A 52,546-nucleotide genomic window follows, 5' to 3' on the forward strand; every position below is an offset into this window, starting at 1 on the left:
AGGTGTGTGCCGATTCGGCGCTCTGGCGGGCGATTTCCGCCAGCTCGTTGGCACTGGGGTGCGGGTTCATCACACAGTCGCCGTATACCAGCACCTGCTCGGGGAACAGCATGAAGAATACCGACGACACCAGGCTCGCCCCCGGGGCGGTCTTGATCAACTGCAGCGCAGGGCGGATGGTGTTGGCGGTGGAGTGCACCAGGCCCGAGACCAGGCCATCGACTTCGTCGAGCGCCAGCATCATGGTGCCGATCACCACCGGGTCCTCCAACTGCTGCTCGGCCATCGGCGCATTGAGGTTCTTGCTCTTGCGCAGGTTGACCATGGGTTCGACATAGCGCCCGCGAATCAGCTCGGGGTCGAGGATTTCCAGGTCAGCTGGCAGGGTGATGCCTTGTGCGCGGGCCACCGCTTCGACGGCTTCGGGCTTGGCCAGTAGCACGCAACGGGCAATCCCACGCGCCTGGCAGATGGCGGCGGCCTGCACCAGCAGGGGCTCGGCGCCTTCGGGCAGGACGATGCGCTTGTTGGCCTGTTGGGCCCTCTGAATCAACTGGTAACGGAATACCGCCGGTGACAGGCGCAGCTCACGCGGCGTGCCACAGCGCTGGTGCAGCCACTCGGCGTCGAGGTGGCTGGCGACGAAGTCGGTGATGAATTCGGCGCGCTCGCGGTCATCCACCGGTATCTCGCGGTTGAGCGAGTTGAGCTGGTTGGCCGTGTCATAGGAGCCGGTGCTTACCGAGAGGATCGGCAGGCCTGCCTGCAAGGCCCCGCGGCACAGGCCGAGAATGCGAGCGTCGGGTTTGCTGTCGCTGGTCAGCAGCAGGCCGGCCAGCGGTACGCCGTTGATCGCTGCCAGGCTCACGGCGAGGATGATATCGTCGCGGTCGCCCGGCGTTACCACCAGGGTGCCAGGGGTCAGCAGCGGCACGGTGTTGGCCACGGTACGCGCGCAGATGATGATCTTGTTCATGCGCCGCTGCTCGTAATCGCCGGCATTGAGCACCTGAGCGCCCAGCAGTTCGGCCACGTCGCGGGTGCGCGGGGCGTTCAGTTCGGGCTGATAGGGGATGCAACCGAGCAGGCGGAAATCATTGCTACGCAGCAGGGGCGAGTGCTCGCGCAGGCGCGTGGCGAATTCGCCCATGCTCTCGTCGGTGCGAACCTTGTTGAGGATCACCCCCAGGACTTTGGGGTCGCGTGGGCCGCCGAACAGCTGGGCCTGCAACTCCACGCGCCCGGACAATTCGCTGAGCACTTCGTTTTCTGGCGCCGAGACCAGGATCACCTCGGCATCCAGGCTTTTGGCCAGGTGCAGGTTGACCCGCGCGGCATAGCTGGCGTGGCGCGTCGGCACCATGCCTTCGACCACCACTACGTCATTGCCGATGCAGGCTTGCTGATAGAGGCGGATGATTTCTTCGAGCAGCTCGTCCAGTTGGCCATCGCCCAGCATGCGTTCGACCTGGGCCAGGCTCAGGGGCAACGGCGGCTTGATGCCGTGGGTGCGGGCGACCAGTTCGGTGGAGCGCTCCGGCCCCGTGTCGCCCGGGTGGGGCTGGGCGATCGGCTTGAAGAAGCCAACCTTGAGCCCGGCACGTTCCAAGGTACGCACCAGGCCCAGGCTGATGGAGGTCAGGCCGACACCAAAGTCGGTCGGCGCAATGAAAAATGTCTGCATGCGTGCTTCTCGAAATAAGCGGTGCAAAAAATTAACGGCCAAGGGTAGCGTTATCGGCCTGCCGTGCACACCAGCCACAGGCGAACGCCTGGCCAATGCGTTGTGCCCGCTGTTGAGGGTCGAGCACCCAAGGGCGTGCCTGCCACGGTGGTTGGTGGCGCAGGTGCTGGGTATGGCCGCAGGACAGCTCGACCACCCAGTGGCCATCCGGGTCCTGGTGAAAGCCCGTGATCCGACTGATGGGCCTCTGCTTGTCCGAGCTGCGTTCGCAATCGGGCGATGCCTTGGTTACACTTGTCCGCTCTACATACTTTTGCAAAAGGTCTTGCCCCATGCTGATCGCCGCCAACAAGGCAGTCTCCATCGACTATACCCTGACCAACGACGCCGGGGAGACCATCGACAGCTCCGCCGGTGGCGCGCCGCTGGTTTACCTGCACGGTGCCGCCAACATCATCCCGGGCCTGGAAAAAGCCCTGGAAGGCAAGCAAGCCGGTGACGAGCTGGACGTTACCATCGAGCCGGAAGAGGCCTACGGCGAATACCTGGCCGAACTGGTCAGCACCCTGAACCGCAGCCTGTTCGAAGGCGTCGACGAGCTGGAAGTGGGCATGCAGTTCCACGCTTCGGCGCCGGATGGCCAGATGCAGATCGTCACTATCCGCGACATCGATGGCGACGACGTCACCGTTGACGGCAACCACCCACTGGCCGGCCAGCGCCTGAACTTCAAGGTCAAGGTCGTCGACGTGCGTGATGCCAGCGAAGAGGAAATCGCTCACCGCCACATCCATGGTGAAGGTGGCCATCACCACTGATTTTCTGCGCTAAGCTCAGAGAGTCGCCAGGCGCTCGGACAAGCCGACAGGCCTCCCCCCGCGGGGAGTTGCACGGCTTGGATGAGCGCCTTTTTAGTGGGCGCGATTCGCCCCAGCGGCAACCGGGAACCTGAGAGGGGATTTCAACATGAGTGCATTTCACGACCTGACGTTAAAGGCGCTGGATGGCCAGGACCTGCCCCTGGCTCCGTTCAAGGGCCAGGTGGTGCTGGTGGTCAATGTCGCCTCCAAGTGTGGCCTGACGCCGCAATACGCTTCGTTGGAAAAGTTGCAGCAGCAGTTCAAGGACAAAGGTTTCAGCGTGCTTGGCTTGCCCTGTAACCAGTTTGCCGGGCAAGAGCCTGGCAGCGACAAAGAAATTCAGGCGTTTTGCACCCTCAATTACGGCGTGAGCTTTGCGCTGGGTGCCAAGCTTGAGGTGAACGGGCCGCAGCGTCATTCGCTGTACCGGTTGCTGGCGGGTGAGGGGGCAGAGTTCCCAGGTGACATCACCTGGAACTTCGAGAAGTTTCTAGTGGGCAAGGATGGGCGGGTGCTGGCACGGTTTGCCCCGCGCACGCCGCCAGATGATCCTGCAGTGGTGCAGGCTATCGAAAAAGCACTGGGCTGACTATTCGGGCCGCGGTGCGGCCCCACCCATGACCCAGAATCACCCGGATCAATAATGCTAGGCCAGGCGCTGCGGTCGCCCTAACCTCAGGCGTATTTCCTCATGCAGACGGAAGCGCCCCATGCCTAGCAACCCCCTGTTCCAGCCCTTCACCCTCGGCGCGCTCGAGCTGCCGACCCGTGTCGTCATGGCGCCAATGACCCGCACCTTCTGCCCCGGTGGCATTCCCCATGACGGCGTGATCGAGTATTACCGTCGCCGCGCCGCTGCCGGCGTGGGCCTGATCATCACCGAGGGCACCACGGTCGGGCACAAAGCGGCCAATGGCTACCCCAATGTTCCGCGTTTTCATGGCCAGGAGGCGCTGCAGGGGTGGAAACGTGTGGTTGACGCTGTGCATGGCGCAGGCGGGCGAATCGTGCCGCAGCTCTGGCACGTGGGCGCCGTGCGACGCCTGGGCACCGAGCCGGATGCCAGCGTGCCCGGCTACGGGCCGAGCGAGAAGATCAAGGACGGTCAGCGAGTGGTGCACGGCATGAGCCACGAGGACATCCGTGAGGTGATCGCTGCGTTCGCCCAGGCGGCGCGTGATGCCCAGGCCATTGGTATGGATGGGGTGGAGATTCATGGTGCCCATGGCTACCTGATCGACCAGTTCTTCTGGGCAGCCAGCAACCAGCGGGACGATGAGTACGGCGGCGACCTGGCTGGCCGCTCGCGTTTTGCCATTGAGCTGATCCAGGCGGTTCGGGCTGCAGTGGGGCCGGATTTCCCGATCATTTTCCGCTTCTCGCAGTGGAAGCAGCAGGACTACAGCGCACGCCTGGTAGAAACGCCGGAGGCGCTGGGCGCTTTCCTCAAGCCGTTGTCCGAAGCCGGTGTGGATATCTTCCATTGCTCCACTCGACGGTTCTGGGAGCCGGAATTCGAAGGCTCCCAGCTCAACCTGGCGGGGTGGACCCGCACATTGACCGGGAAGCCGACCATCACCGTGGGCAGCGTCGGGCTCGATGGCGAGTTTCTTCAATTCATGGTCGATACCGACAAGGTCGCCAGGCCGGCCAGCCTGGAAGACTTGTTGCGGCGCCTGGGTGATGAAGAGTTCGACCTGGTGGCCGTCGGCCGTGCATTGCTGGTGGACGCCGAGTGGGCGCAAAAAGTCCGCGAAGGGCGTGAAGCAGACGTATTGCCGTTCAGCCGCGAGGCACTGACGACCCTGGCTTGATCGCCAGCGTGGTGCCGGCCGCTTCGCCCACGCCCGGCATCGCGTGGTAGGCGTTGGACAGGTGCGCCTCGAATTGCTCGACGATCGCCGGCCAACCCTGGCGGCTGGCATGCTGACGGGCATTGAGGCGTACCCGGCGCAGGGTTTCGCTTTCTTCGAGCAGCCAGCACGCCGCATCAATGAAGGCAGCCTGGTCCCCCGGCATGGCCAATGCACCGCTGTGGCCGTGGCGGATATGCTGGGCGGCCGCGGCTTCGTCGTAGGCGACCACCGCCAACCCGGACGCCATGGCTTCGAGCACCACGTTGCCAAAGGTTTCAGTCAGGCTCGGGAACAGGAACAGGTCGCCGCTGGCGTAGTGTTCGGCCAGTACTTCCCCGCGCAGGGCGCCGCAGAACACGGCATCTGGTAGTTGCTGTTGGAGGCTGGCCCGTTGTGGGCCATCGCCCACGATCACCAGCCGTAAGCGCTGCTGTGGATAAGTCTTTTGCAATGCATCCAGGCAGGGGCGCATCAGGGTCAGGTTCTTTTCCGCAGCCAGGCGTCCTACATGCAGCACGGCGATGTCGTCCGCGCCCAGCCCCCAGGCCTCGCGCAGCGCCTGGTTGCGCCGGGCCGGGTTGAACAGGCAGGCATCGACGCCGCGGGCCATCAAGGCCAGGCGCTCGAAGCCGCGCCGCTCAAGTTCCAGGCGTTGGCTGGCACTGGGTACCAGGGTGGCGGCGGTACGCCGGTGGAACCAGCGCAAGTAATGGGTGAGCAGCCGCGCCAACAGGCCCAGGCCGTACTGGCCGGAGTACTGTGGGAAGTTGGTGTGAAAACCACTGACCACCGCAATGCCCAGCCGCCTGGCAGCGCGCAGCGCACTCAGCCCCAGCGGGCCTTCGGTGGCGATGTACAACACATCGGGCCGCTGCCTGCTCCAGCGGCGCAGCAATTTGTGCATCGACACCTCACCCCATTGCAGGCCAGGGTAGCCTGGCAACGCCCACCCCCGGCACAACAGCAGCGCCGGGTCGTCGCTCGCAGGCCCTTCGCCGGCTTGCCGCGGCCGCACGATCTCCACCCAGTGCCCGCGTTGGCGCAGGCCGTCGCTCAGTCGACCAAGGGTATTGGCCACCCCATTGATTTCGGGTGGGAAGGTTTCGCTGACGAGGGTTATGCGTAGAGCAGGTGTATTCATGACAAAAAGTGTCCGCCTACTGCATTGCGCTCATGTGACGGCTTGGTGACACGCTGATGACGCCTGATTTCTGGCATTCGCCTTTACGAATATTTCCTTGCGGGCCGCTCAAGAACTTCCCCGCAGCAGCCGATGAAGATGCATTCGATCAGGTGATTCGCTCCGGGAGAGCGGTGATGTTCAACAGCAAGCTCAAGAAAGAAATCCAGCAACTGCGCGAAGAGCTGATGTGCGTCGAGCAGGTCAAGAGCAGCCTCGACAGTGAAATGTTGGTGCTCCAGCTTGACCCGCAAGGGCGGATCGAGCAGGTCAACAGCAATTTCGAGAAAGAAATGCTCTACCGCGCCGAGCAACTGATCGGGCGTAACATCGAGGAGATCGTGCCGGCACATGTGAAGAAGCTCGACTTCTATCAGCGCATGCACAGCGCGATCACCCGCGGTGAACACCTTAACGGAGCATTCCGCCTGCTGCGCGGCAACGGTGAGGAGGCGTGGTTGCGTTCGATCCTGCAGCCGGTCAAGAGCGGCGACGGACGCATCAAGCATTTCTCGATGCACTCCAGCGACCTGACCCGCACCATCGAAACCTCACGCGAGCACGAGAGCCTCATCAAGGCGTTGATGCGCTCCACGGCAGTAATCGAATTCAACCTCGACGGCCAGGTCCTGACCGCCAACGACCGCTTTCTGCAGACGGTGGGTTACAGCCTGGAGCAGATTCGCGGCAAGCATCACCGCATATTCTGTGAGCCGGAGGAGGCAAACGCTACTGGCTATCAGGCGTTCTGGGAAAAGCTGCGCCGTGGCGAGTACGTGGCCGATCGTTTCAAGCGTATCGATGCCCATGGACGCACGGTATGGCTGGAGGCGTCCTATAACCCGATCTTCGACGCCCATGACGTGCTGTACAAGGTAGTCAAGTTCGCCACTGTGATCACCGACCAGGTCAATCAGGAGCAGGCGGTGGCACAGGCAGCAGACATTGCCTACAACACCTCGCTTGAAACCGACAACAGTGCGCGCAAGGCCACCGATGTAGTGACCCAGACCGTGCAGGTGATGCGCGGCCTGGAAGGGTCGATGCAGGATGCCGCCGAGGGCATTCAGGCGCTGGACAAGCAGTCGAAAGTGATTGGCGCGATCATCAAGACCATCAGCGACATTGCCGGGCAGACTAACCTGCTGGCGCTCAATGCGGCCATCGAAGCGGCACGTGCCGGTGAGCAGGGCCGTGGCTTCGCTGTGGTCGCCGACGAAGTGCGCCAGCTCGCCTCACGTACCAGTGCCGCTACCGAAGAGATCGCCAAGGTGGTGCAGCAGAACGAACAGCTGGCCCAGGCGGCAGTGGACATCATCGACACCAGCAAGCGCCAGGCCGAACAGGGCCTGGCACTGGCCGCGGATACCGGTGGGGTAATCGTCGAGATTCAGGACGGGGCGAAGAAGGTGGTGGATGCGGTGGGGCAGTTTTCCAGCCAGCTCAGCCAATAAGCGATCGATGCAGGAGCGGCCCTGCCGGGGCGCTCCTGCAGACACTGCGCGTCGTCAGAGTGCTCAGTGACGTTCGCGCACCCAGAACAGTGTCGCCCCGGCCACTGCCGCCGGCATCATCAGCACGTTCACACCGGGGATAAGCAACGCCAGGTAGGTGATGCCGCCAAAGCCCATGCTCTGCCAGCGCTTCTGGCGCAACCAGGCGAGCATGTCCTGCCAGCTCATCTTGTTGTTGTCTGCCGGGTAGTCGATGTACTGGATGGCCATCATCCAGACACCGAACACCAGCCACAGCGGCGCGGCGATCACATTGACCACCGGGATGAACGACAGGATGAACAGGCCGATGGCACGCGGCAGAAAATAACCCAGCTTGCGCATCTCGCGGCTGAACGTGCGCGGCACCATAGCCACCAGTTCGCCCCAGCTGAAGGCAGGGAAGTTGTCTTCGCCACGCACCACCACCTCGACTTTCTCGGCCAGAAAACCATTGAACGGTGCGGCGATGAGGTTGGCCACCAAGGTGAACGTGAAGAACACCATCAACACCAGCAAGGCGACGAACAGCGGCCAGAGAATGTAGCTGAGAAAACTCAGCCAGTCTGGCAGCGCCGGTATCAAGGCATCGAGCCATAGCCTGAACTGGTGGCCAGCGAAGTAGATCAGGCCACCGAACAGCAGCACGTTGACCGCCAGCGGCAGCAGGACGAACAACCGCAGGTTGGGACTCAGCACCAGTTTCAGGCCTTCGCGCAGGTACTGGGGGCCGGAGAGGACAGGGGCTTGCATCGGGATACTCCGCAGAGAAGGGAAAACGCGCTGACCTTACCGGCTTTGCCACGCCGACGAAAGGTGGGGGCAGGGCGGGACACCGCCTGTAACAAAAGCGCCAGGGCCGTTTCCATAGGTGAATTTCACGTATAGAGGTTGCCTATGAGGTGGATTGTCGAAGGATATTTCCTTAATCTCTGCCACCTCGCTACAGTGCGCTCAACTTTCCGGTTTATGGGCCTGCGCGTTGTAGCCTTCCCCAAGTGCTGCGTGGGTCCTTTTTAATTTCCAGCTGGCGCAGCCGGTATATCGATGCCGGCCCCTGCGGCCCGCTCGACAGGAGTTCGACATGTCTGAAGTACGTCATTCGCGCGTCATCATCCTCGGTTCCGGCCCTGCCGGTTACAGCGCTGCGGTCTACGCCGCCCGCGCCAACCTCAAGCCGCTGCTGATCACCGGCATGCAGGCTGGCGGCCAGCTGACCACCACCACCGAAGTCGACAACTGGCCTGGTGACCCCCACGGCCTGACCGGCCCGGCCCTGATGCAGCGCATGCAGGAACACGCCGAGCGTTTCGAGACCGAGATCGTGTTCGACCACATCAACGCCGTCGACCTGGCCAACAAACCTTTCACCCTGACGGGCGACAGCGGCACCTACACCTGTGACGCACTCATTGTCGCTACCGGTGCCAGCGCTCGCTACTTGGGCCTGCCATCGGAAGAAGCCTTCATGGGCAAGGGCGTTTCGGCCTGCGCTACCTGCGACGGTTTCTTCTACCGCAACAAGCCGGTCGCTGTGGTCGGCGGCGGCAACACTGCTGTGGAAGAGGCGCTGTACCTGGCCAACATCGCCAGCAAGGTGACCCTGGTCCATCGTCGCGACACGTTCCGCGCCGAGAAAATCCTGGTCGACAAGCTGCACGCCCGGGTCGCCGAAGGCAAGATCGAGCTCAAGCTCAACGCCACCCTGGATGAAGTATTGGGTGACAACATGGGCGTGACCGGTGCGCGCCTGAAAAACAACGACGGCAGCAGCGACGAAATCAAGGTCGATGGCGTGTTCATCGCCATTGGCCACACCCCGAACACCTCGCTGTTCGAAGGCCAGCTGACCCTGAAGGACGGCTACCTGGTGGTCAACGGTGGACGTGAAGGCAACGCGACTGCCACCAACGTCGAAGGCGTGTTCGCGGCAGGCGACGTGGCTGACCACGTGTACCGTCAGGCCATCACCTCGGCCGGTGCTGGCTGCATGGCAGCGCTGGATGTCGAGCGTTACCTGGACGGCCTGGCCAACGCTTCGTTCTGATTCATGCCCTGAAACACCGCCTTCTGGCTATACCGGCCAGTTGGCGCTAGCGAGGCTGCTACGCAGCCCGTCGCCAACAAGCCAGCTCCCACAGGGATAGCGCATTTCCTGGTCCATTGCGCCAAACCTGTGGGAGCGGGCTGCCCCCGTCCGGCCGTCGCCTACCTTACAGGCTCAGCCGCATCGACAGGTCGACTGCCTTCACATCCTTGGTCATCGCCCCTATCGAGATGTAGTCCACACCCGTCTGGGCAATCACCCGCAACGTGCTCTCGTTCACCCCGCCACTGGCCTCGAGCTTGGCCTTGCCAGCGGTAATGCGCACGGCTTCGCGCATCTGATCCTGGGTCAATTCGTCGAGCATGATGATATCGGCGCCTGCGCTCAGTGCCTGACGCAGTTCATCCAAACTTTCCACCTCGATTTCAACCGGTTTGCCTGGGGCGATCCGGTGTGCCGCGGCGACTGCTTCGGACACGCCACCGCTGGCGGCAATGTGGTTTTCCTTGATCAGGAAGGCGTCATACAGGCCGATACGGTGGTTGTGGCAACCCCCACACGTCACCGCGTACTTCTGCGCCAGGCGCAGCCCTGGCAAGGTTTTGCGGGTGTCGAGCAGGCGTACCTGGGTGCCCTCCACCAGGTCGGCGAGCATGCGGGCCCGGGTGGCCACGCCCGACAGCATCTGCAGGAAGTTCAGCGCGCAGCGCTCGCCGCTGAGCAGCGAGCGTGCCGGGCCTTCGAGGTGGAACAGTACCTGGTTGGCCGTCGCTCGTTCGCCATCGGCCACCTGCCAATGCACGGCCACCCGCGGATCGAGCTGACGGAAGACGGCGTCGACCCACGCGGTGCCGGCGATCACGCAGTCTTCGCGGGTGATGATGGTTGCCTTGGCCAGGCGCTCGGCCGGAATAAGCTGCGCGGTAATGTCACCACTGCCAATGTCCTCCAGCAGCGCACGGCGTACGTTGGCTTCGATCTCGGCAGTCAGGTCGGCAAGGCGTAGGTTCGGCATGTTCGGCTCCACAAGCTAGATGCCGGCGATTATAGGGCAGGGGGCGGGTCTGTACAGCCGCCATCCAGCCGAGCTTGAGCCGGGCAGCGCGGGTAAGCCCTCAAAAAACAGCGTCTTTGACGGGGCAGGCACGCGGTGCTGGCAGCAGTCGGTGTTTTTACCGATAATGGCGCCCAGTATTTGGCGTCATAGCTTTGACGATTCTTCACCCTGTTGCACACGTCGCCCAGCAAGGAGTTCGGGATGCATAAAGAAGGCAAGGTGGTGCCCTTGGCGGCTGCCACCGATCGTGGGGCGTGCACGCCCCTGCCTTGCCTCCCGGTGCTGCTCCTGCAAGTGCGCGACAAGGCGGCCTTGCAGCTGCGCCAGAGCTTGCAGGCGCTGTTCGATAACGCTGACGACACGCTGTTCGAGATGGCCGACAGGGCGGCCGACCGCTTTGACCAGAGCCTGTACTTCGAAGCCATGCGCGACGTGCGCCTCAAGCGTAAAAGCATCGAGCGGGGCTTTCTCGATACCTTCTACGATACGTTTGCCCGGATTGGCCAGGTCGACCCCCTGGCGGGCTTGGGCGCGACCGCTGCTGCGCGCAACAAGGCGCACCTGGAGCGAGCAGCGGCCATCGAGGCCATGGTCGCCCGCGTGCTGTCACGCCACGGGGTTGCCCTGGATCAGTTGAGCCTGCGCTTGCAGGCCGTGCTTGAACGCCCCTTGAGCTCGCAGCACAACCCCCTTTGCCCTGCTGCACTGTGTGGCTATTTCCTGGATGCTGGCCACAACCTGGGCGTTTGCCTGCGGGTCAAACTGGTCCTGCTGACACTGTTCGAGCGTTATGTGCTGCGTGACATCGACCTGCTGTATGGCGAGGCCAACCTGTTACTGGCGGCCGCCGGTGTGTTGCCAGCACTTGAGCCTGCACCTCGCCGTCGCACCGAGGACCGGCGCCTGGGCGCGCGACGGATAACGGGCAACCTAGGGCCTGACGATGCCATCGGCGCGGACAGCGCCGGGCAGGCACTGTTTGCCTCGATGCAGGGCCTGCTGGCGCCAGCGCGTGGGCGAATCGCCCCGCGTTTGCAGGCGGTTGCTGCCGCCCAGCCGATCAGCAGCACCGACCTGCTGCGCTTGCTCTCGCACCTGCAGCACTATGTACCGGCCACTGTCGAAGAAGGTGATTTCGACCTCGGCCAGCAGCTTGAACAGCTGCTGTTACGGGTCAGCGTGCGCAGCGGTACCCGTCGTCGTCTCGCCACGGCGGACGAAGACATGATCAACCTGGTCGGCCTGCTGTTCGAGTCTATCCAGGCTGACGACAGCCTGTCGCTGAGCCTTCGAGCGCTGCTCGCACGCCTGCACATCCCGCTGCTCAAGGTAGCGCTGTTGGACAAAGGCCTGTTCAGCCGGGCCAGCCATCCCGCGCGGCGTCTGCTCAATGAAGTAGCCGCCACGGCGATTGGCTGGGAGAACAGCTGCGAGGGCCCGCGTGACAGCCTGCACGGGCGCGTGGAGCGCATCGTCCAGCGGCTGCTCAACGAGTTTACCGAGAACTGCGCGCTGTTCGCCGAGCTGCTCGAAGAGCTCCTCGCCTTCAGCGAGGACGAACGCCAGCGAAACGGGTTGCAGGAACACCCTGCTCGCGCTGGTGAAGCGTCCGCCTGCGCGGCGCAGCGCCTGCGTATCGGCGCCTGGGTCGAAGTGCTGGAGGACGACCTACCCTTGCGTTGCAAGCTGGTCGCGCGTATCGACAGCCGCGAGCGCCTGGTCTTCGCCAACCGCACTGGAATGAAGGTGCGTGAATGGACCACCGCAGGCTTGGCCCAGGCGTTGTGCCGTGGCGAGGTACGTCTGCTCGATGACGGGCTGCTGTTCGAGCGCACGTTGGAAACAGTGCTCGAAGGGTTGCGACAGCAGTTGGTTCATTGAGCCCGCACCGCTTTGCCGTCATTACAATGATTCACATGCAAAGGGCTGCATGCGCGAGGCATACTGCTGGTCTGTACCCGGTGCTTTCAGGATCTGCCCCATGCTATTGGACCGTGCCACTGGCTGGTTCCACGGAAACGGAATCACCCACTGCCCATCGCCAAATTTCAATGCCCGCCCTGAAGGTGAATCGATCTCGCTGCTGGTAATCCACAATATCAGCCTGCCGCCTGCCTGCTTCGGCAGTGGCAAGGTCCAGCAATTCTTTCAGAATCGCCTGGACCCCAACGAGCATCCCTACTTTGCCAGCATCAGCCACCTGACCGTATCGGCGCACCTTTTCGTCGAGCGCGACGGCACGGTGACCCAGTTCGTATCGCTGCTTGACCGCGCCTGGCATGCCGGCGTGTCGTGTTTCGCCGGGCGTGACGGCTGTAACGACTTCTCTATCGGTATCGAGCTGGAAGGCACCGATGATCTGCCCTACACCGATGCCCAATACCAGGTGCTGGAGCAGCTCACCCGGCAGATCCAGGCCGCCTTTCCGGCCATCGACCTGGGCCGTATCCAGGGGCACAGCGACATCGCCCCGCAACGCAAGACCGACCCCGGCCCTGCGTTCGACTGGCAGCGCTACCGCAGCGCGGTGAAGAACCACGAGGACAAGGCATGAGCTTTCTGGTGTTGATACTGGCGTTGTGGGTGGAGAAATTCTCTGCCCTGCGCCAACAGGTGCAACGGGACGGTTTTTTCCTGGGCGAGCTGGTGCGCCTTGAACGCAGCGGCAAGGTTCATCCTTGGTTGACCCTGGCCATCCTGGTGTTGGCGCCCATCGCGTTGTTGGTGCTACTGCTGTACGTGCTCGACCCGGTAGCCTATGGCCTGCTGGCCTTGCCGGTGCACCTGCTGGTATTGATCTACAGCCTGGGCCGTGGCGATGCCAAAGCCGCACTGGGGCCGTTCCGCGATGCGTGGCGGCGTGGTGACGAGCAGGCCGCGCTGCATGTGGCCGAGCGTGATCTGGGCCTGGCGGCTGACGAGCCGGCAGGGTTGCTGGTACGGGTGCAGGGTTATCTGCTGTGGCAGGCCTACCAGAGTTTCTTCGCCGTGATCTTCTGGTACTTCGTGCTGGGCCCGGCTGCGGCGCTGGCCTATCGGCTGTTGGCCTTGACCGCCGAGCACAGCGGGCAACCTGCGCTGCAGGGCCGTGCCAAACAGCTGCGGCACATCATGGACTGGCTGCCGGTGCGGGTGCTGGCACTGAGCTTCGCGCTGGTGGGCAATTTCGTCGCTGTGACGCGGGTGATGTTGCACGAACTGCTCAACGGGCATATCAGCGCAGCGCACCTGGTAGCCCGTGTCGGGCGGATTGCCGATGATATCCCCGAGCAAGAGGACGGCCAGCGTGGCCTCGGCCGGCTGGATAGTCTGTGGGAGCTGCTGCTGCGGTGCGCGGTGCTGTGGTACGCCGGGTTTGCGTTGTGGACGGTGCTGGTCTGACATCCGGGCCGGCTCCGGTTAACCTTAAGTTACAAACCTCCGATTCGATCTGCGCTATACAGGTGGCCTAGTGCTACCCCTCGCAGAACAACAAGAATCCAAGGAGGTGCCCCGTGAAGCGTTTGCTCTACCCGGCCATTGCACTGATGAACCGGCTGAGCTTCGGCCAGAAGTTCAGCCTCATCAGCGTCCTGTTCTTCCTGCCCTTGCTGGCGACCAGCTTCTACCTGGTGCGCGATGCCTATCAGCAGTTCCAGACCACACGCGCCGAACTGCAGGGCATTGCCCCGTTGAGCGCCAGCCTGGCCCTGCGTGCAGACCTGGAAACCCTCGGCAACCTCCTGCAAATCAATGCTGTCCTCGGTCAGTCGGGCCAGGCCGGTGATCTGGAGCCGCGCATTGCTGCCCTGCAGGACAAGGCCCAGGCGCACATGCAGGCGCTGCAAGGCAACGCCGCAGTGCCACAGGCCACGCTGGATGAACTGACGCAGGCATTTGCCAGTGCTCGGGCCGAATCGTCCTTGCAGAACAAGACCGCGCTGTTCGACAAACTGTTGGCACAGGCACAGGTCCTGGGCAAACAGGTGGCCAGCCAGTCCGGGCTGAGCCAGGACAACCAGGCATCGGTGAGGCAGTTGAGCGAGGTGCTGGGCACCGCTACGGCCCAGGTCACCCAGACCCTGGGCGAGGGCAGGACGATGGGGGCCATTGCGCTTGGCCGTGGCTTTATCGATTCGGCGGGCAGTGCCCGCTTCGAAGACTTGCTGCAGCGCCTGGAACGACTGGGGGCGGACTATGCGCTGCGACTGGACGATGCCTTGGTCGACGATGCTGTCGCCAGGCGGGGGCTGGCTGCCGCGGTGCAAGGCAGCTTGGCGTCGGTCAAACAGGCGGCGACAGTGTTCGAGGATCAGGTGGTGGTGGCCGAAACCCTGGACTCACCCTGGGCCGCATTCTATGAGCAAACCAGCCAGCTGATCGGGCAGACTTACCGCCTCAACGAGGCCATCCTCGTTCAGTTGCAGGGCCAATTGCAGCAGCGCCTGGGCGAACAACAACAGCGCATGACCGCGCTTGTCGCAGTGCTGGCCAGTGTGTTCGTGCTGATCATTTACCTGTACAGCGGCTTCTACGTTTCCACCCAAGCAACGCTGCGCACGCTAGGCAGCGCCATGGACAAGGTGGCCTCTGGCGACATGACGGTGACGTTCCAGGCACACAGCCGCGATGAGCTGGGCGAACTCGGCGAAGGCTTCAGCGAAACCGTGCGCCGCATCCGTGGCCTGATCGATCAGGTCGGCCGTACCGTGGTGGCGGTCGAAGATCAGGCGGTGCAAGTGCTGGCCATCTCGGCGCGCAGTAACCAGGCGATTGGCGGGCAGCGCGAACAGATCGAGCATGTGGCCACGGCCATGAACCAGATGAGCGCCACAGCCCTTGAGGTGGTGCGCAGTGCGGCCTTGGCGGCAGACGGCGCACAGCAGGTCAGCCAGGAGGGCGCCAGTGGGCGTGGCTTGATCGAGAGCCAGCAAAGTGGGATCGGTCGCCTGGCATCGGAGATCGACCAGACCGTGGAGGTGGTGAACCAGTTGGCAGGCCACAGCCAGGCCATTGGCCGAGTGCTGGAAGTGATCCGCAGTATCGCCGAGCAGACCAACCTGCTGGCGCTCAATGCCGCCATCGAGGCGGCGCGGGCCGGTGAGCAGGGGAGAGGGTTTGCGGTGGTGGCCGATGAAGTGCGCACCTTGGCCCGGCGCACCCAAGACTCGACCGAGGAGATCGCGCAGATGATCCAGCACCTGCAGTCGGGTGTCGGCGCGGCGGTGGCTGCAATGGGCAGCAGCCATCGGATGGCCGCAGGCACCGTGGGCGAGGCCCATCAAGTACAGCAGGCATTGGCCAACATCCTCTCGGCGGTGGGCGGTATCGTTGAACAGAACCAGCAAATTGCGGCGGCTGTCGAGCAGCAGAAGGCTGTCGCGCACGGTATCGACCAGCACATCGTGGCCATCAATTGCTCGGCACAGGATACCGCGCAAGGGGCCTGCCAGACCGAGAGTGCCAGCCGTGTATTGCTGGATCAGGTGTCTACCTTGAAGGGGTTGATGGCGGTGTTCCGGGTCTAGGCGGCGGTCTAGGCCCAGGGGCAGCGCCGACCCATGGCGGGACCAGATCGGCAACGGTGAACAAGAGCGACAACCTCAGGTAGGGCGCTGCCGCAGGATGGATGTCGGCAGCGCGTTACCAGCCGAATACATCACAGGTGTTGCGGTAGGTGGCCTGGCTGAGCTGGTGTAGGTCGATGCCTGCCAGTTCGGCCAGTGCCTGGGCAATTTCTGGTAGGTGCTCGGGGCTGTTGCGTTGGCCGGCGAACATCGAAGGTGGCATGTCTGGCGCGTCGGTTTCCAGCACGATGCTGTCCAACGGCAACTGCTTGACCGTTCTGCGCAGGCGCAATGCCTGGGGCCAGGTAGCAGCGCCACCCAGGCCGAGTTTGAACCCGAGCTTGATGTATTCTCGTGCTTCCTCGTAACTGCCTGCAAACGCATGAATGATGCCGGCGCGTGCCGGCTTGTAGCGCTTGAGCGTGGCGATCACCTGAGCGTGGCTGCGCCTTACATGGAGCAGCGACGGCAGTTGAAAATCGCAGGCCATCTGTAACTGAGACTCGAACAGCGCTTGTTGGCGTTGTTTGTCCAGTTCAGGCAGAAAGTAGTCCAGGCCGAACTCACCCACCGCACAGAGCCGCGGGTCCTGGTGCAGGCGCTCGAGCCAACCTCTTAACGCGACGAGGTGTTCCGCGCGGTGCTGCTCCAGGTAGACCGGGTGTAGCCCCAGCGCCGCAGGCAGGCGCTCATCGGCGCATGCCAGATCCCATACCCGCTGGAAATTCGCCTGATACACCCCCAGCACCACCATGCGTTCCACCCCTCGCGCTGCCGCGTTGGCCAGCAGGCGCGGGCGGTCGGCGTCGAAGTCAGGGAAGTCCAGGTGGGTGTGGGTGTCGATCAGGCGCATGATCAGGCCGCTGCGATGCGTTGCTTGAAGGTTCGACCGATGGCATGCACGCCGGGTTCGTAACGTTTGCCTTCGATCGCTGCCAGGGCCAGTTCCAGGGCGGTGGCGGCGATCAGGCCGTGTTGCTGGGCCATGGCATTGACTGGCAGCGGCAGGAAGTCGAGCAACTGGTTGTCGCCGAAGGTGCCCAGCTGCAGTTGGCGCGAGTCCGCCGGGCGCGCCTGCAAGGTATCGAATACGCCTTGCAGCAGCACATAGGAGGTGGTCACCAGTGCATCGGGCAGGCCGCCAAGTTCCTCGAGCAATTGCTGCATCAGGCGTTGGCCGCAATCGCGGCTGAAAGCTTCGCCCTGATAGCGACGGACCTCACCGGTGAACCCTTGGAGGGCTTCGTCAAAGCCGCCGGCGCGGGCCTGGCTGACCGACAGTTCCGGGCGTGCACCGATCAGCGCGATGCTGCGTGGCCTGGTGGCCAGCAGGCTCTCGGTCAACTGGCGGCTGGCGTCGCGGTCGTCGCTGATGACCGAACAGAAATGGGCCGGGTCCAGGCGCCGGTCGATGGCGATCACCGGCAGGCCCTTGTCTTGCAGGTCCCGGTAGCTGTCGTCTTCTGGTGGCAGGCAACTGGCGACGAACAAGGCGTCGCAGCGGCGGGCGCGGAACAATTGCTGCAGCTGGCGCTCACTGTCGGGCTGGTCATCGCTGCTGGCGATCAGCAGCTGGTAACCACGGGCACGGGCGCCCTGTTCAAGTTGTTTGGCAATACGCGCGTAGCTGGGGTTCTCCAGATCCGGGAGAATGAAACCCAAGGTACGGGTATGTCGGCTGCGCAGGCCCGCAGCCTGCGGGTTGGGTGTGAAGCCATGGGCCTCGACCACGGCACGCACCCGTTCGACAGTGCTGCTGCTGATGCGCTGTTGTTCGGCCTTGCCATTGATGACGTAGCTGGCAGTGGTTACGGACACACCAGCCAGACGGGCGATATCGCTGAGTTTCACCGAATTTTCCTTGTTATTACCGGGGCTGGCCATGGGGCCAGACCGGATAGTTTGACCCGGCCAGGCCGCCACGCGCAGGCGACCATTGTCGCAATTGTCCGACAGGATGGGGCTTTTTCCCCGGAAGATTATCGAGTAACGTGGCCGCTTGGTCAGATTAAACGTTTCAGCTGATAAATTTTCTGCCTCGGCTGCCGCCTGTACAAGGCCGTTGAACTGGCTGATTACGTGAATTTCACAACAATACCTCAGTACCTGGCGCAAATGCGCAAACCGGGGCTGCAAAAGGAGAAGGTCATGCTCGAGCTCGCCAAAGAGCAGATAGCCATGGGCCAGACGGCTGCCGACAAAGCCGAGGCGTTGCGCCTGCTGGCCGATCGCCTGGTCGCCGACGGCCTGGTCGCACAAGGGTATCTGGAGGGGTTGCAGGCGCGTGAGGCGCAAGGCTCCACCTTCCTTGGCCAGGGCATTGCCATCCCCCATGGCACCCCGCAGACCCGTGAGCTGGTGTTTGCCACCGGGGTGCGCCTGTTGCAGTTTCCTGACGGCGTGGACTGGGGCGATGGCCAGATCGTCTACCTGGCCATCGGTATTGCCGCACGCTCCGACGAACACCTGCGTCTGTTGCAGTTGCTGACCCGTGCCCTGGGCGAGACTGACCTGGCCGAGGCACTGCGCCGGGCGAGCTCCGCCGAGGCCCTGCTCAAACTGCTGCAAGGCGCACCGCAGGCGCTGGCGCTGGATGCGCAACTGGTCGCCCTGAACCTGCCTGCTGAGGACTTTGACGAACTGGCCTGGCGCGGCGCCCGCCTGCTACAGCGTGCCGGGTGCGTCGACAGCGGCTTTGCCGCGGTGTTGCAACAGGCCGAGCCCTTGCCCCTGGGCGAGGGCCTGTGGTGGCTGCACAGCGAGCGCCAGGTACGCCAGCCCGGCCTGGCGTTCATTACACCGCAGCAGCCGCTGCGTTATCGCGAGCAGCCGCTCAATGGTCTGTTCTGCCTGGCCAGCCTGGGCGCGGCTCACCAGGCGTTGCTTGAGCGGCTGTGCGAAGTGCTGATCGAAGGGCGTGGGCAGACGCTCTACCAGGCCACCAGCAGCCGTGCGGTGCTTGAGGTGCTGGGCGGTGAGGCGCCGCCCGATTGGCCCAGTGCGCGTACCGTGCTGGCCAACCCGCATGGCTTGCATGCCCGCCCGGCCAAGGTTCTGGCGCAGTTGGCCAAAGGCTTCGAGGGCGACATTCGCCTGCGTGTGCTCGACAGCGGGCAGCCGGCGGTGTCGGTCAAGAGCTTGAGCAAGCTGCTCAGCCTCGGCGCACGGCGTGGGCAGGCGCTTGAACTGCTGGCCGAACCGTCCATTGCCAGCGATGCCTTGCCAGTGCTGCTGGCGGCGATTGAACAAGGCCTGGGTGAGGACGTGGACCCCCTGCCGCCAACCATTGCGCCGGTCGCCATCGCCCCGGTCGAGGTGCTGCAGGCACCCGCTGCGGGCAGTTGCCTCCAGGCCGTGGGCGCGGCCCCGGGGATTGCCAGTGGGCCCGCCCATGTCTGTGTGCAGCGTGATATCGACTACCCGCTCCGTGGCGAATCGCCGGCCCAGGAGCGCCTCAAGCTGCGTCGTGCACTGGATGAGGTGAACAGCGAATTGCAGGCGTTGGTGCAGCGCAGCGACAGGGCCGTTGGCGAGATCTTCGTCACCCATCAGGAAATGCTCGCCGACCCGGCGCTGGCTGACGATGTCGAACTGCGCCTGGCCCAGGGTGAAAGCGCGGCGGCGGCGTGGATGGCTGTCATCGAAGCAGCGGCTCGGCAGCAGGAGGCACTGCACGATGCCCTGCTTGCTGAACGTGCAGCTGACCTGCGTGACATCGGCCGTCGGGTATTGGCGCAGCTGTGCGGTATTCAGGCCCAGGCCGAACCTGACCAACCCTACATACTGGTGATGGAAGAGGTCGGGCCCTCTGACGTCGCCCATCTGGACCCTGCGCGAGTGGCGGGCATCGTGACCGCCCAGGGTGGCGCCACGGCGCACAGCGCGATCGTGGCGCGGGCCTTGGGCATCCCTGCGGTGGTCGGCGCGGGGCTCGCTGTACTCCTGCTGGAAGCCGGCACGCCGCTGCTGATCGACGGCCAGCGCGGCAGGGTCACCGTTGCGCCTGCCGCCGATGACTTGCAACGCGCGTTGGCCGAGCGCGACCAACGCGAACAACGCCTGCAAGCGGCCTGGGCTCACCGCCACGAACCCGCGGTCACCCGCGATGGCCGCGCGGTTGAAGTGTTCGCCAACATCGGCCAGAGCAGCGGCATCGACACGGTGGTGGAGCAGGGCGCCGAAGGCGTTGGCTTGCTGCGCACCGAGCTGATTTTCATGGCTCATCCGCAGGCGCCGGACGTGGCCACGCAGGAAGCCGAATACCGCCGTGTGCTCGATGGCCTGGGCGGGCGTCCCCTGGTTGTGCGCACCCTCGATGTGGGGGGCGACAAACCCTTGCCCTACTGGCCGATCGCTGCCGAGGAAAACCCCTTCCTCGGTGTGCGGGGGGTACGCCTGACCCTGCAACGGCCACAGATCATGGAGGATCAGTTGCGCGCCTTGCTGCGTGCCGCCGACCAGCGTCCGTTGCGGATCATGTTCCCGATGGTCGGCCAGGTCCACGAGTGGCGCGAGGCACGGGCGCTGGTCCAGCGCTTGCGCGAGGACATCCCGGTCGCCGACCTGCAGCTGGGCATCATGGTCGAAGTGCCGTCCGCCGCCTTGCTGGCGCCGCAACTGGCCCGTGAAGTGGACTTCTTCAGCATCGGCACCAACGACCTGACCCAATACACCTTGGCCATCGACCGTGGCCACCCGAGCCTGTCGGCCCAGGCCGACGGCCTGCACCCGGCAGTGTTGAGCCTGATCGACATGACCGTGCGCGCCGCCCACGCTGAAGGCAAGTGGGTGGGTGTTTGCGGTGAACTGGCCGCAGACCCGCAAGCTGTGCCTGTACTGCTGGGGCTGGACGTTGACGAACTGAGCGTGGCCGCCCGTAGCATTGCCGAAGTCAAGGCCCTGGTTCGCCAGGCCGATCATCAAACGGCCCGCGCCCTGGCGCGCGAAGCCTTGCAACAAGACAGCGCCGCAGCGGTTCGCGCGCTGGTGGAGCGTTACTGAATGGCCAAGATTCTCACCCTCACCCTCAACCCGGCGCTGGACATTACTGTTGGCCTCGACACCCTGCGCCCCGGGCACGTCAACCGGGGCCAGGCGCAGCACAGCCATGCCGCCGGCAAGGGGCTGAACGTGGCCCAGGTGTTGTCCGACCTGGGGCACAGTGTGACCGTTGGGGGGTTCCTTGGCCGGGACAACCTGCAGCCGTTCGAGGCGCTGATCGACTGGCGCGGCTTCGCCGACTGCTTCGTCCGTGTACCGGGCGAGACGCGCAGCAACCTCAAACTGGTCGAAGCCGATGGCCGGGTGACTGATATCAACGGGCAAGGGCCGCAGATCGATGAGGCCGCCCGCACCGCCCTGCTGCGCTGCCTCGAGCAACGGGCACCTGGGCACGATGCCGTGGTGGTGGCGGGGAGCCTGCCGCGCGGGATCAGTGCCGAGTGGTTCCGGCAGTTGCTCGAGCAGTTGAAGGCCCAAGGGCTGAAGGTGGCCCTCGACAGCAGCGGCGAGGCGCTGCGGGCCGGCTTGCAGAGCGTGCCCTGGCTGGTCAAACCGAACACCGAGGAGCTTGGCGAAGTACTTGGCCTGGCTGTGCACAGCGCCGCCGAACAGCGCGCTGCCGCGCAGCGCTTGTTGGCCACGGGGGTCGAGCATGTAGTGGTATCGGCCGGTGAGCAGGGCGTCAGTTGGTTCGCCCCAGGCCACGCGCTGCATGCCCGGCCGCCAAAGGTGCGCGTTGCAAGCACCGTGGGCGCAGGTGACTCACTGGTTGCAGGAATGGTCCATGGGTTGCTGCTGGCCGAAGCGCCAGCGCAGACCTTGCGCCGTGCCACGGCCATCGCCGCCCAGGCCGTAACCCAGGTCGGCTTCGGCATCCGTGACCGTGAGCAACTGGCGCGCTTTGAGGCGGCCGTGCACCTGGCAGAACAACAAGAGGGTTGCCGATGAACATAGCCATCGTTACTGCCTGCCCGAATGGGCAGGTCTCCAGCGTGCTGAGTGCGCGCTTGCTGGCGGCCGCCGCTCAGCGCCGAGGCTGGAAGACCTGCGTCGAAGTGCAGGATGCCGAGCATCCCGAACGCCAGCTGACGCCCGCGCAAGTGGCCGATGCCGACTGGGTGCTGGTGGTCAGCACCGGCCCGGTGGACCTGGGCCGCTTTGCAGGCAAACGCCTGTACCAAAGCACCCCAGCGCAGGCATTGGCCGACCGCGACGGCTTTCTCGACGAAGCAGCGACCAGGGCTCAGGTACAGCCGGCCTTGTCGACCCGCGATCTGCCACCTGCCGCCAAGGTTGCGCGCATCGTTGCCATCACGGCCTGCCCGACGGGTGTGGCGCATACCTTCATGGCCGCCGAAGCATTGCAGCAAGCGGCGCAGCAGCTGGGCTACCAGCTCACGGTGGAGACGCAAGGTTCGGTTGGCGCACGCAACCCGTTGTCGGCCCAAGCCATCGCCGATGCCGACGTGGTACTACTGGCCGCCGACATCGAAGTGCCCACGGCACGTTTTGCCGGCAAACGCATTTACCGATGCGGCACCGGCATCGCGCTCAAGCAGGCGCGCGCCACATTGGACAGGGCACTGGCCGAGGGCAAGGTGGAAAGCGCCGTTAACGGCGCAGCCGCGGCCAGCGCCAGCAAGCCCGAGAAGACGGGGGTCTACAAGCACCTGCTGACAGGGGTTTCGTTCATGCTGCCGATGGTGGTGGCCGGCGGCTTGCTGATTGCCCTGTCGTTCGTCTTCGGCATCGAGGCATACAAGGAGCCGGGTACCTTGCCGGCAGCATTGATGCAGATTGGTGGCGAGGCCGCCTTCAAGTTGATGGTGCCGCTGCTGGCGGGCTATATCGCCTGGTCGATCGCCGACCGCCCGGGCCTTGCCCCTGGCATGATCGGTGGCCTGTTGGCCAGCACCCTGGGTGCTGGTTTCATTGGCGGCATCGTTGCAGGTTTTCTGGCCGGTTACAGCGCCAAGGCCATTGCCCGCTGGGCACGGCTGCCCAGCAGCCTGGACGCGCTCAAACCGATTCTGATCATTCCGCTGCTGGCCAGCCTGTTCACTGGGCTGGTGATGATCTACGTGGTCGGCCAGCCGGTGGCGGCCATGCTCGTAGGCCTGACACACTTTCTCGACAGCATGGGTACCACCAACGCCATTCTCCTCGGGCTGTTGCTCGGCGGCATGATGTGCGTGGACCTGGGCGGCCCGATCAACAAGGCGGCCTACGCGTTTTCGGTGGGGCTGCTGGCGTCATCGAGCTACGCACCGATGGCGGCGACCATGGCTGCAGGCATGGTGCCGCCGATCGGCTTGGGCATTGCCACATTCCTGGCACGTCGCAAGTTCGCTCAGAGCGAGCGCGAGGCCGGCAAGGCGGCGTTGGCACTGGGCTTGTGCTTCATTTCCGAAGGAGCGATCCCCTTCGCCGCCAAGGACCCCCTGCGGGTGATCCCGGCAAGTGTCGCCGGGGGCGCGTTGACTGGGGCGCTGTCGATGTACTTCGGCTGCAAGCTGATGGCGCCCCATGGCGGGCTGTTCGTGCTGCTGATCCCCAATGCGATCAACCATGCGTTGCTGTACCTGCTGGCGATCGTTGCGGGTAGCCTGCTGACGGCGGTGGTGTATGCGCTGATCAAGAAGAGTGAGCGGGTGGAGCTGGCGGTGGCACCTGTTAACCCGTGAGAGCAACGGGCTTGCCCAACGTCTAAAGGGTGTCGCAATTTCTGTGGGCGCGGGCTTGCCCCGCGAACACCGGCGAAGCCGGTGCCAACCACCGCGTTACCTCGGAGCCCGCCGCCGCTAGCGCCGATGCTTCTGCCGTAACGGCACCAGCAGATCCCCCAGCCCGTTGTGGTCGATCTCGTGCATCAACGCCAGTAACCCGCCCAGCTCCCCCGTTGGAAACCCCTTGCGCGCAAACCACGCCAGGTAGTCGCCCGGCAGGTCGGCAATGATTCGGCCCTGGTATTTGCCAAACGGCATCGTGCGCGTGACCAGCAGTTCGAGGGTTTCCGGTTTCATCGGCAGTGCCTGGCAAGGGAAATGCGCCGACCATACTGCAATCTGCACGAGCGCCCAAGCGGCAATCATGCAGAACGCCGGTTTTCGCTGTAGTGCCTGTATGCATAACTATCTGATTTAAATACACTTTTTTGTATTGAGGCGCTTGGCACGAAGGCTGCTCCTGTTTAAGCACTATCACCTGCCAAGGAGTTAAGCCATGAGCAACCCCAACAAAGATGTGATCGATGTGCTCAATGACCTTATCGAGTACAGCAAGGACGGCGAGAAGGGCTTCAAAGCTTCGGCCGATGATGTGAAAAACTCGGAACTCAAGGCATTCTTCGTGCAGCGTGCGGGCGAATGCGCCAATGCTGCAAGCGAACTGCAAAGTGAGGTACGCCGCTTGGGTGGCGACCCGGAAACTTCTACCAGCATCAGCGGTGACATGCACCGTGGCTGGGTCAACCTCAAGTCGATGCTGACCGGCAAAGATGAAGAAGCGGTGCTCAATGAGGTCGAGCGCGGCGAAGATCATGCGCTCAAAGCCTACAAAGAGGCGCGAGAAAAACTGGTCAAGCTGGGCCGTACGGGTACTGACCAGAGCTACACCCTGGTCGAGAAGCAGCTGCAAGGCGTTCAGCGTAATCATGACCAGGTCAAAGCACTGCGCAACGCAGCCCGCGCTCGCTCCTAGTCTGCAGGGCCTTCTACCCGGTTACGGCCATTGGCTTTAGCCCGGTAGAGCGCCTCGTCCGCGGCACCCAGCACCTGGGCAAGGTCCTGTTGGGTGCCCGGGGTGTGGACGCCGATGCCGATGCTGACCGTTACCCCACGGGCATCATCGGCAAACGGCGTCAACGCTTCGACACTAGCGCGAATGCGTTCAGCCAATAGCCGTGCGCCGACCAATTCGGTTTCCGGCAGGATCACCTGAAACTCTTCCCCGCCATAACGCGCCGCCAGGTCGGCAGGACGGTGTATGCACCGTTCGAGGGTCTTTGCCACTTCGCGTAATGCATGGTCGCCGCCGGCGTGACCATGGCGTTGGTTGAATGCCTTGAAGTGGTCCACATCTACCATCAAGACGGCTAATGGCCTACGGTTGCGCTGGGCGCGCGCCCATTCCTGGCGCAGTACCTGATCGAGCCGGCGGCGGTTGGCCAGGCCGGTCAGGCTGTCGGTGGCGGCCAGGGTGGCCAGGCCCTGTTCGGCTTCGTGCCGGCGTCGCAGCTCGCGCCCCAGCAGCAATGTCAGCCACAGAATGCCGATACACAGTACCCCTGTTGCTGCGCTGACCACTACGGCGGTACGCCGCCACGACTGGAACACTTCATCACTGGAGTGCACCACCAGGATGATCAAAGGCAAATCGGCTACCCGGGCAAAGGAGTACATGCGCTGCGTGCCATGCACGCTCGAGCGGGCACTGAAGCTGCCGCTGCGTTCACCCAGAATCCGTTTGAAGTTGGGACGGTCGGCAAAGCGGGTACCGATCAAAGGGTCCTGCGCCCGGGAAGGCTGCCGGGCGAGCAACTGGCCGTCGGCATTGAGCAGGTTGATGCTGCTTTCTTCGCCAATATCCAAGCGTTGGAACAGCTCACTGAAATAGGACAGGCGCAACGCCCCGGCGGCCAGCCCTGCGAACGTTCCGTCCGAGCCGGAGATGCGCCGACTGAAGCTTATGCACCAGTCAAGATCCCCGAGCCGCGCCTTGAACGGCGGGCCAATCAACAACCCCAGGCCCGCGTTGCGGCGATGGGCGCGAAAAAACACGGTGTCGGCGAAGTTGGCCTGGCGCGGCGGTACGCGGGTGGAATCACCCACCACATCCCCATTGGCGTTCAGCCAGAGAATATCGCCGCGTACCGGCGCGGCGAAGGTCTGGTTGAACAGGATCTGCTGGCGCAGTGTGGGGGCTACCTGGAGTAGTTCGGGATGTTCCACAGCCCAGATCAGCCCGCGCAACGATTGGTCATAGAGTTCGACGTTGCGCAGGATGTCGCTCTCGATCAGCTGGATGATGTTGTTGGACGAGCGCACGGCCGATTGCTCGACGCTGTCGCGCTCGCGGGCAAGCAGGTAGCCGACGATGGCCACGATCGCGAGCACGGCAAGGCAGCTGCCAAGGTTCAGGATCAGCTCGGGGTGAGACCTGTAGAATGCGAAACGCGGTGATCGAGTGGGCATGCGCGTTACTGCTGAGGCAGGGCCATTTGCGGCGGCGACATTCTAGGGAAGCGGGGATTGTCGAACAAGATTTGTCCGACGGAATCACGCCGCTGGGCTGCAAGCCCATGCCCGCAGGCAGCGCATTTTCCTGGAGCAGCCGGCTTGCCCGGCAAAACGGGGGCATAGCCCCCGCCTGCGACGTTGGATCAGAACACGTTCAGTGGGTAATCCACGATCACGCGCAATTCGTCGTTGTCGCTGTTGCTGTCGATCGACGCATAGCCCTGGCTGCCGCGGTGGGTGGCATAACGTACCAACACCGACAGGTCCTTGAAGTCGCCTTCCTGGAACACATACTTCACATCCAGGTCCCGCTCCCAGTGCTTGGCGTTCTTGCCATCGACACGGTAGTAGTCGTAGTGGGTGTTGTTCTGGTCGGCCTTGGTCAGGTCCGCCTCACCGCGTGAGTACGACAGCGTGGTGCTCAGGCCGGGAATGCCGACGCCCGCAAAGTTGTAGTCATACTGCAGCTTCCACGAACGTTCGTTGGGGGCGTTGAAGTCCGAGTACATGCGCGAGTTGTCCAGGTACACGCTGTCGCCCAGGTTGATGTAGTCGAACGGCGTGTCGCCATTGACCCGCTGGTAGGCAGCGGTGACGCTGTGGTAACCGGCGTTGACCGTGAAGTGCACGCTGTAGGTGTTGTTGTCGATCTTGCCCAGCAGCGCCTGGCCCGTGTCCTGGGTGTGGTAGAAGTGCACGCCTGGGTTGAGGCTGACCAGGTCATTGACCACATAGGTGTAGTCGAAGTCAGCGTAGTACTGGTTCCAGATGTCCTTGAGCTCGGCGGCGTACAGGTTCGCGGTGATGTTTTCGGTGCCGCTCCACGAGGCGCCCGCCCAGTTCAGGTGCTTGCTCTTGTCGTGCTCGTCCAGCGCACCGTAATAGGTGTCGATGCGGCGGTGGCCGCTCTGGTTGTACGGCTTGGTGAAACTGACCTGGCCACCCTCGAGCAGCAGGCCGTCGATGCTGGTATTGGTCAGGCTCACACCGCGGAAGGTCTGCGGCAGCATGCGGGTTTCGCCGCCGGCGATCACCGGGTTGGTGAGGAACAGGTCACCGGCTTTGAGCTCGGTGTCGAATGCCTTGAGCTTGACTGCCGCGCCTGCGGTGGAAAACGCGTGCGGGGCAGCGCCCAGTTCACCGTCGTCCTTCACATGCTCAGGCAGGATGCTGGTACCGGCATGGCCGCCACCGCCATCGAGCTTCAGGCCCAGCATGGCGTGGGCATCGAGGCCAAACCCAACGGTACCGGGCGTGTAGCCGGACTCGAACCGGGCTACGGCACCCTGGCCCCACTCGCGCTTGTCGCGCACGCCAGTGTTCAGGTTGTTGCGGTTGAAGTACGCATTACGAAAATGCAGGTTGAACGACGAGCCTTCGATGAAGCCATCAGCCTTGTCTTCATCTGCCTGGGCGGCGAGGGGCATCGTTGCAGTCAATGCAATGAACAGCGGGGTAAAACGGAACGCGGAAGGCACCGGTACTAGCTCCTTTGGTCTGACGGTGGGGCAGTTTTTATTTTTGAATGTGCAACTTTCTTGTTAGGGACGTAACGGCCGGGCTGATCGTTAAAGCACATAAAAAAAGCCGCTGACTTGGCAGCGGCTTCAAGAGGCTAACATATCGACACCGACGGTGCCCATGGCGTAGCCAAGGGAAAACTGGAGCGGGAGCGATGCGCGATCAGCTATCGGCATTGGCGTCGCTGGAGACCTTCGAAGCAGTCTGTTCTGCCGCTTTTCCGGCGTCGGCCTTGTGCGCGATGGCTTCGCGGGCTTCCTGGTGAACAGCGGCAAGTTCTGCATTACGGGCAACGAACGCTGGGGATTCTTCGGCCATGGCCATGGGCGACAACAACAGGGAAGACAGAACGAAAACGCTGGCAATACCCATACTGTTGGACATTTTGAAACTACCTTCTTGCGGGGCAAGTGCTAATGGAGACAGGGCTAAAGTTAGTCCCTTCAGTGCCCCGGAAACAGCATCAGGCGCGATAAGCACTGTTGCGCAAAAGGTAACGATCGTCCTGCAAAGCAAGCGGAATTTCGCCGGAAACCCGCGTACTTGAGCACCTGCCGGGTAGGCGTTGTGGGTGGCCTTCTGTGACTCGCGGCGGCCCAAAAAAAGGAAACTGAGGTAACGTTCAGATCGCTAACGCTTGAATTCGGCCAAACGGGGCAGGCGTATCCCGAAGGTGTTCGCGCCTGCCTCGCTTTGCACAAAGACCTCACCTCCATGCATCACTGCGATCGCCTTGACGATCGCCAACCCCAACCCATGGTTGCCGCCACCGCTGTTGCTGCGCGCCGCATCCACCCGGTAGAACCGCTCGAACAACAGCGGCAGGTGTTCGTCATCGATCGCCGGCCCCGGGTTGCTCACCGCAATGCTGACCTGCTCCGGCCCGGCGTCGATAAGCACATGGATCACCTGGTTGGGCGCAGTGTGCTGCACAGCATTGTTCAACAGGTTGATCAGTGCCCGGCGCAGCTGCGCTTTCTCGATGGGGGCCTGGGCATCGCCGCTGACGGTGACGCTGACCTGCGCGTCTTCAAGGATGTAATCCAGGTAGTCGAGGGTCGTGGCGACTTCCTCGGCCAGTGACGCCTGGGTCAAGGCGGTGGCCTTGCTGCCCTGGTCGGCGCTGGCCAGGAACAGCATGTCGTTGATGATGCTGCGCAGGCGTTCAAGCTCTTCGAGGTTCGACTGCAGTACCTCGAAGTAATGTTCGGCGCTGCGCCCGCGGGTGAGGGCGACCTGGGTCTGGCCGATCAGGTTGGTCAGCGGTGAGCGCAGTTCATGGGCGACGTCTGCGTTGAACGCCTCCAGCCGTGAATAAGCCTGGCTGACCCGGTCGAGGGCAATGTTGAAGGCGCCGGCGAACTGGGCCAGTTCCGGTGCCAGGTCAGCGGTCTGCAGCCGGCCATCCAGGCGCGGCGGGGCCAAGGCCTGGGCCTCATTGGACAGCGCACGCAGGGGGCGCAGGCCAATGCGAGCTACCCAGTAGCCCAGCACCGAGGCCAGCAGAACACCAAGCACCGCCAAACCTACGATGGCCACCAGCAGGCTGTGCTGCGCCTGCCAGAAGGTTTCGGTGTCGATGCCGATCAGGAAGCGCAGCGCCGGGCGGTCGGCCAGCGGGGGCAGTTCGCTGACCAATACCTTGTAAGGGTAAGGGCGGTCGGGCAGACGCAGGTCGCGCATGCCTTGCGGCCCTTCAGCGAAGGCGCGGACCAGTTCGCTGGGGTGGCCGTATTCGAAGGCAGGGTTGCTGCCCACCACCCAAAAGCGGATGCGCCTGTCTTCTTCACTGAGCAGGTTGAGCTTGTTGCTGACCTTGGCCCAGTGCTCAGGGGTACCAAAGCGGTTGAGGGTGGATTCGAGCACGCTGAAGCGTGCGTCCAGTTCGGCCGCCGGCAACAGGTCGAGGCTGCGGTCGACCTGGCGATACAGCGCCGTGCCGATCAGCAGGAACACCCCCATCGCTACCAGGATGAACAGCGCCGACAGGCGCAGCGCGATAGAGTTAACCGGCACGGTTTTCCAGGACATAGCCCATGCCTCGGATGGTGTGCAGCAACTTATTGTCGAACGGCCCGTCGAGCTTGGCACGCAGGCGCTTGATGGCCACTTCGACGACATTGGCGTCGCTGTCGAAGTTGATATCCCAGACCAGCTCGGCAATCGCCGTCTTGGAAAGGATCTCGCCCTGGCGCCGGGCCAGCACACTGAGTAGCGAGAATTCCTTGGCGGTCAATTCCAGGCGTTGGCCAGCGCGGGTGGCCTTGCGCGCCATCAAATCGATCCACAGGTCGCCCACCTGCACCTGCAACGGTTCGTGGCTGCTGCTGCGGCGAGTCAGGGCTTGCAAGCGTGCCACCAGTTCGAGAAAAGAGAACGGCTTGCCCAGGTAGTCGTCGGCACCTTCGCGCAGACCGTGGATGCGGTCTTCGACGCGCTCGCGGGCGGTGAGCATGATCACCGGGGTCTGCTTGCGTGCGCGCAGGGCGCGCAACACACCATAGCCATCAAGGCCCGGTAGCATCACGTCGAGCACGATCACGGCGTAGTCGCCTTCCAGGGCCAGGTGCAAGCCGTCGATACCGTCGCGCGCCAGGTCGACCGTGAAGCCTTGCTCGCTCAGGCCGCGGTGCAGGTAGTCGGCGGTTTTCTCTTCGTCTTCGATGATCAGCACACGCATGGTCTTGTCTCAGTTGGCACTTGGCGCGGCCGCGCTGGCGGCCTGGCGGCGATGGAACAGGCGCTCCAGGGCCAAGTATATGACCGGGGTGGTGAACAGCGTCAGGGCCTGGCTGACCAGCAGCCCGCCGACCACCGCGATGCCCAGTGGCTGGCGCAGCTCGGCACCGGCGCCAAGGCCGAACATCAGCGGAACCGCACCGAGCAAGGCAGCCAGGGTGGTCATGATGATCGGCCTGAAGCGGGTCAGGCATGCCTGGTGGATGGCCTGCTCAGGCGTCATGCCGTGGTGGCGCTGCGCTTCCAGGGCGAAGTCGATGAGCAGGATGCCGTTCTTCTTGACGATGCCGATCAGCAGCACCACACCGATCAGCCCCATGATGCTGAAGTCCTGACCCATGGCCCAGAGCAGAATCAATGCACCCAGGCCTGCCGAAGGCAGGGTCGAGATGATGGTCAGCGGGTGGACGAAGCTCTCGTAGAGCACACCAAGGATGATGTACACCGCCACCAACGCGGCGAGGATCAGCCACGGCTGGCTCGACAGTGAACTCTGGAAGGCCTGGGCTGCGCCCTGGAAGTTGCCGGTGATCGAATCCGGCATGCCCAGCTCGCGTTGGGTGCGCTCAAGAATCTTCACCGCATCGCCCAGGGCCACGCCAGGTGCCAGGTTGAACGACAGGTTGGCGGCCGGGAACAGGCCGTCATGGCTGATCGACAGCGGCCCTGTGCTGGGGGCTGCGACATGCGCCAGAGCCGATAACGGCACCATTTCATTGGTCAGGGGCGAGCGCAGGTAGAAGAAGTTGAGGCTCTCGGCCTTGCCGCGCTGCTTGGCGTCCAGTTCCAGTATCACCTTGTACTGGTTGGTTTCGGTCTGGAACTCACTGATCTGCCGCTGGCCGAAGGCATCGTACAATGCCTGATCGACGTCGGTGGTCGTCAGGCCGAAGCGCGCCGCAGCCTGGCGGTCGATGTCGATGCGGGTGACGCTGGCGCCCAGTTGCAGGTCGTTGGACAAGTCGCGCAACGCCGGGTTTTCCCGCAGGCGGTCGGTCAGGCGCTGGGTCCACAGGTTGAGGGCGACGCCGTCGTTGCTCTTGAGCACATATTGGTACTGGGTGCGCGAAGGGCCGGAACTGAGGTTGATGTCTTGCCCTGCACGCATGTACAGGACGATGCCCGGTACCTGGGCAAGCTTGGGTCGCAAGCGGTCGATCAGCTCGCTGGCCGACACATCACGATCGCCACGGGGCTTGAGGGCGATCCAGAAGCGGCCGTTGGCGATGGTCTGGTTGCTGCCGGTGACGCCTACCGAGTGGGAAAACGCCTGCACGGCCGGGTCCGCTTCGATGATCTTGGCCAGCGCCAGGTGTTTTTCCACCATCGACGGGAAAGACACGTCCGCTGCGGCCTCCGTGGTGCCCAGGATGAAGCCGGTGTCTTGCAGCGGGAAGAAGCCCTTGGGGATGGCCACGTAGCCCACCACCGCAAGGGCCAGGGTCACGCCGAACACCGCTAGGGTCAGGCGCTGGTGGGCCAGGGCACGGTTAAGGCCTTTTTCGTACCCTTTCAACAGGCGCTCACCAAAGCCCCCATGCTGATCGGAGGGCGGGCGACGCATGAACAGGGCGCAGAGGGTAGGGGCCAAGGTCAGCGACACCACCACCGAAATCAGGATGGTGGCGGTGGCGGTCAGGGCAAACTCCTTGAACAGCCGGCCGACCACACCGCCCATGAACAGCAGCGGAATGAAGGCCGCGATCAGCGAGAAGCTGATCGAGACCACAGTGAAGCCGATCTCGCCGGCGCCCTTGAGCGCTGCGGTACGGCTGTCGTCACCCGCCTCCAGGTGACGATGAATGTTCTCCACCACTACGATGGCATCATCCACCACGAAACCCACCGCGATGACGATGGCCACCAGGGTCAGGTTGTTGAGGCTGAAACCGAGCACGTACATCAGCGCACAACTGGCGATCAGCGAAACGCCGAGGACGCTGGACACCACCAGTGTCGCCGACCATTGGCGCAGGAACAGCGCCATCACGCCGATCACCAGGGCCACGGCGATCATCAGGGTCAGTTCCACTTCGTGCAGTGAGGCGCGGATGGTCTGGGTGCGGTCCTGCAGCACCGACACCTCGACCGAGGCCGGCAGCATTTCCTGCAACTTGGGCAGGGCGGCGAGCACGCGGTCCACGGTGTCGACGATATTGGCGCCCGGCTGGCGGAACACCACCAGGTTGAGCCCCGGTTGGTTGCCGGACCAGGCCTTGACGTAGGCGTTCTCGGCGCCGTTGATTACCTTGGCCACATCCTGCAGGTGCACAGGCGCGCCGTTGCGATAAGAGACGATCAGCTTGGCGTAATCTTCGGGGTGGAACAGCTGGTCGTTGGCCGCGATGGTCGACACGCTGTGCTCACCATACAGCGCACCCTTGGCCAGGTTGAGACTGGTCTGCTGAATGGCCTGGCGCAGGTCGGCGAGGGTCAGGCCGATGGCGGCCAGTTTTTCCGGTTGGGCCTGCACGCGAATGGCAGGGCGCAGTTGCCCGGTGATGTTGACCAGGCCAACCCCGTCGATCTGGCTCAACTGGCGGGCCAGCAGCGTCTCGGCGTAGTCGCTGAGGTCGTTGCCGGGCATCTGTTCGGAGCTGACGGTGAGCACCAGCACCGGGCTGTCGGCCGGGTTGACCTTGCGCCAGGTCGGCGGGTTGGGCAGGTCCTGAGGCAGGCGGGCAGTGGCCGTGTTGATGGCCGCTTGCACTTCCTGGGCGGCGGTGTCGATGTTCTTGTCGAGGGTGAACTGCAGAATCAGCGTGGTCGAGCCCAGCGCGCTGCTGCTGGTCATCTGGGTCATGCCGGGAATAGCGCTGAACTGCACCTCCAGCGGCGTGGCCACCGAGGAAGCCATGGTTTCAGGACTGGCGCCGGGCAACTGGGCGGTGACCTGGATGGTCGGAAAGTCCGCCTCGGGCAGCGGTGCCACCGGTAAGCGCGGGAAGGCGATAGCCCCGAGCAGTACCAGGGCGATGGTCAGCAGCAGGGTGGCGATGGGGTGATCGATGCACCACGCCGAAACACCGTTGCGGGTATTCATGGCTGGCCCCTGCCATCAGCCATCTCCGGCGGTGGCGGCGCGTCTGGCGTGACCTCGACCCGCGAACCTGGTTTGAGCCGCGACTGGCCATCGAGCACCAGGCGTTCGCCCACCTTGACCCCCGCGATGATGTTCAGCCCGCTGTCCTGGTACAGCACCTTGACCGGCACAGCGGTGACGTTGTCACCGTCCAGTCGATAGACGAAGTGCCCATCGACACCCCGTTGTACCACCGGTGGCGGCACCACCAGCGCATTCTGTTCGATAGCGGTGCGCAGGCGAATGGTGACCAGCTGGCCAGGCCAGAGGTGGCCGTCCTTGTTGTCGAACTCGGCCTTGACCCGCACTGTGCCGGTGTTGGCCGAGACCTGGTTGTCGATCAACGCCAGGTGGCCTTCGCCGAGCAGGTTACGCTCGCCATCGGCGTCCATGTAGGCCTGGACCAGCGCTGGCGCAGGCGCCTTGAGCAGGCTTTGCAGCGTGGGCAGCATCTGTTGTGGCAGGGAAAACTCCACGGCAATGGGATCGATCTGAGTCACGCTGAACAGGCCCTGGGTATCGCTGGTGCGCACCAGGTTGCCGGGGTCGACATTGCGAATGCCGACGCGCCCGGTGACCGGTGAGCGAATCTGCGTGTAGGAGAGCTGCACCTCGGCATTGGTGATGGCAGCCTGGTTGCCCTTGACCGTGGCTTGCAGTTGGTTGACCAGCGCCTGCTGCTGGTCGAGGGTCTGCTTGGACACGCCGTCATCGGTACTGAGCAGGCGGTAGCGCTTGAGGTCGACACCGGCAACCTGGATCTGTGCCTGGCTTTGACCCAGCTGGGCGCGGGCCTGGTCGAGGCTGGCACGGATGCTGCGGTCGTCGAGGGTGGCGAGCAGGTCGCCTTCCTTGACCCACTGGCCCTCTTTGACCAGGACCTGGGTCAGCACCCCCTCGACTTGCGGCCGGACCTCGACACTGTGCAGCGACAGCACCGAGCCGATGGCGCTGGCGTATCGCGGCACGTCTTGCTGGGTGACGCTCACCACCCGCACCGGGATAGCGGTTTGCGCATGCGTGACGGGCGCCTCCTTGCGCTGGCTGTACCAGATACCCAGTGCCGCCAGGGCGAGCAATGCAATGACGGCCGTAAAAAGGGAGCGGGTAGGACGACGCATCGGCGCGGGCACCTTGGCCAAGAGGATGGGAAACGGATGTCTGTACTCAAGCTTATAGCCCCCGAACAAGGTCGGCAGCGTGACGGCTGGCTGACAGCGCTGACAGTTTCGCAGCGCTCAGCGCGGTCTAGAACCCGATGAAGGCGTAGTAGCGGGGCGTTTCGCTTGTCGATTGCAGGCCAAGCCCTTGGAGTGTCAGCGACAGCTCATCATCTTGCACATGCAGCGTCCACACGCCACCGTCCGTCCCCTGCACCTGATCCAGCGCCCCTGCAAACGCCTCCATCTGTGGCAGATACGCCGTAAACCCGTTGCCTTTAAGCGCACTGGTGGTCATCCCCAGCGCCTGACATACCGCCACCTTGGCCGCGATATCGTCCCGGTCGGCCTGGCGCGAGGCCTGCACCAGGGCGGCCAGTTGCGGGTCCACCGGCACGCTGCCGTAAATCAGTTCAGGCCCTTGCTGCCATGCCTCAGGCGGGCAATCTTTGTTTTCCGGCCGCAGCGCAATGTGCGGGTTGATCTCTACCGGGTAGATCCGGCAGACCAGCGGGCGGGTTTCATAGATGGTGCACAGGTCATTTTCGTCCAGGTTGCGGCAGCGCCCAGGGTTGAAGGCGGCAAAGGTTACCGAAACGCGCACTTCACCCTTGCCGCAGGGCACTGGGTGCGAGCGGCGCAGCACATGCTCACGCTGATCGGCCGGCATGCCCGGGCCATCGACCACGAATGCTTCGATCAATACCACCACCTGGCCACCGGATGCCGCCCACTGCCGCGACTCGTACAGCGTCAGCGGAACATGGTGGCCGGTACAGCACTTGCCGCAGCCGGTGCAGGCGAAACGCAGGCTTTGGTTCACTTGGCGTCCGGGTTCCATTCATTGACGAAGGCGCGCTGCTGCTGGCGATCGTACAGGCACAGTTCGGTGCCGGTACGCTGCTGCATGTGCTTCTGCGGATAAACCCCTTCAACCAGCAGGGCACTGAAGCCAACCTGGTCATCGAACTCCGCGGGCTTGCCGCGGGCGTGGGCATCCTTGAACTGGCTGGCCGCCAGGCAAGCCTTGAGCATCTGCTGGCGCTGTTCGTTCCAGGCCTGGCTGCTGGAGGCCTGAGCGACACCACTGAACAGTGCGCAGGCGATCAGGACGGAGCTGAAAAACTTCATACGCGGTACCGGCAAATTTTCCGAGGGGCGCGAATTATGCCCGAGTCATCCCCGGCCGCGAGCCAGGGAGTTTGTCGCTGAATATAACAACACGGACCCTCAGCGCTCGGCAAATACCACCGTTCGCGCAGCCACTACCAGGCAGTCGGTCAGCTCGGGCGAGGAGAACTTGGTGAGGATGGCATTGGCCCCGGCCAGCCTGGCCTTTTCGGCGCTCATTGCGCTGTCCAGCGAGGTGTGCAGCAGCACGTAAAGGTGCTGGAAATCTGGCGTTTCGCGCAGGGTACGGGTGAAGGCGTAGCCATCCATCTCCGACATTTCGATGTCCGAAACGATGATGTTGATCTCCTGCGCGGTGCCCTGTAGTTCCAGCAGCACGTTGATTGCATCCTTGGCGCTGCGCGCGGTGTGGCACTCGATGCCGAGGTTGCGCAAGGTATGCACCGACTGTTGCAGTGCTACCTGGCTGTCGTCCACCACCAGGATATTGGCGGCGGCCAGCAGGCTGGCGTCTTCTTCCTGCAATTGGCCAGGGTGAGTCACGGGTTCAGGTGGCGCGATGCCATGGATGACTTTCTCGATGTCCAGCACCTGAACCAAGGTATTGTCGACCCGGGTCACGCCCGTGATGAACGAGCGGTTGCCCGCGCCGTAAGGCGGCGGTTTGATGTCGGTGCTCAGGCAATGGACGATGCGGCTCACTGCCTGCACATGCAGGCCTTGGCGTGAGCGGCTGATCTCGGTGACGATCAGGCAGCCACCGTCGGGGTCGGCCAAGGGGCGTTCACCAATGGCCCGGGACAGGTCGATCACTGACAACGGGTTGCCGCGCAGGGTGGCCACACCTTTCACATGCGGATGCGATTCGGGCAGCCTGGTCAACGGTGGGCAGGGGATGATTTCGCTGACCTTGAGCAGGTTGATTGCCATCAGCTTGCCGCTGCGCAGGGTGAACAGCAGCAGGGACAACGCGTCCGCACGGGCATTTTGCGTGGCCATGGTGACCTTCATGGGAAAGAGGGGATAACGGTATATCGGCCTGTTCGGGCTGGGCTTTAGCCGCAGTCCCATTGCACCGCAAGCACCTGAGGGGGCGGGCCCCTCAGGTTGGGTGATGGCCCCCCATCAGCGCTCGCGCAGTGCTTCCTTGGCCCGGTTGAGCGGCTTGATCAGGTAATCGAGAATGGTTTTTTCACCGGTGCGGATATCCACCGTGGCAATCATCCCCGGCACGATTGCAAAGCGCTTGCCTGCCTTGTTCTGCAAGCTGTCCTGCTCGGTGCGGATGAACACCCGGTAGTAATAGATTTCCGGCTTCACTTCATCCTGCAAGGTGTCCGGCGATATCCCCACCACTTTGCCATCGAGCCCGCCATACACCGAATAGTCATAGGCACTGATCTTCACCTTGGCGGCCTGGTCGGGATGGATGAAGGCGATATCTCGCGGGGCAATGCGCGTCTCGATGAGCAAGCGCTCATCCATTGGCACGATCTTCATCACCTGGCCCCCTGGTTGCACCACGCCGCCCAAGGTGTTCACCTCGATGTCTTTGACGATGCCGCGCACCGGCGAGCGCAGGGTCAGGCGCGACAGCGAGTCGCTGCGCCCGCGGATCACTTCGGACAGGCTGTCGGCCTCGGCACTGGCCTTGGCCAGTTCTTCGCGGGCGCGTACCAGGTAATCGGAGCGCGCTTCGTTGGCCTTGAGTTCCAGCTCCGAGCGCTGCCGGTTGAGGCGGATCACCTCAACCCGGCTGGAGGCGCCCATCTGGGCCAGGTTCTCGGTGATCTTCAGCTCGCTGCGCACCAGCCGCAGCGAGTCCTCGATGCCCGCCAGGGTCTGCTCCAGGCCGCGGCGGCGGGTTTGGTACAGCGCCGTTTCGGCTTCGATCAGCTCGGGCGAGTCGCGCAGGCTGTCGGGGAAGGCCAGCGGCTTGCCGGTTACCTCGGCCCGCAGGCGCGCCACGCTGGCCTTAGCGGCGCGGAACTTGGCCTCGCTCTCGCCGACGCTGGAGGCTGTCTTGGTCGGGTCAAGCTGGGCCAGCACCTGACCACGCTCGACCAGGTCGCCTTCGGCCACGTTCATCTCGGCGACGATGCCACCCTCGAACGACTGGATCACCTGCTCGCGGGAACTGGGGATGACTTTGCCGGTTCCGGTGGATACCTCAGTCACCTCGAACCAGGCCGCCCAGGCCAGGAACGCGGCGAGCATCAGTGCGCACAGGGTGATGATGCGCCCGGCACGAAATACAGCCTGGTCATCCTGGCCGTCCAGATAAGATGCGGGGAGTTCGTGGTTGCTCATGCGTGGCCTCCTTGCAGTTTGGCCAGGGCGGCGTCACGGCTGTCGTCGATGACGATACGCCCGCCGTCCAGCACGATGATCCGCTCGACGCGCTGCAGCACGCTCAGACGATGAGTCGCGATGACCAATGTACGGCCCTGGCAGAAGCGGTCGAGGTTGTCGAGCAGCTTGCGTTCGGTCATGTCGTCCAACGAGGCGGTAGGTTCGTCCAGCAGCAACACCTGTGGCTGGCGCACCAGCAGGCGCGACAGCACCAAGGCCTGGCGTTGCCCGCCTGACAGGCCCAGGCCGCCTTCCAGGATCAGATGGTCCAGGCCTTTGGGCAGGCGCCGGACGAAGTCCAGGGCGCCGGTCGCGGCCAGCGCGGCCACCAGTTCCTGGTCACTGGCCTGCCCGGCGCCGAGGGTGAGGTTTTCCCGCAGGGTGCCGTGGAACAGCCGCGCGTACTGAGGCAGTAAACCGACGTCACGGCGCAGGTCAGCCGGGTCGAGGTGGGCCAGGGCGATGCCGTCCAAGGTAACTTCGCCTTGCACCAGGTCCATGGCGCCACCCAGCGCCTGCAGCAGGGTCGACTTGCCAGCCCCGTTGCGCCCCAGCACGGCAATGCGTTCACCCGGCTGGATGTCCAGCTGGGCAATGTTGAGCACCGGCGGCGCTTCGGGGTCGTAGCGGAAGTTGGCCTGACGCAGCGCGTACTCGCCACGGATGGCCGGCAAGTGCACACGGGCCTCGCCCTCGGGGTGGTCGACCGGCGACTGCATCAGCTTGTCCAGGCCTTGCAGCGCCACCTTGGCCTGCTGCCAACGTGTCAGCACGTGGGTGAGCTGTGCCAGCGGCGCCATCATGCGTGACGACAACATTGATGCGGCGACCAGGCTACCGGTGGTGAGGTCGCCGGCAATCACCATGGGTGCGCCAATCACGATGACCACGGCAAACACCGCACCTTGCACGTTCTGTGTCCAGGTCACCAGGCCGTTGGTCAGGGTGCGTAAACGCAGGTTTGTGTGCGCGCAGGCGGCGTTGTACTGGTTCCATTGGCGCTCGAAGCGGGCTTCGGCCTGCAGGGCCTTGATCTCGTCCAGGCCCTGGATGCTTTCCACCAGCATCGCGTTGCGCAGCGCCGACTCGCGCATCGAGGCATTGGCCAGGCGTGCCAGCCGGCGTTGCGCCAAGAGGCCCGGCAACACCATCGCCAGCAGCGCCACCAGCGGAATGAACACCAGTACCCCGCCGATCAGCCAGAACACGAACAGGAACAGCAGGAAGAACGGCAGGTCGGCCAGGGCCGTGGCGGTGCTGGAGGTAATCAGGTCACGGATCGACTCCAGCTCGCGCAACTGCGAGATGAACGAACCGGTGGATTTTGGCCGCACCGAATTGCGCAGACGCAGTGCATGGCCATAGACCAGGTCCGACACACGCAGATCGGCGCGTTTGCCGAGCAGGTCGGTGACCTTCAACCGCAGCAGGCGCATGCTGAAGTCGAAGACCAGCGCCAGCACCACGCCACCGAACAGCACATAGAGGGTGGGTAACGATTCCGCCGGAATGACCCGGTCATACACTTGCATCGAAAACAGCACCCCGGCCAGTGCCAGCACGTTGGCCACCAGCGAGGCGACCATTACCTGGCCATACGGGCGCAAGTCGCGCAGCACGATGCGGGCGAACCAGTGGCGATCGTAGGGGGCGGTGTAGTCGTCGGTACGCACGTCGCGCAGCGGCCGCGCCGGGCGCATCAGGGCTACCCGGTTGATACGCCCTTCGAGTGCTTCGCGGGGCAGGCGCGAGGTCAGGCTCTGGTCGCCGGCGAACACGACGGCCAGCTCGTTTTCCTCGGTCACAGCCTCGACCACGGCCAGTTGGCCATCGTCCAGTTCCAGCACCAGGGGCGTACGCCATTGGCGCAGGGCCTTGGCGTCGAAGCGCACGAAGCGCAGTGACAGCCCGGCCTGGCGCGCCATGTGCCGGAGGATTTCGTCCAGCGGGCGGGCATCTTCCACTGCGGCCAGGCGAATACGTTGGGGCGAGACATCCAGGCGGTAATGGTGCGCGACCTGAAGCATCACCTCAAGCCATGGGCCCAGGTCCGGGCGGTGCACCACCGCCTGCTCGGCGTTCTGCTGCTGGCTGGCCTGGGCCAGGTTGACGGTTTCGTTCATGGCTCGATCTCCACCCCTTGCAGGTTGCGCCCTTCCAGCCCGAAGGCGGTCCGCAGGGCACCGGTGTTGTACAGGCAGTCGACATCCAGGCGCAGCAGGTCGGAGCGCGTGCCGGCGAGTTCGAAGCGCGACTGGTAGATTTCCTGCTCGGCATTGAGCAGGTCGAGCAGTGGCCGGGTGCCCAAGTCCAGGTATTGCCGGCCATAGAGCATGCGAGCTTCCTGGATGCTGGTCTGGCGGGCTTCCAGTGAGCTGAGCCGGCGGCCCAGCCCCGAGGTTTGCGCCATGGCTTCGGCAAGCCCACGACGCGCTTGGAGCCGCGCGGCGTCTTCGGCAGAGTCGGCGGCGCTCAGGGCATGGCCTGCGGCACGGGTTCGGGCGCTGATGGCACCCCCCTGGTAGATAGGTACCTCGAGGTTCAGATAGATGCCGGCTTGGGTACGGTCGAGCCGGTTGTTGTCACGGTCGTAGTCGTTGTCCAGGTAGTGGTTGACCTGCGGTTGCAGGGACAGCGTGGGGTACGCCTCGGCTTTGGCCTGGGCCAGTTCGGCCTGGGATTGGGCGCGCAGGGCCAGCGCCATCAGCACGGCGGGCAGACGGTCGTCAGCCGGGTGCGACTTCTTGCAGGCCTGCAGCAATTCCGGGGGCGACTCCTCAGCCAGTGCCGGCGGCGAAACCCGCCCCAGCAGTTGCGCCAGCGTCGAACGCCAGCGTTCGTACTGAGCCTGGTATTCCTCCAGCGTGGCACGCGCACCCTCCACCCGGGACTCGGCCTGGACCACGTCGGAGCGGGTACTGGCGCCCATGTCGCTGCGCTGGCGCGCCATGCCGGCGATATCGCCTACCCCGCGCACCTGGTCGCGGGCAATCACCATGAGCTGCTCGTAGCGGCGGGTTTCGATCCAGGCATAGGCGGTGTCCCGCGCCAACTCGTCGACCACCAGCAGGATATTGGCCTGGGCACGGGTAGCGGCTGCGTGAGCGGCATTGACGGCGCTGTCGACTTTGCCGAAATCGTAGAGCATCTGCTTGAGCGACAGGTTCAGTGCCTGGCTGTTGCGGTCGCTGCCGTAACCGGTGTCATAACCGGTGCGGATGCCTCCGGAAATCTGCGGGTAGTAGCCAGCACGCGCGACATTGATGCCTTCGCCCTGTTTGTACAGGTTGCCGACGGCCTCGGCGATGCTTGGGTGCCACTGCGCAGCCGTCACGACCGCTTCGGCCAGACCCAGCCTGTCCCCGGTGCCAGGGGCCTGGCCGGAAGGGGGGCGGGCGGGTATGGCATCGGGGGCGTCACGCAGCAGTGACGGCCCGATGGTGCGCAGTGCTGGATCTATGTCATCGGCTGCCTGGGCAACCGGGTTCGAATTCAGTACCAGGAGCCCGAGGGCTCCCAGCCACAGCGGTGACAGCGGACTGCGTCGCTTCACATAATTCCCTTACTGCTGTTCGTCCTTGCCGCCGGGCATGGCGCCCGGCGGGTTACTGCGGCCTCAGACGACATGGATGCCGTTTTGCACCCACAGGTGGTGGCTCGGATCCTCCTGGGCCGTGTATTGGTTATAGTCGATACCGTCGGAAGTTTGGTTGCCTACCAGGGCCCAATTATCCGTGAGGTGTACCGAGTCCTTGTCATCCCCCTTGATGATCAGCGTGTCCTTGCCGGTTTCGGTGATCGCCACCACGTCTGCCAGGTTGAGGGTCAACGCCACGGCGCTGGTGTCGTTGAGGTCGATGACCTCAATCGCATGGACGCGCCCGACCAGGTTGCCCAGGTCGATGCTGGCATCGCCGCCGCCCCACAGGAGCGTGTCGGTACCCGTGCCGCCATCGACGCTGGCGAAGTGCTGGTCGACCACCACCAGGGTGTCATTGCCTGCTCCTCCCTCCAACGTGATGTGGCCGCCCCGGCTGCCATCGAGGTGGTCGTTGCCGTCGGTACCGGCAATCACTTCGCTGGACGCAGCGGCGGCGACACTGGCCAGGGCCACACCCTCGTCGCCGGTGTCAGCCAGTGTCGAGGTAGTGGCGGTGAGGCCGGCGGCGTTGTCCAGGTTGATGGTCAACGTGGCGGTATCGCTGGTGCCATTGGGGTGGGTCAGTTCGTAGGTGAAGGTGTCGTGCTGACCGACCACCGCTGAAGTAAGCCCCGTTTTGAGGGTGTAGGTGTAACTGCCGTCAGCATGCACCAGTAGCGTGCCGTAGGTGCCTGCCACGCTGACCCCGTTGTAGCCTGGGATGGCGTAGGTGTTGGCGCCTACCAGCACGCTCAGCACGGTCAGCGCCGAACCCAGGTTGTCTGCACCGCCACCGCTGGTGTCGGTCAGCAGGTTTCCGGTTACCAGCGTGGCGTTGCTGACCACGAACTCGTTGGTGTGGGTGGTCGTTGTGGTGAGACTGGTGGTGATCGAGCTGGCAAGGCCGATGCCGCCTGCGGTTACGCGGATTTGATAGGTACCGGCACCCTGGTTCTGGAAGGTGTACCCTGAGCCACCACCCAGCAGGCTGATCAGCGAGCTGCCGCGCACACTATCGACCAGCGCATACTGGTTGGTAGCAGGGTTGAGCTTGAGCAGATCAATGGTGGTGCCATTGAGCAGGCTCAGCAGGTTGGTTGAGTTGACCACCACTTGCAGGTTGGCTGTGGTATCGGCACCGACGGTGGTGGTGTAGGTCGCTTGCCGACTGCCGATCAACGGCAGGTTCAGCGTGCCCAAGGTGGCGCTGCTGGTATCCACGCGGTTGGCCAGGGTGAGGTGGCTGCTGCCGAAGTCGTTGACTGCATCGACCACCGTGGCAGGTGCGCCGAGGTTGCTGTCGCTCCAGATTTCCGTGGCTTGTGGGCTGTCGATGCGCACATACAGGTTCGCGGTGTCGCTCAGGCCATTGCTGTGGACCAGCTGGTAGCTGAACACATCGACTTTGCCGACGCTGGAAGGCGTCCCATTGGGCGTATAGGTGTAGCTGCCGTCGGCCCGAATCACCAGGGTGCCATACAGCCCTTGCACCTCGGTGGCGCTGCCAGCGGTGACATAGCTGCCGTTCTTCAGTACCTGCAGTACCGCAGAGCTGTCCGGGCCTCTGGCATCGGTGCTGCCGTCGACACCCGGGTCGGTAATGACGTTGCCAGAGGTTGGCGTACCGGTACCGGTGAACTGGGTCAGGCTGGTGGTTTCAATGTCCAGCGTGGTGGTGACGTTGGTGATCAGGCCAATGCCGCCACTGCCGACCGTCAGGCGATAGTCGCCCGCCTGCAGCAATCCGATGTCGACGCGTATCCCTTGACCCAGGGGCAGCAGGATCAGGTCGAGCAGGCCTTGGCTGTTGCCGGTGGCCAGTGTCACCCAGTCTCCGGCTGCGTTCTTCACCTCCAGGGTGAAGTTCGCTCTGTCGAGCAAGGCCAGGGCGCTACTGGTGGTCAACGTCAGGCTCACGTCCACCGTGGTGCCTGCACCTACTGTCCAGGTATACGGCTTGGTAAAGCCCGACAGCAAGGTAGTGAAACTGTCCTGATAGGTAGTAGAGCTCACCACCGGTGCCAGGTTGACGGTCGCGGTGGCCAGGTTGTCGCTGGCAACCACCGGCGCATTGGCATCGATATCCGGCGCGGTGATGGTGACGTTGCCGGAGACGTTGTTGCGTGGGTCGGTGAGGGTGACCGACAGCACCTGGCCGTTGTCCTGGGCTGGGCTCAGGGTAACGGTGAAGGTGCCGTTGGGCTGCACTGTGGCCGTTTGCAGCACGGTGCCGGTGGCACTGCGCACTGTGACAGTGGCTCCGGGCTCACCGTTACCGGTGAGGGTGCTGCCGTCGGCGCTGATCGCCAGGTTGCTGGCGGCCGCAGGTGGCGTGAGGTCTGGTGCGGTCAGGGCAGTCCCGGTCGAGACGTTGCCGGCCGCATCGGTCAAGGTGACCGTCAACGCCTGGTTGTCGATCTGCGCAGCGTTGAGGCTGACCACGAACAGGCCGTTGACGCCCACCGTGGCGGTGCCCAGGAGGGTGCCAGCGCTGTTGCGCACCGTGACGGTGCTGCCGATCTCGCCAGAACCACTCACCGTGGTGCCGTTGGCGTTGATCGTGGCCGCTGGCGCTGCGGGCGGTGTGGTGTCGGGCGCGGTGATGGCAGTGCTGCCCGAGAGGTTTCCAGCGCCGTCAGCCTGGCGCACGGTGAGCAGTTGCCCGTCGTTCTGTGCGCTGGTGAGGCTAACGCTGAAGGTACCGTCGGCTTGCACCACGGCCGTTCCGATTGGCCCGCTTGGGCCCCTCACGGTGACAGTTGCGCCGGGCTCGCCGACACCGGTCAGCACAGTGCCGCCGGCATTGAGCGTCAGGTTGCTCGGTGCGTTTGGCGGCAGCACGTCTGGCGCGGTGAAGCTGGTGCTACCAGAGACGTTCTGCGCAGCGTCGGCCTGGGTTACGCCCAGCACCTGGCCATTGAGCTGCGCGCTGGCCAGGTTGATGCTGAACGTGCCACCGGCGTTCACCAGGCCGGTGCCGAGTATGTTGCCGCCGGCATCGCGCACGGTGACCGTGGCACCGGCTTCACCGCTGCCGGTCAGCACCAGGCCATTGGTGGACAGCGCGGTAACGATCGGATTGGCCGGTGGGGTGATATCGGCTGCCTGCAGATAGACAGGCTGCGATTCTACTCCGAGGGTGACTGTAACTACCGATATCTGCTCGCCGTTAAGCTGTGGCGCATCGAGCCTCAGGGTAAACGTGCTGCCGAGGCTGGATCCGCTGCCGATCTGATTACCCGCGGCATCGTAGACACGGATGACTCCGGCGGGCGCACTACCGGTCAAGGTCAGGCCATCGGCAGCCAGCTTCACATCGGTTGGCGGAGCGGGAGGCGCTACCAGAGGGGTGGTATAGGTAACCGGGTCAGAGGCGTTCGAAGAAGCATCTGTCTGTGTTACCGACAAGGTTGCCCGCGGACCGACCGAAGACTCCAGGGTGATCTGGAAGGTCCCACCGCTGCTCACTACACCGGAGCCTATCACGCGGCCGCCGCTGGTGACGGTCACGGTCGCACCAGGTTCACCTTTACCGGTCAGCACATTGAACGTGTTGTTGATGCCCAGGTCCGTCACCTGCTCAGGAGGCGAGGTGTCGAGGGTCTGGTAGCTCGCCGGCAGCGAAGCGTTACCGGCGGCGTCCGTGGACACGACGGTCAGCAGTTGCCCGTTGTTCTGCGCCGGGCTCAGCGTGACGGTGAACTGGCCATTGCCCTCTACCGTGATGGTGCCCAGCACCGCATTGGTCGGTCCACGTACGGTAATGAGGCTACCTGCCTCGGCAGTGCCGGTGAGGGAGGTGCCCGCTGGGTTGAGCAACAGGTCAGTCGGCTGCGCAGGTGGTGTCAGGTCCGGTGCTGTGAGCTGGAACGGTGCAGAAGGGTTGCCGGTTGCGTCCTGGGCGATGAGGGTCAGGACCTGGCCGTCGATCTGCGCCGGGATGAGGTTGAGCACGAAGGTGCCGTCGACAGCGATGATGCCTTGCCCGAGCATGTCGCCCCGGTTGTTCATCACGGTGACGCGTGCACCCGGTTCACCTTCACCGTTAAGTTGAGTACCACTGCTGTTCAAGGTGGCAGTAACGCTGGCCGGTGGGGTGATGTCGACGGCCGTGACGGTGGAGATCGGCGACAGGTTGCCAGTGGCATCCTGCAGGGTCACCTGCAGCACCTGGCCATTGATCTGCGGCGAACTCAGTTCAACCACGAAGGTGCCGTTGGCGTCGACCGTGGCGGAACCGATAAGGAGAGCGCCGACGTAGACGCGCACGGTAGCGCCCGCTTCGCCGGTGCCGCTGAGCTGATCGCCGGCAACATTCAGGTGCAGCTCGGCCGCGGCCTCTGGTGGTGTCAGGTCTGGTGCCTGGACCGTGACCGGCACACTGATGTTGCCGGGTGGGTCGGCCTGCTGTACCGAGAGCACTTGCTGGTTGATCTGAGGCGGCGACAGTTCGACGCGGAAGCTGCCGTCGGCCAGTACCCGACTGGTGCCCAGCACATCGCCCAGCGCGTTGGTCACCGTGACCAATGCACCCACCTCACCGCGGCCACTGACCACGCTGCCGTCGATGTTGATGGCCACCTCGGTGAGGGCGGCCGGCGGGGTAAAGTCGGGAGTCTGTAGCGTCGCCGCAGCCGATACGTTGCCGGCAGCGTCGGTCTGGGTAAAGCTGAGCACTTCAGCGTTGCCCAAGGCCGGGTTGAGGGTGATGGTGAAGTGGCCGCTGGCATCGACCAGCGCGGTACCGATCTGGTCACCGGCCGGGTTGGTGACAGTGACCCGCGCGCCTGCTTCGCCGCGACCGGTGAGGGTAACACCATCGCCGGAGATCGCCAGTTCGGTGGGGGCCGCAGGCGGCGTCGTATCCGGCGCGGTGATGGCGCTGGGGTTCGACTGGTTGCCGGCTGCATCGGTCAGCACCACCTGCACCTGCTGGCCATTGGCCTGTGGCGCGCTGAGGCTGACCTGGAAGCTACCATCGCCACGCACTACCGCTGTGCCCAGCACGCTGCCATCGGCGGCAAGCACTTTTACGGTGGCGCCAGCTTCGCCGGTTCCGTTGAGCAGGCTGCCACCGCCGATAAAGGCGAGGTTGCCTGCGGCATCCGGTGCCACGCGGTCTGGCGCGGTGAGGGTGACGCTGTTGGACTCGTTGCCGGCAGCGTCGGTCTGTTGAGCGCTCAAGCGTTCGCCATTGATCTGCGCGGCGCTCAGGCCAATGCTGAAGTTGCCGTTGGCATCTACCACACCGGTGCCCAGGTCGACTCCGCCTTGGCCGATTACGCTGACGCTGGCACCCGGCTCGCCACGGCCGCTGAGTGTCAGGCCGTCGCTGGACAGCGCCAGGTTGGTCAGCGGTTGGGGTGGTGTGGTGTCCGGTGCTTGCAAGGTCGTCGGCAACGAGGCACTGCCGTCCGTGCCCACAGCGTTGACCTGCAGCACCTCACCGTTGGCCTGGGCGCTGCTGAGGTTGACGGTGAAGGTGCCGTCGTTACCCACCGGCGCGGTGCCCAGTACTGCACCATTGGGGCCGTATACGTTCACCACGCTGCCGGGCGCGGCGGTACCCGTGACCACCAGCCCATTGGCAGACAGCACCAAGTTGTCTGGCGCATCGGGGGCCAGGATGCCTGGCGCGGTCACGCTCTGTGCCGGTGAGACATTCTGTGCGGCATCGGCCTGAGTCACGCTGAGGCTCTCGCCGGCCGTCGCCGGCGGATTGAGTGTAACTGTGAAGTGGCCGTCGCTACCGACTGTGGCGGTACCCAGCTCAGCACCGTCAGGTGCCCGTACAGTGACGGTGGCGCCCGCTTCGCCGGTACCGGTCAGGGTCCCGCCATTGCCTGCAACCGCCAGGTTGGCGACCGCTGCTGGCGGGGTGGTATCGGCAGCGGTGTAAGGCGCCGAAGGCGACACATTGCCTGCTGCATCTGTGGCGGTAACTTGCAAGGTCTGGCCGTTGGTCTGGGCCGTGTTCAGCGTAACCTGGAAGGTGCCGTTGCTGTTGGCCACGGCAGTGCCCAGCACATTGCCGGCCGCGTCGCGCACGGTGACCGTGCTGCCTGCTTCGGCGTTACCACTCAGTTGCAGACCGGTACCGGCCAGCGCCAGGGCGGTTGGCGCGGCAGGCGGGGTGAAGTCAGGTGCGGTAAGCGTTACTGCGGTCGACGTGTTGTTGCCCGCGTCGGTCTGGGTCACGCTTAGGTGCTGGGCATTGAGCTGCGCACTGTTGAGGGTGAGCGTGAAGCTGCCATTGGCGGCTACCAGGCCGGTGCCGATGATGGTGCCGTCGGGGCCGCGCACGGTCACGCTGGCACCGGCTTCACCCAGGCCGGTGAGGGTCAGGCCATTGTTGTTGAGCACCACGTTGGTCAGCGGCGCCGGTGGCGTCAGGTCAGGCGTGCTCAGCGTAACCGCAGGCGAGGTGTTACCTGCCGCATCCACCTGGCTCACGCCGATGGCCTGGCCGGTCGCCTGTGGCGTGTCGAAGGTGACCGTGAAGCGGCCATCGGCACCCACGGTCGCGGTGCCTACCACGGTACCGGCGGCGTTGCGTACCTGCACCGTTGCACCCACTTCGCCGCTGCCGGACAGTTGTTTGCCATCGGCGCTGAGCACCGGGTTGCCTACGGCGGCAGGTGGCGTGCGGTCCGGGGTCGCCAGGCTGGCAGGACCAGACACGTTGCCGGCGGCATCGATGAGGGTGACTTGCAATGCGCTGCCGGTGGTTTGCGCACTCGGCAGGGTGACTTGGAACTGACCGTTCTGGTTGACCGTTCCCTCGGCCAGTATTGCACCGCTGGCATCACGCACGATTACCCTTGCGCCAGCTTCGCCCTGGCCGCTGACTACCGTGGCTGCGCTGTTCAGGCTCAGGCCTGTGGCTGCGTCTGGCGCCTGCAGGTCTGGTGCCTGCACGGTCGCGGCGAGGGAGGTGTTACCAGCAGCGTCGGCCTGGGTAATGGTGAGGCTTTGGCCGTTGGCTTGCGGCGGCACCAGGCTGACACTGAACAGCCCATTGCTGCCTACGGTTGCGGTGCCCAGCACGGTGCCTTGCGCATCCACCACACGTACGGTTGCACCGACTTCACCGTGGCCGGTGAGGGCGCTGCCGGTACGATCCAGGACCAGCTGGTTGGGCGCATCGGGGGCCGTGGTGTCCTCTGCCACGATGGTGGCTGGCACCGAAGGCTTGCCACCGGCTGCGTCACGGGCACTAACCTGCAGGATTTGGGCGTTGAGTTGGGCGTTGCTGAAGAACACCCGGAAGGTGCCGTCGCTGCCGACCGTGGCGGTACCCAGGGTGATCCCTGCGGACGTTACGGTGATCAATGAGCCCGCGGTGCCTTGGCCGATGAGCAGGAAGCCGTCGGCACTGATTGACAGGGCGGACGGGGTGGCGATTTCGCTGCCGTCCGGGCCGGTCACGTTGACCGAGGTTTCGTTGCCACCTCCGTCGCGGACCACCAGTTGCGCGCTATCGCCGCTGCCCAGCGGCGGATCGAGCGGGATCACGAAGGTGCCATCCGGCCCGACAGTGCCCTGGCCCAGTATTTCGTTGCCGTCGCGCACGATGACGGTGGCACCTGGTTCAGCGCTACCGGCAATGGTGCTGCCATCCGGGCTGACGGTGATATCGGTGGCCGCTGCGGGGGGAGTGGTATCCTCTGCGGTGACGGTCAACGGCGCCGAGTCGTTTCCTGCGGCATCGGTAACGATGACCGTCACGGTCTCGCCGTTGGTCAACGGCGGTGCCAACGGCACGCTGAAGCTGCCATCCTCGTTGACTGACCCGGTAAAGGTACCACCAGGGCCAGTCACCGTTACCGAGCTTGCACCCGGTGCGTTACCGGTGACCTCGGTGCCATCTGGGCTTATTTGCACCTCAGTGGGGAGTGCCGGCGGGGTGAGGTCCGGTGCGGTGACCTGAGCCGCTCCAGAGACATTGCCGGCGGCATCGGTCAAGGTGATGTCGAGTACCTGGCCGTCCAGTTGTGGTGGCGACAGCGGCACGATGAAGTTGCCGCCCACCGGTACAAGCACAGTGCCCACCACGTCGCCATTGGCATTGCGCACCTCGACGGTGGAGCCCACTTCGCCACTGCCTTGCAGGTGAGTGCCGTCGGCGCTGACCTGGACACCGGTCGGGGTGGCTGGCCCGGTGGTATCAACGGCTGTGACGGTCGCCGACGGCGAGGTGTTGCCAGCCTTGTCGGTGAGCACCACCGACAGCACTTCTCCGTTGGTCTGGGCCGGGCTGAGGATAACGCTGAAGGTACCATCGGCATTCACTACGACATCGCCCAGTACCTGCCCGGTTGCATTGCGCACCTCCACCGTGGCACCCGGTTCACCTCGGCCACTGAGTTCGCTGCCGTCAGTGCTCAGCGCAAGGTCTTGGGCCACCTCCGGGGCCTGCAGGTCGGGGGCGGTCAGGGTACCGGCGGTGGAATCATTGCCGGCGGCGTCGGCCTGAATGACCGACAAGGCCTGGCCGTTGAGCTGGGGTGGATCGACGGAGACGCGGAACGTGCCGTCGGCCTCCACCACGGCGGTACCCAGTACTGCACCGCCGGTGCCGATGACGCGGACCGTCGCGCCGGGCTCACCGGTGCCGGACACCACGCTGCCATCGGCAGACAGCACCAGGTCTATCGGGGTGTCCGGCGCTTCGCTGTCTGGCGCTGTCAGGCTGACGGCTGCAGAAAGGTTACCGGTGGGGTCGCGCTGCTCAACGGTCAGAGCTTGGCCGTTGGTCTGCGGTGCGTCCAGAGCGACCTCGAAGCTACCGTCCTCGTTGACTACGGCCGTGCCCAGCACGGTGCCGTCGGGGCCACGTACCGTGACTGTGGCGCCCGGTTCGCCGGTGCCTGTGACAGTGGTACCTGAGTTGTCGATCACCGTGTTGCCAACCACCTGCGGCGGGGTGCTGTCAGGGGCGGTGAAATCAACCGGGCCGGCACTGTTGCCGAAGCTGTCGGTAGCTTCCACGGTCAGGCTCTCACCGTTGCGCTGTGGCGGGTTGAGGGCGACGTCGAAGCGCCCGTCGGCGCCGACCGTGGTGGTGCCCAGCACGGTGCCGTCGGCGGCACGCACAGTGATGATCGCACCCGTCTGGCCCGTGCCGGTAAGGTGAATGCCGGTGCTGTCGATGGCCAGGCCGGAAGGTTGCAGCGGGCCATCGAGGTCGGGGGCGGTGAGGTTAGCGGTCGAACTGTTGCCCGCCGCATCGCGCAACACCACGTCCAGCTCCTGGCCGTTGGTCTGGGCCGGTGTCAGGGTCAGGGTGAACACCCCGTTAGGCCCGACCACGGCAGTACCCAGCACCGTGCCCTGGGCGTTGCTGACCTGCACACTGGCACCGGGTTCACCGCGGCCAGTGAGGGTCACGCCATCGGCACTGAGCAGCAGGTCGGTGGCCGCGCTGGGTGGGGTGATATCCGGTGCGGTGATCTGGATCGGGAGCGAACTGTTGCCGCCAGTGTCGACAGCCACCACGTCGAGCAGTTCGCCATTGGCCTGGGGCGGTGTGAGGTTGAGTGTGAAGGTGCCGTCGTTGCCCACTTGCACACTGCCCAGCACCGTCCCTTGGGCATCGCGCACTTCCACCCGGCTGCCTGCCGGGGCGCTGCCGCTGAGGGTCGAACCATTGGCGGCCAGCACCAACTCGCTTGGGCTTTCCGGTATTGGCGTCAGTGGCACGACGACGGTCAGGCCCAGCGATTCGTTGCCGGCAGCATCGGTCTGCACCAGGACGATGGTTTCGCCGGCGGCGAGCGGGGTGTCCAGGTTGACCAGGAAGGTGCCATTGGAGGCCACTGTGGCGGTGCCGAGCACATTGCCATCGGGATCGCGCACTTCGACTTTGGCGCCGGCTTCACCACGGCCGGCAATCACCTGGCTGCCGGCACCCACCACTACGTTACTGATGATGGCTGGAGCGGTGGTATCGGGGGCGGTGTAGTTCAGCGGCTCGGAGACGTTGCCGGCGGCATCGATCACCCGGATGGTCAATATTTCGCCGTTGGCCTGGATTGGGTTCAGAGTGAGGCTGAAATTGCCGTCGCCGCCAACGATACCGCTGCCGATCAGGGCGCCGCTGGCGTCACGCACTTCCACCCGGGCGCCGGGTTCTGCGTTCCCGGTCAGGGTTGCACCAGCACTCAGGTCAAGCGCTGTCGGCTGGCCTGGGGCTACCAAGTCCGGGGCGGTCAGCGGGCTGGAAGCCGAGACATTGCCCGCGGCATCGGTCAGAGTCACCTGCAGCGACGAGCCGTCGATGACCGGGCTGTTCAGTTGTAGAGTGAAGCTGCCATCCGGCTGCACAGTGCCGGTCCCTACGACCTGGCCTTGATCGTTCAATACATTGACCGTCGCGCCGGCTTCACCGCGGCCCGAAACGGTACGGCCATCGAGGCTGATGACCAGGTCACTGGCCGGAGCTGGCGGTGTGGTGTCGCCGCCGCCGTCGATGTCTGGTGCAGTGACGTTGCCCGCGGCGGAGATGTTGCCCGCAGCATCGGTTGCGGTGACCTGCAACTGTTCGCCATCGACCTGCGGTGGGTTGAGGGTGATGCTGAAGGCGCCGTTTGCACCGACCACGGCGCTGCCCAGTACGGTGGTGCCGTCGGCGGCGAGGATCCTTACGGTGCTGCCGGGCTCCGCGCGGCCACTGACGACAGTGCCATCGGCATTGACCGCCAGATCGGAGGGGGCGGCTGGCGCCGTGATATCGGGCGCAGTGACCTGGGCGGGCAGGGACGAAGCGCCGCTGCCATCGATTGCTACGACGTCGAGCAACTCGCCGTTGGCTTGCGCTGGGTTGAGTGCCAGTGTGAAGGTGCCTTCGGCGCCAACCACGATGATGCCGAGTACTGTACCGTTGGCATCGCGCACCTCAACGCGGCTGCCTGCCGGGGCGGTGCCGCTGATGCTGCTGCCATCGGCGGAAATGACCAGC

34 protein-coding genes and 3 pseudogenes (1 of these 37 running past the window's edge) are annotated in these 52,546 nt (G+C 64.2%); 15 read left to right on the top strand and 22 right to left on the bottom strand.

The genetic code is table 11. The annotated features are described in order from the left end of the window. Window positions 1-1,684, bottom strand: partial view of a phosphate acetyltransferase gene (pta, locus tag APH34_RS08585; RefSeq protein WP_054900746.1) — the 5' portion only. It extends 404 nt beyond the left edge of the window; 1,684 of the gene's 2,088 nt are visible here — the first part of the coding sequence; it begins with the start codon at window positions 1,682-1,684; its stop codon lies off the left edge, out of view. Window positions 1,685-1,715: 31 nt separating this feature from the next. After that, the gene (locus APH34_RS08590) at window positions 1,716-2,018 is read right to left on the bottom strand and encodes a DUF3565 domain-containing protein (RefSeq protein ID WP_082422744.1); all 303 of its coding nucleotides are present in this window, start codon (window positions 2,016-2,018) and stop codon (window positions 1,716-1,718) included. On the opposite strand from APH34_RS08590, the gene APH34_RS08595 reads away from it, so the two are divergent. The 3 genes from APH34_RS08595 to APH34_RS08605 all read left to right on the top strand — a co-directional run bounded on the left by APH34_RS08595 (window position 2,017) and on the right by APH34_RS08605 (window position 4,358). Then, on the top strand, window positions 2,017-2,502 hold the full coding sequence (locus APH34_RS08595; RefSeq protein ID WP_054900786.1) for a peptidylprolyl isomerase: 486 nt from the start codon (window positions 2,017-2,019) through the stop codon (window positions 2,500-2,502). The genes APH34_RS08590 and APH34_RS08595 overlap by 2 nt on opposite strands. A 148-nt stretch (window positions 2,503-2,650) precedes the next feature. Beyond that, window positions 2,651-3,133: a glutathione peroxidase gene (locus APH34_RS08600; RefSeq protein ID WP_054900748.1), complete on the top strand. Its 483-nt coding sequence runs from the start codon at window positions 2,651-2,653 to the stop codon at window positions 3,131-3,133. Between the two features lie 121 nt (window positions 3,134-3,254). Further along, window positions 3,255-4,358, top strand: a complete 1,104-nt coding sequence (locus APH34_RS08605) for an NADH:flavin oxidoreductase (protein ID WP_054900749.1) — start codon at window positions 3,255-3,257, stop codon at window positions 4,356-4,358. Here APH34_RS08605 and APH34_RS08610 read toward each other — a convergent pair. Beyond that, the gene (locus tag APH34_RS08610) at window positions 4,327-5,541 is read right to left on the bottom strand and encodes a glycosyltransferase family 1 protein (RefSeq protein WP_054900750.1); all 1,215 of its coding nucleotides are present in this window, start codon (window positions 5,539-5,541) and stop codon (window positions 4,327-4,329) included. The genes APH34_RS08605 and APH34_RS08610 overlap by 32 nt on opposite strands. A 266-nt stretch (window positions 5,542-5,807) precedes the next feature. Here APH34_RS08610 and APH34_RS30300 point away from each other — a divergent pair. Together APH34_RS30300 and APH34_RS30305 are read left to right on the top strand one after the other, a co-directional pair. After that, window positions 5,808-6,494, top strand: a pseudogene (locus APH34_RS30300) (PAS domain-containing protein); the annotation flags it as partial. 111 nt (window positions 6,495-6,605) lie between these two features. Beyond that, a pseudogene (locus APH34_RS30305) lies at window positions 6,606-7,034 on the top strand (methyl-accepting chemotaxis protein); the annotation flags it as partial. A 63-nt stretch (window positions 7,035-7,097) separates the two neighbouring features. Here the strand turns inward: APH34_RS30305 and cysZ are convergent. Next, window positions 7,098-7,826: a sulfate transporter CysZ gene (gene cysZ, locus APH34_RS08620; protein ID WP_054900752.1), complete on the bottom strand. Its 729-nt coding sequence runs from the start codon at window positions 7,824-7,826 to the stop codon at window positions 7,098-7,100. A gap of 331 nt (window positions 7,827-8,157) precedes the next feature. Between cysZ and trxB the strand changes: the two genes are divergently transcribed. After that, window positions 8,158-9,120: a thioredoxin-disulfide reductase gene (gene trxB, locus APH34_RS08625; RefSeq protein WP_054900753.1), complete on the top strand. Its 963-nt coding sequence runs from the start codon at window positions 8,158-8,160 to the stop codon at window positions 9,118-9,120. A 166-nt stretch (window positions 9,121-9,286) separates the two neighbouring features. Here the strand turns inward: trxB and nadC are convergent, their stop codons facing one another. Next, a complete protein-coding gene (nadC, locus tag APH34_RS08630; RefSeq protein WP_054900754.1) occupies window positions 9,287-10,135 on the bottom strand; it encodes a carboxylating nicotinate-nucleotide diphosphorylase in 849 nt (282 codons plus the stop codon). A gap of 243 nt (window positions 10,136-10,378) precedes the next feature. Between nadC and APH34_RS08635 the strand changes: the two genes are divergently transcribed. The 5 genes and pseudogenes from APH34_RS08635 (at window position 10,379) to APH34_RS30315 (ending at window position 15,684) form a co-directional block, all read left to right on the top strand. Continuing rightward, on the top strand, window positions 10,379-12,058 hold the full coding sequence (locus APH34_RS08635) for a DUF1631 family protein (protein WP_054900755.1): 1,680 nt from the start codon (window positions 10,379-10,381) through the stop codon (window positions 12,056-12,058). A 100-nt stretch (window positions 12,059-12,158) separates the two neighbouring features. Beyond that, window positions 12,159-12,731 (top strand): 1,6-anhydro-N-acetylmuramyl-L-alanine amidase AmpD, encoded by a 573-nt coding sequence (ampD, locus tag APH34_RS08640; RefSeq protein WP_054900756.1) that lies wholly within the window; start codon window positions 12,159-12,161, stop codon window positions 12,729-12,731. Next, entirely contained in the window at window positions 12,728-13,558 is an 831-nt protein-coding gene (ampE, locus tag APH34_RS08645) for a regulatory signaling modulator protein AmpE (protein WP_054900757.1), read from the top strand. Before ampD ends, ampE begins: the two co-directional genes overlap by 4 nt. Window positions 13,559-14,622: 1,064 nt before the next feature. After that, window positions 14,623-14,826, top strand: a pseudogene (locus tag APH34_RS30310) (HAMP domain-containing protein); the annotation flags it as partial. Between the two features lie 153 nt (window positions 14,827-14,979). After that, window positions 14,980-15,684: a methyl-accepting chemotaxis protein gene (locus APH34_RS30315; RefSeq protein ID WP_371263301.1), complete on the top strand. Its 705-nt coding sequence runs from the start codon at window positions 14,980-14,982 to the stop codon at window positions 15,682-15,684. A 115-nt stretch (window positions 15,685-15,799) separates the two neighbouring features. On the opposite strand, the gene APH34_RS08655 is transcribed toward APH34_RS30315, so the two are convergent. Beyond that, window positions 15,800-16,576, bottom strand: a complete 777-nt coding sequence (locus tag APH34_RS08655) for a TatD family hydrolase (protein ID WP_054900759.1) — start codon at window positions 16,574-16,576, stop codon at window positions 15,800-15,802. A gap of 2 nt (window positions 16,577-16,578) precedes the next feature. Then, entirely contained in the window at window positions 16,579-17,574 is a 996-nt protein-coding gene (cra, locus tag APH34_RS08660) for a catabolite repressor/activator (RefSeq protein ID WP_054900760.1), read from the bottom strand. 297 nt (window positions 17,575-17,871) lie between these two features. On the opposite strand from cra, the gene ptsP reads away from it, so the two are divergent. Genes ptsP through APH34_RS08675 form a run of 3 tightly spaced genes read left to right on the top strand, consistent with a single transcriptional unit; the run spans window position 17,872 to window position 23,408 of the window. Continuing rightward, the gene (gene ptsP / locus APH34_RS08665; protein ID WP_054900761.1) at window positions 17,872-20,724 is read left to right on the top strand and encodes a phosphoenolpyruvate--protein phosphotransferase; all 2,853 of its coding nucleotides are present in this window, start codon (window positions 17,872-17,874) and stop codon (window positions 20,722-20,724) included. Further along, the gene (gene pfkB / locus APH34_RS08670; protein ID WP_054900762.1) at window positions 20,725-21,672 is read left to right on the top strand and encodes a 1-phosphofructokinase; all 948 of its coding nucleotides are present in this window, start codon (window positions 20,725-20,727) and stop codon (window positions 21,670-21,672) included. Continuing rightward, the gene (locus APH34_RS08675) at window positions 21,669-23,408 is read left to right on the top strand and encodes a PTS fructose-like transporter subunit IIB (protein WP_054900763.1); all 1,740 of its coding nucleotides are present in this window, start codon (window positions 21,669-21,671) and stop codon (window positions 23,406-23,408) included. The genes pfkB and APH34_RS08675 overlap by 4 nt, the downstream gene beginning before the upstream one ends. Before the next feature lie 117 nt (window positions 23,409-23,525). Here the strand turns inward: APH34_RS08675 and APH34_RS08680 are convergent, their stop codons facing one another. Further along, a complete protein-coding gene (locus APH34_RS08680) occupies window positions 23,526-23,747 on the bottom strand; it encodes a DUF3820 family protein (protein WP_054900787.1) in 222 nt (73 codons plus the stop codon). A 199-nt stretch (window positions 23,748-23,946) separates the two neighbouring features. Between APH34_RS08680 and APH34_RS08685 the strand changes: the two genes are divergently transcribed. Continuing rightward, entirely contained in the window at window positions 23,947-24,423 is a 477-nt protein-coding gene (locus APH34_RS08685; RefSeq protein WP_054900764.1) for a PA2169 family four-helix-bundle protein, read from the top strand. Here APH34_RS08685 and APH34_RS08690 read toward each other — a convergent pair. The 14 genes from APH34_RS08690 to APH34_RS08755 all read right to left on the bottom strand — a co-directional run. Continuing rightward, on the bottom strand, window positions 24,420-25,916 hold the full coding sequence (locus tag APH34_RS08690) for a diguanylate cyclase (RefSeq protein WP_054900765.1): 1,497 nt from the start codon (window positions 25,914-25,916) through the stop codon (window positions 24,420-24,422). The genes APH34_RS08685 and APH34_RS08690 overlap by 4 nt on opposite strands. A 188-nt stretch (window positions 25,917-26,104) precedes the next feature. After that, complete coding sequence (locus APH34_RS08695; protein WP_054900766.1) at window positions 26,105-27,439, bottom strand: OprD family porin; 1,335 nt, start codon at window positions 27,437-27,439, stop codon at window positions 26,105-26,107. A 205-nt stretch (window positions 27,440-27,644) separates the two neighbouring features. Next, complete coding sequence (locus tag APH34_RS08700; RefSeq protein WP_054900767.1) at window positions 27,645-27,866, bottom strand: hypothetical protein; 222 nt, start codon at window positions 27,864-27,866, stop codon at window positions 27,645-27,647. A gap of 246 nt (window positions 27,867-28,112) precedes the next feature. Then, window positions 28,113-29,513 (bottom strand): heavy metal sensor histidine kinase, encoded by a 1,401-nt coding sequence (locus APH34_RS08705; RefSeq protein WP_054900768.1) that lies wholly within the window; start codon window positions 29,511-29,513, stop codon window positions 28,113-28,115. After that, window positions 29,488-30,162: a heavy metal response regulator transcription factor gene (locus APH34_RS08710; protein WP_054900769.1), complete on the bottom strand. Its 675-nt coding sequence runs from the start codon at window positions 30,160-30,162 to the stop codon at window positions 29,488-29,490. The genes APH34_RS08705 and APH34_RS08710 overlap by 26 nt, the downstream gene beginning before the upstream one ends. A gap of 9 nt (window positions 30,163-30,171) precedes the next feature. Further along, the gene (locus APH34_RS08715; protein WP_054900770.1) at window positions 30,172-33,264 is read right to left on the bottom strand and encodes a multidrug efflux RND transporter permease subunit; all 3,093 of its coding nucleotides are present in this window, start codon (window positions 33,262-33,264) and stop codon (window positions 30,172-30,174) included. Further along, the gene (locus APH34_RS08720) at window positions 33,261-34,424 is read right to left on the bottom strand and encodes an efflux RND transporter periplasmic adaptor subunit (RefSeq protein ID WP_054900771.1); all 1,164 of its coding nucleotides are present in this window, start codon (window positions 34,422-34,424) and stop codon (window positions 33,261-33,263) included. Before APH34_RS08720 ends, APH34_RS08715 begins: the two co-directional genes overlap by 4 nt. Window positions 34,425-34,551: 127 nt before the next feature. Then, the gene (locus APH34_RS08725) at window positions 34,552-35,286 is read right to left on the bottom strand and encodes a YkgJ family cysteine cluster protein (RefSeq protein ID WP_156358071.1); all 735 of its coding nucleotides are present in this window, start codon (window positions 35,284-35,286) and stop codon (window positions 34,552-34,554) included. Further along, a complete protein-coding gene (locus APH34_RS08730) occupies window positions 35,283-35,594 on the bottom strand; it encodes a hypothetical protein (protein WP_054900773.1) in 312 nt (103 codons plus the stop codon). The genes APH34_RS08725 and APH34_RS08730 overlap by 4 nt, the downstream gene beginning before the upstream one ends. A 99-nt stretch (window positions 35,595-35,693) precedes the next feature. Next, entirely contained in the window at window positions 35,694-36,593 is a 900-nt protein-coding gene (locus APH34_RS08735; RefSeq protein WP_054900774.1) for a chemotaxis protein, read from the bottom strand. Between the two features lie 126 nt (window positions 36,594-36,719). Beyond that, complete coding sequence (locus tag APH34_RS08740; protein ID WP_054900775.1) at window positions 36,720-37,904, bottom strand: HlyD family type I secretion periplasmic adaptor subunit; 1,185 nt, start codon at window positions 37,902-37,904, stop codon at window positions 36,720-36,722. Further along, the gene (locus APH34_RS08745; protein ID WP_054900776.1) at window positions 37,901-40,069 is read right to left on the bottom strand and encodes a type I secretion system permease/ATPase; all 2,169 of its coding nucleotides are present in this window, start codon (window positions 40,067-40,069) and stop codon (window positions 37,901-37,903) included. The genes APH34_RS08740 and APH34_RS08745 overlap by 4 nt, the downstream gene beginning before the upstream one ends. Beyond that, entirely contained in the window at window positions 40,066-41,499 is a 1,434-nt protein-coding gene (locus tag APH34_RS08750) for a TolC family outer membrane protein (RefSeq protein WP_054900777.1), read from the bottom strand. The genes APH34_RS08745 and APH34_RS08750 overlap by 4 nt, the downstream gene beginning before the upstream one ends. A 63-nt stretch (window positions 41,500-41,562) precedes the next feature. Next, the coding region (locus tag APH34_RS08755; protein WP_054900778.1) for a BapA/Bap/LapF family large adhesin at window positions 41,563-52,546 on the bottom strand (10,984 nt) is incomplete at its 5' end.

It is taken from the genome of Pseudomonas sp. NBRC 111131 (assembly GCF_001320525.1).
Lineage (GTDB): Bacteria > Pseudomonadota > Gammaproteobacteria > Pseudomonadales > Pseudomonadaceae > Aquipseudomonas > Aquipseudomonas ceruminis.

Coding starts and splice junctions, on each gene's coding strand:
- APH34_RS08690 (WP_054900765.1), bottom strand. CDS start 25,916: ATGCCCACTCGATCACCGCGTTTCGCATTCTACAGGTCTCACCCCGAG.
- APH34_RS08635 (WP_054900755.1), top strand. CDS start 10,379: ATGCATAAAGAAGGCAAGGTGGTGCCCTTGGCGGCTGCCACCGATCGT.
- APH34_RS08740 (WP_054900775.1), bottom strand. CDS start 37,904: ATGAGCAACCACGAACTCCCCGCATCTTATCTGGACGGCCAGGATGAC.
- APH34_RS08715 (WP_054900770.1), bottom strand. CDS start 33,264: ATGAATACCCGCAACGGTGTTTCGGCGTGGTGCATCGATCACCCCATC.
- APH34_RS08605 (WP_054900749.1), top strand. CDS start 3,255: ATGCCTAGCAACCCCCTGTTCCAGCCCTTCACCCTCGGCGCGCTCGAG.
- ampD (WP_054900756.1), top strand. CDS start 12,159: ATGCTATTGGACCGTGCCACTGGCTGGTTCCACGGAAACGGAATCACC.
- ampE (WP_054900757.1), top strand. CDS start 12,728: ATGAGCTTTCTGGTGTTGATACTGGCGTTGTGGGTGGAGAAATTCTCT.
- APH34_RS08700 (WP_054900767.1), bottom strand. CDS start 27,866: ATGTCCAACAGTATGGGTATTGCCAGCGTTTTCGTTCTGTCTTCCCTG.
- APH34_RS08590 (WP_082422744.1), bottom strand. CDS start 2,018: ATGGGGCAAGACCTTTTGCAAAAGTATGTAGAGCGGACAAGTGTAACC.
- APH34_RS08685 (WP_054900764.1), top strand. CDS start 23,947: ATGAGCAACCCCAACAAAGATGTGATCGATGTGCTCAATGACCTTATC.
- APH34_RS08730 (WP_054900773.1), bottom strand. CDS start 35,594: ATGAAGTTTTTCAGCTCCGTCCTGATCGCCTGCGCACTGTTCAGTGGT.
- pfkB (WP_054900762.1), top strand. CDS start 20,725: ATGGCCAAGATTCTCACCCTCACCCTCAACCCGGCGCTGGACATTACT.
- APH34_RS08720 (WP_054900771.1), bottom strand. CDS start 34,424: ATGCGTCGTCCTACCCGCTCCCTTTTTACGGCCGTCATTGCATTGCTC.
- APH34_RS30315 (WP_371263301.1), top strand. CDS start 14,980: ATGAGCGCCACAGCCCTTGAGGTGGTGCGCAGTGCGGCCTTGGCGGCA.
- APH34_RS08610 (WP_054900750.1), bottom strand. CDS start 5,541: ATGAATACACCTGCTCTACGCATAACCCTCGTCAGCGAAACCTTCCCA.
- APH34_RS08595 (WP_054900786.1), top strand. CDS start 2,017: ATGCTGATCGCCGCCAACAAGGCAGTCTCCATCGACTATACCCTGACC.
- APH34_RS08675 (WP_054900763.1), top strand. CDS start 21,669: ATGAACATAGCCATCGTTACTGCCTGCCCGAATGGGCAGGTCTCCAGC.
- APH34_RS08705 (WP_054900768.1), bottom strand. CDS start 29,513: ATGTCCTGGAAAACCGTGCCGGTTAACTCTATCGCGCTGCGCCTGTCG.
- ptsP (WP_054900761.1), top strand. CDS start 17,872: ATGCTCGAGCTCGCCAAAGAGCAGATAGCCATGGGCCAGACGGCTGCC.
- nadC (WP_054900754.1), bottom strand. CDS start 10,135: ATGCCGAACCTACGCCTTGCCGACCTGACTGCCGAGATCGAAGCCAAC.
- cysZ (WP_054900752.1), bottom strand. CDS start 7,826: ATGCAAGCCCCTGTCCTCTCCGGCCCCCAGTACCTGCGCGAAGGCCTG.
- APH34_RS08655 (WP_054900759.1), bottom strand. CDS start 16,576: ATGCGCCTGATCGACACCCACACCCACCTGGACTTCCCTGACTTCGAC.
- APH34_RS08735 (WP_054900774.1), bottom strand. CDS start 36,593: ATGGCCACGCAAAATGCCCGTGCGGACGCGTTGTCCCTGCTGCTGTTC.
- APH34_RS08745 (WP_054900776.1), bottom strand. CDS start 40,069: ATGAACGAAACCGTCAACCTGGCCCAGGCCAGCCAGCAGCAGAACGCC.
- APH34_RS08680 (WP_054900787.1), bottom strand. CDS start 23,747: ATGAAACCGGAAACCCTCGAACTGCTGGTCACGCGCACGATGCCGTTT.
- APH34_RS08710 (WP_054900769.1), bottom strand. CDS start 30,162: ATGCGTGTGCTGATCATCGAAGACGAAGAGAAAACCGCCGACTACCTG.
- APH34_RS08600 (WP_054900748.1), top strand. CDS start 2,651: ATGAGTGCATTTCACGACCTGACGTTAAAGGCGCTGGATGGCCAGGAC.
- trxB (WP_054900753.1), top strand. CDS start 8,158: ATGTCTGAAGTACGTCATTCGCGCGTCATCATCCTCGGTTCCGGCCCT.